The following is a 56,150-nucleotide window of genomic DNA, read 5'->3' on the forward strand; positions in this document are numbered from 1 at the left end:
CAAAAATACACTTTTGAAGAATACCAAAGTGTAAGGAATCAGAGTCGGCTTACAGATTTCAACTAAACGCTGTGGGCTTCAGCCCACGGTAGTTTACAAGCAAAACAATAATCAATATGGTAAGGTTTATTCTTTCGATGGTACATATAAAGGGTTGACTTAGTTTCTTTACCAAATTCATCTTTAGTATGTTGATGATATGTACTAAAAACATGTTTATTTTTGAGAATTGAGATTGTATCTCCAAGAGTTCCACACAAAGGGTAATCTGGTTTTTTATCCCAAATAACATTCCAGTTAAAATCTCCAACTATAATAATCGGTTTCTCCAACAGATTCTTATAATAATTAATCGCAGAATAAACTTGCCCGATGTATCTTTGCTTCACATTTGTTGTATCATTCATTGCCCAAATTGCCAGCAAATTGAATTCAATTTTACCCATAACCTTTATCAAAATTACATATCGAAAAAGAGGATTATATTGAGGGTGAATTTCGAGTTCATAATCCTTGTATGAAAAAATGCCTAACCCTTTATTTTTATTATCACCAAACCATAATTGCTTAGTTGTTTGCTCTCCAAATTTTTCGCATTCTGGAACAACGACTATATCTGGCTGATATTGTTTTATATGCTCGGCTTTATTGCGATAAGCCATTTTACAATTCCAAGTTATAATCCTCATTGTGGTTCTCTGGTTTAACAAAGCATATTCATATTCTTGAAGAATGTCTTTGCATGTTCTATGCTTTCTTTTGCAGGCTCTTTGTTTGCTTGTGGCATTGTTCTATAAGTAAATTCTCCTCGTTTCTTTTTCTCCTCTTTGAAGAGCCCAAGTAGATATTCTGCTCGAACCAAAGCTTCTTGGTATATCTTCAGAAGTTCAACATCAAGTTCTCCGCTTTCAACAAATTTTTTGAATTCTGCGAATGATTTTTTGTGTTCTTCTGGCGCAGAAACTTCAACTCCTTTCTTGGCAAGATATGCTTTCGCACCATAGAATATACTATAATAGCTATGTGCGATGACTGCACTGTAATATGTTTCTGGATCATTGACTTTGAAAGTTTCTTTCTGAATGTTTGGTTCTTCGCTTATCACAAATATTATTTCTGCAAGTTTTATTTCATTTTCAGCCCTATGAATATACAATTTTAAATCCATTGTTTATTCCCTCCTGAATTATTGAATAAAATATCACTGGATTATATATTGCAAGATGTTTGTATGCTATCTGTTTTCCCAAATTTTCATGTTTGTCTTTTAACATCTGGAGCATCTCATCTTTTGTAATAATATGGGCATCTATCTTTAAAATAGATTTGAGCTCAGCAGATTTCATAGATAATTCACAATTCTTTTTGTCTTCCACTGAATTTACGAAGAGTGCAATATCTAAATCGGATTTTTCTTTTTGTTTCCCTTCCGCATATGATCCGAAAATTACAATAGATACAAATTCTATATTTGATAGTTCTTCTCTAATTATTTTTAAACTGCTTTTAACCAGGTTAGAGCGTTTCTCTTTCATAATTATATCAAAATATGAAAAAACCGTGCTATTATCTAAATTTATAGCATATAAAATTATATTTCCAACTTCTCTTTTTCTCACAAGGTCTTCAGTGAGAAATTTTATTATTGCTTTTTGAATTATGGAGTTTGAGTTTTCTTTCGAATAGTCCTTTATTTCTTTATAAGTCAGCTCTTTATACGGTCTTCTCAAGAATGCTTCAAATATTTTTATCTGCTTTGGAGTTAACATTCAAATACCTTTTTTCTAGTATGAACATACCTAAATAGAGGTATTATATAAAGGTTCCGATTGAAAAAAGAAAAAATGCAGGCTAGTTATCCTGCTTTTTGAGTGCAACGCCCTAAGTTTTCTCCTTAGGAAGGGCAGTTTTTACTAGCCGCAACAACGCTTTCTCTACCGTCGCAATTCAGTCACTTTACTGCCTCGGGGCATAATAACGAATTTTAGAAAAAGCGTTTATGCTACTGCTTAGTAGCGAAACATTTATAATGGCGGAAATGTTATTCTATCGTTGTGAAGACAGAAAAATCCGGAACTCCCTGTGATGAATAGTCTCATTTTAATCCTCTTTTTCTAATCTCTTTTCAATCTCTTTTTTTAGTGCATTTATGTGCAGTTCAAACTTTAATTTCAGCATTTTCCAATCTTCATACTTTAATAATTGTCCTCTGTAGTTGATTGCGTTTCTTTTTAGCCTAATGGTTTCAAGGAATTCCCAGCCGAGTTCTAGGTCTGGATGTTTGAAACAGATGTATGCGTTTTTACATTGATGGTTGTCTGCTTCAATTCCTTCAAACAAGAGATATGTTTCAATTAATCCCCTGAGTGATTCATAATGGTCTCGAAAGACAAATGTCCAATCTGTGCTGTCTTTTGGAATATCTTTTGATTTGCTGTTTATGAATTCAAGTCCTTTTTCCGCGACAATTTTTAATGATTTTATAAGTTCAATATCTACATATTTTTCTTTTATGCTTCCAGTGCTCATGCAAAATTTGTAAGTTTTGTCAAGATTGTCAATTGTAAGCTTCATTTATGCAACCTCTGCAAAATCTTGTATCTGTCCCTTTAAGATATATCCATTAACGATGTTCTTTATGAGCCCTGTTTTGACTTCTTTTATCTCTTCTTTATTCTCAAAGATATGCAGCTCAATATTCTTGTGGAGTTTTAGTTCATAAAATTTTTTATCAAAATCCGAAATATCTCCGAAAACAAAAATATCAATATCTGAGTCTTTGTACCAATCACCTTTTATTATGCTGCCAAAAATAATTATTGTTCTGGCTTTTGAAAGGGATAAAAGTTTTGGAATGAGTCCACTTTTGTGAAGTTGCTCCAAGGCATAGATTCTTTTTATTGAATAGTAATTTGAGTTATTACTTCCAACAGTATAATATGGAAATCTATTTTTTTCTTTCACATATTCTAGCAATCCTTCAGAAACATATTTCTTCAGCCATTTGTTTGCTACTAATCTTGCAACTTTTGCAGATTTGACTATCTCTTCAAAGTGCCATTCTTTTAAAGGGCTGTTTTCCAATATTAGTTTCAATATATTTTCTTCTTTGCTCGGGCTTGCCATAAATTAGTATAACTGAGATATACTATTTAAATGTTTCGGTTAAGGTGCCGTCTAATCTGCGGGACTTTTCCCCATTTTTTGCATCTCCATCGCTAACCAGCTCTTTCACCACTTAGTGACCTTGTAGCGCTTTTTTGAAAATCAGTCACAACTACTGCTTAGTAGCGAAACATTTATAACAGCGGGATTAATCCAACCCGTAATGCCATATGAAACTACTATCGGCACTGCCAGTCCGGGCAAGGCCGAAACACTGTCGCAAAAAATCTATCTTTTTACAGACAAGGCTCTTCGTTTTCTTGCGCCTGGCATTGACAGGTACAGGAAATTTGGAAAAGAAGCTGAATTGCAAAGGCTGGAAATGCTGGGCAATCCTGAAATATTTCCTGAACCGGCACGGCCTTTTCTCGCGAAAAATCTTGGCAATGAGTCTTTAAGGGATTACTGGCACGTCATGGCGCAGCAGTCGCTCATAGTCTTGGATTATTTCAATTATGACCATTCAACCAGGAAAATCCAGGAGGCAGCAGGAGAAGTCGGGAGGGCTTTCCATCTTCTAAAGGCAGCTGACATGCGCATTGAAACTTCAGGCGCGGGAAGGATGTCAACGCTCCAGGATATTGTGCAGACGGCCAGTACCCATCCAAGGCACCTGGCCATGCCTATTGACAAATTCATAGCATCAGAATACCAAAGATATGAGCAGGAAATGCCGGAAGTTTCTGTGGCAATCGACGAATTGCACTTAATCCACCTTAAATACATGCTTGCAACATTCAGCAAATCCTCAAGCCTGCCCGAAGACCTGGAAAAAATGGCCTGGCGCGCAAGGTTTGGCAGGAAAGCCGGTGAAATCCAATATCAAATCCTGAAGCATTACGTCCCTTCACTGCCCGAAGCCTCGCGGGAAGTATTTGAAAGCCTCGGCGAAGCAGGCGCAATCAGGGATGACTGGGCAGATTTCCGTGAAGACAGAAAAGAGGGGCATGGCTATAACCATGCAATATCCAAATATATTCTCGGAGCAGATAAGGATGCCAAGGCATTTCAGACCTTTGGCTCACTGGAAAACCTGTCCCAATGGAGAAAGCACGCTGCATTCCTGGCCCTTGCGTGGCTGTACAACAGAAGAAGGAAAATTGGCTTGACAGATGATATTGCTGCTGGAAATTCAGATTCTCAATGGGCAAAATAAGCTTCCTTGAAAGCACCTATGAAGCTTGCGGCAGATGACTCAGAAATTCTCCCTTCCATTGCAGCAGTCCCGAGGCTGGATTTGGCCAGCCTTAAGTCAAGATTTAGCAAGTCCTGTTTCAATTTACGGGCATCTTCCCTTGCGAATTCCTCCTGCTGTGCCATCAGGCCTTTGACTTGTATGTCTTGCCGGGCCAAGTCATATGATAATTTTGTAATTGGATCCATGCTCAATATTGCCCTGACTTCCTGGAGGCTGAATTCCGGCGCCTTGGAAATGTCAACAGCCACTCCAAAATCAATAAGCCTGGCGTCATCCCCTGTTGATGTAATGACGTGGGACTTTGTTGGCAAAACTTGTATAAGCGCATCCGCATAAATCACATCTGCCTTGTGCAAGTCCGCATATTTTTTGCCAATCGCATGGCCTGCTTTCCCTGCCATGCCAGGCTTGGCCCTAAGCACTTCATGCAGTTCAAATCCAGGGACGTAATCCTCAACAAGATAGCCGTCAATGCTTGGATGCTGCGCCGGGCCTGCGCCCAGTATGCTCGCCACTGTTGCGATTTTTGCCTCGTCACTTGACTGGACAGGCTTGATTACTCTTGGCCCATGCCACCCTTTCATGTCATATAACGTGATAAGCCCCCTATTAACGCCTGCCATGATTGGCTCGCTTCCATTCATCTGGCCAGCATCAATCTTTTCCATGATTTCAGGAAAGAAATAGTAAGGCCCAAACTTTTTTACCCTGTCATCATTTAAAATTTTTTGATAAAGCTCGGGATCTGACGTTGCCAATGGTGCCAGCGGAAACCGCAAGTCAAATGGCTTGCCAAATGTTCCCTGTGGCTCGTGCGGGGCTAGGGCAGAATCATCGCCATATTCCTGCTGGCCTTTCCATATCTCCAATGCCTTCACATAAGAACTGTCCATAGTCAAATCTGCAGGGCTGCCTACTTTTATGTTGCCTGACAAGGTCTGCCTGATTCTGCTGATTTCCGCGCCTGAATATTTTATCATATCAATATGCAATGTCGCATCCTTTTTAAAGATTTGTAGTGTAACTACTTTGTGAAAGTGAAAATAGAAGATGAAATAAACAAACCTTTTTTGATAAAAAAGGTTTGACCAAAAAATATGCCCAAAATAAGGACGAAAGCTTACCTTTTTTTGTAAAAAAGGTAAGGCCAAAAAACTACTCTACTCATTCGGCCCCAATCCCTTCCTTTCCCTGATGCGCCTGATAACATCCGGCTGTTTTTCGCCCGGCAGCCTCTCGAATGCCTGGTCTGCAAGCGAGGAAACTCCCTTGCCTTCAGTCGTGCTTCTTAGGTCAGAAGCCCAGCCTATCATTTCCATGACTGGAATCTTGGCCTTGACTGTTACGCCAAAATCATCCATCACAACATCCAAAAGCTGGCCCCTTTTTGAGCTGACAAGCTTTGACACGCTGCCCATGTGCTCCTGCGGCGCCTCAATCAGATGGGTCTGGATTGGCTCGTAGATCACAGGCCCGGCTGTCATCATTGCCGCCCTTATGCCTTCCCTTACTGCAGGATAGACCTGTGCCGGCCCCCTGTGGATGGCGTCTTCGTGCAATGACATATCAGTCAGGATAACCTTGACATTGATGCACGGCTCCCTTGCCTGGGGCCCCCTTTCCATTACATCCTCAAACATGTCCAGGATCATTTCTATGACTTCAATCATGTGGATTTGGCCTTTTGTAGCGTCCATGAACACGCAGCCCCTGAAAATGTCCTTGACCTGGTCTGCCTCTTTTGTGTCCATGCCGGTCTGCATTAATTTTTCCCTGAGGTCAAGGTTTCTCTTCTTGATCCTGCCTTCAGGAACAATATCGTCCCTGATCGCATTGGCCAATGCCTCGTTTATAGGCTCTACCTTGAAGTAGAATTTGTTGTGCTTGTTCGGGGATTTGCCCTCTGCTTCCTGGGACAGCCTGGTTATGGATTCCCTGAACACCACAATGGGCGAAGATGTCTTTATGTCAACGCCTTTTTCAGTCTTAATCCTGTTTTCAATGATTTCAAGATGAAGCTCGCCCATTCCCGACATGAGGTTTTCGCCGGTTTCTTCATTAATCTCAATCTTGATTGACGGGTCTTCCTTGGAAACTTTCCTAAGCACTTCAACTACCTTTGGCAGGTCCTGTGGCTTTGCAGGCTCAACAGCCTTTGTAATGACTGGCTCGAAAATGTGCTTCAGTTCCTGGAATGGCTCTTCAACATCAGATGTTATTGTTTCGCCCGCGCTCCCGACAAGGCCTCCAATAGCAAGGACATTTCCTGCCGGAACTTCCTCTATAAGCTCTGGCTTGATGCCATTGTAGACATAGACAGTCTGGATTCTCTGCCTGCTTTTTGCAAGGTTCAGGTAGACTTCCTGGCCCTGCTTGACCGTGCCGCTGAAAAGCCTGCCTGCGGCGAGCTCCTTCCCGCTCCTCGGGTCGATGACAATCCTTGTGATGACAAATGCGAGCCTGCCTTCCTTGTTGCATGTAATAAGGTCCTTCCCGAATTCAGTTTCAGCATCGCCGTGCCATATCTTGGGAATCCTGTAGACCTGCGCCTGGACCGGGTCAGGATGGTGCTTGATAACCATGTCAAGGATGACTTCGAACAATGGGGCATTTTCCCAAACCCATTTTTTCTGGTCTTCATCATTCATCTGGTAGATTTTCTCAATATCTGCAAATTTCACATTTTTTTTCTGCATGTAAGCAAATGAAAGCGCCCAGTTGTCCCTTGCGCTCCCGAATGCCACGCTTCCCTTGACAATGTCAACTTTCCACGACTGCTTGAACTGCGGCTCTGCCAGTTGCTCGATGAGGTTATTGAATCTCTTAATCAAATCCAGAAACCTTTCCTGGATTTTGTCAGGGGTCAATTTCAGCTCCTTGATAAGCCTGTCAACCTTGTTGATGAAAAGCACTGGCTTGACCCTTTCCCTGATTGCCTGCTTCAGCACTGTTTCTGTCTGCGGCATGATGCCTTCGACTGCGCAGACAAGCACTATAGTCCCGTCAATTGCCCTCATTGCCCTGGTAACGTTTCCGCCAAAGTCAATGTGGCCTGGCGTGTCAATGAGATTGATAAGGTATTCATGGCCGCCGAATTCGTGCACCATGGAAACATTTGCGGCATCAACTGTAAGAAGCCTTTCCTGCTCGTCCTTGTGCTGCCATGTTGCCATGCCTTCTTCAAGGTCGCCCGCATTCTTGGATGCCATGTGGCCTGATGCTGCCAGGAGGTTGTCAGTAAATGCTGTTTTTCCGTGATGAATGTGCGCACTTGTGCAAATGTTCCTGATATTTTTCGGAGCTCCTGCGAGCCTCCTTACCTTGTCAACCATCTTTTCGCCGATTTTTATCACCTTTGCAATTATTCCGTGCCAACGCCCATATTCTCATTCAATGCCAATATTATTATTGCCAATATTATTATTGATTGGTTACCGCTAATGCTCCTGCTGTTTCGTTTCTTTAATGCAAATTAATGCAAATCAGAAACTCACAGGACATGGTCCTCATGCGAAGACCTGTAGCTGTGCAATTCATCATCCTTGAACCACAGGCTGATTTCCTGTGCCGCAGTTTCCGGCTTGTCAGAAGCATGGATCAGGTTTCTGCCGCCCTTTTTATTCGCATCAGCATATGCAAGGCTGAGGTGCGCAAAGTCTCCCCTGATTGTGCCCGGCAAGGCATCATGGGGTGAGGTGGAGCCAACCATTTTCCTGACATTCTGGATCGCATGGACTCCTTCTATTGCCATTGCAACAATGGGGCCCTGGGTCACATAGTCAACTGTGACATCGAAAAATTTCTTGCCCCTATGCGCTTTGTAATGCTCTTCTGCGAACTTCTTGTCTGCCCAGACCATCTTCAAGCCCACTATCTTTAGCCCTGTTTTTTCAAACCTGGCCAAAATTTCTCCGATCAGGCCCCTAAAGACTCCATCTGGCTTGATTAACACCAATGTTCTTTCAATCATGCTTCCACCTTCTTTTGGGTTTATTGGTCCTGCGCTTCTGCTGCTGCGCCGGCCTGCTTGACTTTTGCGTATTCAGCAGTCCATCTTGTGGTTCTTGGATTCCGGCCAAGCTTTATCATATTCTTTTCGCACTTGTTGCTGCAAAAATAAAGCACCTTGGTGTCCTTCTTGACATACATTTTGCCGGTTCCCGGACTGATGTTGTTGTGGCAAAAACTGCATTTTGTCATATTAATCACTTCCCTGATTAGCCATTGCCCCTGCCGCCCTTGGCGAGCTGCCTGGCTTCGAATTCTGTTTCTCTCAGCATCAGAATGTCGCCTATCTGCACAGGCCCCTTGACATTCCTTCTTATGATTTTGTTGGCATCCCTTCCTTCCAGGACTTTGCACCTGACCTGGATAACTTCTCCCCTCATGCCTGTCCTGCCAATGAGCTCTTCAACCCTAGCCGGGAATCCGGGAGTGAACTGGGTTTCGCCCTTCCCGCCTGTTGCGGCTGTTTCTGTGCCTGCTTCGCGGGCTGCTTTTTTCCTTCTTTGGTCCTTGTTGATTTGTCCCATGTGTCACACCATTACTTCTTGAGCTTATTAGCCAATTCTTCTATAAGTCCCTTGGCATCGCCTTCAACTACAATCGCAACGCTGGATGTGGGCAAGTCAAGGCCCGCGGCTGCGCCGAGCTCCTCTCTGCTGCCGACTATTGCACAGACAACTCCCTTTTCCTCTGCGATCAGGGGGATGTGCATAATAATCTCTGGAGGAGAAACATCCTTGGCAATTGCAACCAATTTTGCCTGGCCTTTTTCCAAGGCCTTTGTAACTTCATTTGTACCCTTCCTGAGCTTGCCTGTTGCTTTTGCTGTCTCTATTGCTTCAAAAACCTTTTCCTGCATTTCCTTTGGTAATTCTTCTACCATGTTATTCCACCCCGAGTTAAGACTTTAGGACAAGATAATTAAGAATCTGTCCCTCGTTCAGGCCATTTGGCCGTCATCAGTCACTGGTATCTAAAATGGAAAAATACAGGGTTTATAAATGTTGCGGGAGTGGCAGGCTTTGCCCGAAAACTCGCCTTTCGGCCCGGTTTGGGCATCCGCTCAGCATTGCAGCTTCCCATGCATTGCATTTTTCTCCTCTACAACCCCGAAAAATGCATAATCCCTCCGGGAATGGGCTTCGCAAAATTGATGCCCAAACTCACTTTTCAGACAAAGCCGAAGTGGAATGCCAATTTGGCAAATATTTATTAATTGCCAGCCAGAGCTTGGTGGCACATGCCAGAACCTATAACACACCAAGAAGTTTTGCAGGGCCTTACAATAGACGGCTTTGTCAGCTACCTGAATGACATGCTGCATACAAACGAGGGAACAGTTTTCCTTGGCGAAGCAATGATAGACCCTATGCTGATGCGCAATCTGATTAGGCATGCAACCAGGCATTTACTGGGTGAGCCGATTGTGGTTGCAAAGAGCAAGGGCTTCTACGATATCCGGCAGGAAACCCCTGATTCCGTCAACATGCTTGGCCGCGGCATGCAGGATTCAAGAAGCATAGGGCATATAATTGTGACTCATCATACAGATGAAGTCCTGGGCAGGGGCATTCCTGTTTATGAAAACATTGACATAAGCATCCGTGATTCCCTGCAGCTTAAAGATGGCTCAACACTGTCACCGTCGACAATCAGGGTGTCCGGGATTTATGACTATGGCTGGCATCTTCACAGGGACGATAAAGGCAAGGCAGGGCTGGTCAATCTTCGCATCATGGACACACTAAAGCTTTTTCCAAATGAGATATTCTACAGGGGAGGCTATCCTCTCACTGCAAATTACTGGGAACCCGGCCAGAATGAATAATTTTTTTGCCTTCAGGATGCGCAACATCAGAAAGTGTCCCAGTATTCCTGGAGATGGTCAACCTGTTCCTTTGGCCCCAGCCAGGTAAGCAGTTTTGACCTTTTTTTATGGTCATCTTCCGCACCCCACTCATAAAGCACCTCAATCATGCCCACATCAGGCATGCCAGTCAGCTCAGCTATCTGGCGTATATCTGGCTCGGCCCAGACAACACCGCCTGAATCAAATGCATATGCCGGAAAAATGCCCTCTTTTTCGAGATAGGAAAGTATATTCTGAATGTAGGGGAGATGGTGCTCTATGAGAGAATGGACTGTAGCAGCCCTGGCTTCGCGGATTTGGGAATGGGAATATGACTCATCCATCACTGACAGCTGTTCCAGCCTATCCTGGAGCGATGAATTTTCAGGGACAACTATCTTTACAGGTATTTTTCCATCACCCCTGCCATTGCCCGGCATCTCTATTTTTTCCCTTAGGCCCGGACCCAGCTTTAGCAGGCTTGACGCGCCAAATACCGGTTTCTCTATGGTGTTTGCCATCAATGCCATATAAAATTCCAAGGGCGTTGGCTTTAAAACTTTTGGCGTTAATCATTAGGCTAATAAACCAGGCTGAATATCCAGCGAATATGTCATTTGTCAGAAAATATTATGAGTATTCAACACAGCCAACATTGCCTGTCCAGTCAGCCTACAAGCTGCTTTGGAAACTCTCGACGGAGAATGGCTCAAAGAGGGCAACAGCCTATGCTTATGTCGGCGAAACCAACTACCAGTCACACGCCATCCAGTATGCTTTGCTTACAAGGCAGTGCAACCAGGACGATATTCTGTTAGGCGATATAAATCCGCATACAAGGCAATTTGAGGAATATGACAGGAGAATGCCTGCAAGGGTAAAGCATGATGGCAATGGAAATATAATCGCAATGGATGTTCCAGAGGGCCAGATCCAAAGGCTGAAGACACTGGATCAATTATTGGGCATTGGAAATATTGAAATTGTGCAGCAAATATCTGCAGCATAGCAGAAACAATTTTTCTTGAGACTGGATAATTCGGGCAGAGAAAAAATAAAACAAAATATCTTCCCAAGGAAAATCTGCCTTAAGATATACATTCATGGCCAGGCAGTAATTATTATCCCCATCACGAGCATCACAATCAGGTAATGGAAAGCATTTATCATGAACAGCCTAAGCGGCTTTCCTTCCCACAGCACCATTCCCATCAGGACTGTTGCTATAAACCCAAGCCAGGCCCAGAAAGCGATTTGCATGCCAAGCAAGACTGTGGATGCCCTGGTGTAATAAATGAACAGGGAAAGCATGTATGCCATTACCAATGCGCCGATAAACGCCATGATATAAGACTTGGCCATGCCTTTTTGCTTGTTCTTCTTCAGCTGCTTCGGCGTCAATCCGGCATCCTTTGTCCAGGCACTGCCAAACAAAGGCCCGTACCATATCGATCCTATCACAATATTAGCAATTGCGCAAACCAACACTGCATAGATATTTACAGATCCGCCCATGTTATCCCCCCGCTGCATTGCAATATGCAGCCATTTGACATTCCTTTGCTTTAAGTTTTATATACTTTGTTGTTTTCAACACGCCAGTTTCCAGGGCAAGACTTTTAAATTGAACATTTTTCCATAGCGTCAAGGGGTGTATAATGATGAAAAAAGAAATGATGTTTTTTTGGACAGCCTTTATCGCATTGCTTGTGCTGTTTTTTTCAGGATGCACGGCATCGATTGCGCCAAATCCAGATGACAGCGCACTTGGAGGGGGCACACCTGTTAATCAGGGCCAGGCAGATGCAGCGTCTCCAGATGACGGGACAGCAGATTCTGCAGCACCGGATGCCACTACGCCAGTCAAGCAATTTTCAGTTGAAGCCAAGCAGTTTGAGTTCGTGCCTGGAACACTTATCGTCAATAAAGGCGACTTTGTCAAACTGACAGTCACAAGCACAGATGTTGAGCATGGATTTGCAATCCCCGAGTTCGGCGTGAATGTCAAGCTGCCTCCGAATGAGCCACAGCAGGTTGAATTTATTGCTGACAAGTCCGGCGAGTTCACGATAATGTGCAGCGTCTACTGCGGGTCAGGCCACAGGGAGATGAAGGGACTGCTGATTGTGAATGAATAAAATTTCTTGGAATTTATTTTTTTATTTTAAATTTCTGCCGAATTTTAAGATGCTTTTGCAGTTATTGCTGAAGATATGGGCTTGTAAAAATTGCCGTCAGGCCCTTTTGTGAACCCAAGGCGCCCTGCAGTTCTGTCATACCTTCTTATGGCGAATTCCTTTTCAATCTTATGGCCGCCTGAGGCATGAACCCACATATTGTTTTCTGCTGATTGTATCCCCAAAGTTTCAATGCCTTGCTTAACGGCCCATGCAGTTGTGTAATCGACAAGGAAAGCTTCCCAATCAAGAGGGGCCAGGGCCCAGGAATCTCCAAAAACTTGCCTCCGGGGCGTTCGCATTTCTGCGTACTCAGGCCTTATCCCCTGAATCTGCTTAATAAGCAGGGTTTTGGAATCCGTGAAGTCAAACCCTGCAAGGCCCTGCAATATCTGATCAAAATGCAAGCCAAAGCCAAATTTTCCGTCCAGATACACTTCAAAAATCAAGCCATCCTGATAGCGAGCTCCCCATTCTTTTTCAGGGCCATCGGTTTCTGCATATTCGGGGTTAATGCTACTCAGTTTTCCTATTTGATATCTTGCTTTTGTGGCATTGCGCATTTTATTTTCCGGCTTAACATACTTGGCGAACAAATTGTCATTTTCCAATCCTGCTAGTTCATGGCCAGCAAATTCAAGCATTTTATCGTGGAGAAGCAGCATATATTCCGTATCTGGGCCCGCATTGTAATTTGCTGCTTTTCGTTGCGCCAAAGCAACTGCCCTGACCAGTTCATGCATTTCCAGCCCACCTGAGTCCCTTATGTCTTTTGGAGGTATTCTCAAAACCTCACTGAAAGGCAGATTGTTCACATGCCATGCAACAAAATTGCGACCAAAGGCGCGATAAATTTCCGGCAAGGGCACTGCCCGCAGCATTCCAACAAGCTGATCCTTTCTTTGATATTGGTCCAATCCACTTAGTGAATTGTCCACTGGGGGATTCTTGTGCAAGAAATCCACAATTGCATCTATCGTAATTTCTGGCTTGTGTACTGTTTCTGCAATAACTTCAGGTGCTGCCATGTTGTCGTGCTGTGAATAAATCTTGGCCGCTTTTAAATCTTTGTTTTTTTTGTCACTATTAAGATACGACAAAAATATGAAAATGCAAAGATTTAAATATTCCCGATGCTTGGTAAATTTTCTGATAAAAATGGCACGAGATGGTTTCCTTCATCGAATGGAGAACTGATTCTGTTTCATTTAGTCTTACTGCCAAAAAAATTCTTCCAGAATTCCATTGGTAGCTTGCCTGCTGCCAAAAAACCAAAACAACAATTCTATGTTCCCTGAAAGGGAAAGCAAGCATTATTCGGGCCCGGAAATTCTTTGTTTTTCCGACGGCAAAAATGGCAAAATGAAATAGCGAGAGCTGTGAGTAGAAATCAATCGATAAACCTATAATAAATATGGAGGAATAAAAATGAGAGATGACAAACCTGAAGTTTTTGATAAGGCAGAAGTTCAGTACAATCTGATGATGGGGGTATTGGGCCAAATAAATAGGGAGAACCCCCACTCGTTAATTCCGCTTAGGCTACTTGTCTACGTAAAGGACTATGAAGAACGGCTGAGTTACTGCACCAGCATGGATTTGAGCGATGCGCTGAAGAGGTATTGGAAGGACTTCGATGTGCCAAAAGAGTATAGGTCGCGGCTGGAGGATATCGCTACGATTACCCCGGCTAAGGCAGATCGACTGATGACAAAAATCGAAAAGAACCGGAGAAAATCTGGTTTAGTTTAGGAGGGATGTAAAATGACAAAAGACAAAAGAATAACATACGAAGACTACCAGAAGGGAAGGTTTGTTGGAGAAGGAGTAGGAGCGCCTGAATTTAAGCTGAACATTGCCAAACCAGACCCAATTCAAAATAATTTTCTTCATTGAAGGCAAACTTAAGGCAGCCAAGCTTTTGCTCCAAAAAGAAGGGGTAAAATCGCAGTTTGATATCCCTATTGCCCCAAACAGAATCTCAACCTGCAATGGGATATTCCTAAGGCTAAATGAGGGTGACAAATACGAATGGCTAAAAGTAAACCTGCGGGATAATTCGCCATATTACCTTGTAAAAAGCAAAGAAGGCTTTGCGGTTACAAATGAAGCAGGCGATAAGCTCACGGATTCAGTTGGGCTTTTTAATCCCTACGGGGGCAGCAGGATTTTTACACCGCAGCTTTCAGGGGTTTATGCCGTCTCACTTTTTGGCTGCGAGCTGATTAACCTTGGCACGGATTGCAAGTTCTGCGCATCTCCTGCGTACCAGGGAATGAAGTATTCGCGAACGGAATTTGGTGATGAACTGCGGAGAATCAATGCTGTAAGGCAAATAGATTCTGTTACTGTAAATGCAGGTAGCATTGTAACAAAAAAGGACAGGGGCTATGCCATGATGGCGCCTTATATCCAAATTTTAAAGCAGGAAAGAGTCAAGTCTGTTAATTTGGAACTTATGCCGCCGACATTTCAGGGAAGGGATCTTGATTCTTTTCTGGAAAATGCAAGGGAAGATGGCGTAACCTCCCTTCAATTCAATATTGAGGTATGGGACAAGGATAAGAGATTGCAGATAATGCCATACAAGGGCAAAATCCCAACAGAAGATTATTTAGCCACCATAAACCGAACGGCAGTAATTTTTGGACCAGGAAAAGCGTCTTCTGGGCTAATAGCGTGCCTAAATGATATAGATGAGCTTAGGATTGGGGCCAATGCTATTATTGACGCAGATGGCATACCTACAATTGACATGTTCAGATCGCTATCCGGGACCAAGCTTGCAAACCTAAACCCGACTGTGAACTATAAACCATTATTGGTGCTGGAAAAGGAAATAAATCAGCGCCTGATAGACAGATATGGCACTAATTTTTCCAAGACATTGGAAGGCTGCCTAAAATGCGGAGGATGCAATACATATGGGGAAAACCTTCCAACAGGATTTTAGGAACAATACTTTGCCAGATCTTGATTTTATTTTTTTCTTTTTTCCACAAATTATATAAATTCGCTTAGGGTCGTGATACACAATGAAACTCGAGAATGCGCGCGGGACAAGGGATTACCTCCCGGAGGAGAAGATTGCAAGGGACAGGATAGTTGACACGCTGAGGAATGTTTTTGAGACATTTGGCTATTCCCCTCTGGAAACGCCGGCGCTGGAAAGGTTTGATGTGCTGTCATCAAAATACGCAGGCGGCTCAGAAATCCTGAAGGAGACTTTCAAGCTCATAGACCAGGGAAAAAGGGAACTGGGCATGAGGTATGACCTTACCGTGCCTCTATCGAGAGTGGTTGGCCAGAATCCAAACCTGAAATTCCCGTTTAAACGGTACCAAATTGAAAAAGTGTGGAGGGACGGCCCTGTCGGGCCGGGAAGATACCGTGAATTCCTCCAGGCGGATGTCGATATCATCGGCGTCAAAAATGTCGCAGCAGAGGCAGAGCTGATAGAAATTGCCCTGGTGGCATTTGAAAGGCTCGGGCTGGACATTGTTGTCAAATTCAACAACAGGAAAATACTCAATGCAATACTGGATTTTGCAGGCGTGCCTCAGGAAAAGCATGATGCAACCATCCTGACAATAGACAAGCTTGACAAAATCGGCAAGGATGAGCTGAAAAAGGAGCTCGAACAGGCTGTAAGGCTTGACGAGGGGCAAGTAAAGAAATTGCTGGAGCTCATAATCCAGCCAGGCAAGAATGAGCAGAAGGTTGTTGCGCTTAGGCTGAAGCTAAAGGGGGCCGAGGCTGAAGAGGCAATAAAGGAAATCGAGGATTTGCTTGCAATTGCGGACTTTGAGAATGTGATTTTTGATGTCTCTCTGGCGAGGGGCCTTTCATATTACACCGGGACTGTCTTTGAGGCTGTGCTGAATGACAATAAAATAAAAAGCTCAGTTGCAGGCGGAGGAAGGTATGACAGGATGATAGGGGCCCTGCTCGGCCAGGCCAGGGAATATCCTGCAGTTGGAATCAGTTTCGGCGTTGACAGGATTTTTGCCGCGCTTGACAAAGGAGAAAAGGACAAGACTGTCACAAAAATATTTGTCATTCCAATCAAGACTTACAAGGAATCACTTGAGATAACGAGAAAGCTGAGGGAAGCCGGAATCAAGGCAGACATGGACATGCAGGGCAAAGGGCCTTCGCGGAATCTAGACTATGCAAACTCCCTTGGCATCCCTTATGCCCTGTTTGTCGGCGGGCAGGAAATACAAGAGAAAAAATTCAAGCTAAAGGACATGAAGTCAGGAAAGGAGGAGCTTCTCGGAATAAATGAAGTTATCGATAGGCTAAAATCCTGAAGCAATCATCCTGCTTCGCAGTTTAGAGGAATAACATGGAACTCGCGGTTCTTTATGCCATCCTATTTTTCACTGGAGTTATTTCCAGTTTTGTGGGCACGATTGTTGGCGGTGGTGGGTTGATAAGCCTCCCTATTCTTATCCTGCTCGGCTTGCCGCCGAAGACTGCAGTTGCGACAAATTCATTTGGCTCTCTGGGATTGTCAGCGGGCGCTCTTACAAAATTCTGGTCTTCCGGCAAAATAAACTGGAAATATACCCTGCCTTTTTCAATTATCAGCATCATTGGCGCTTTTTTCGGCGTAAAGCTATTAATATCAGTGAATGAGGAATTATTGCCAAAAATAATCGGAATAATCATCTTGGCTGTAATCCCATTTCTCTACATGAAACCAGACCTGGGAATAAAAAAAAGGCAAACTGGCAAATTCATGAAAATTTTGGGTTATGCAACATACTTTATAATTGCAGTTTACGGCGCCTTTATCAGCGCCGGCGGGGCAATATTCCTTTTTTTCATTCTAATGTATTTTTTTGGCTTCTCATTTATCGAGGGGAATGCAACGGCGAGGATTCCAGCTTTGTTTTCAAAGTCACTGGCAATAATACTTTTTTTCATTGCAGGCTTGATTGATTTCAAGTTCGGGCCTGTTCTTTTTGCAGGCATGCTGGTTGGCGGGTACCTGGGTGCACACACAACACTCAGGCTGGGAGAATCCATTGCCAAGAAAATTTATATGCTGGCGGCACTTGCCCTGGGAATAAAGCTTCTGTTTTTCTGAAGACAGTCCATTCACCGATATATTTATATATATAATTTCTACAGTAACCCTAAATAAAAAGTTTGGTGGGTTATTTGGGAACAAAAAGAGGAAATTCCAAAGTTAATTACATTTTCTTATACACAATATTATTTGCAGGACTACTTTTTTTCCTGAATTCCTCTGAAAGGGCCAATGCCCAATGCACTGCCTGCAACGGTGTAGAAGTATGCGGTGGGTTTAACAGGTGTTGCACGGATATTTTCTCTGACAGCATCTGCCCTGAGGATTTTGGCGATTGGGCCGCAGCCAACTGCGCTTTTGGATGCCAGACTGAAGACATGGACTGCTGCACCGGGCTTGGAATGCAGTGGACAGCTGCAACGGGCTGGCCGGGCAAGAAACTAAGACAGCCATACACCATAGCACCGGTCTTGCCGGTAACAATCAACTATTGCTGTGGAAATGATGCCGGGGAAACTGTAATCTCCTGCCGAAATAATTCAGCATCTTTTCCAATTTGCGCAGATGCGCCATGCATGGATGCGGCTTGCAACTATCTTGCGACAAAGGGATGCTGCGGGGCCACTAATTGCTTTGATTCCAGGCCAGCACCACTGGGTGGAGAGACGTGTGTAGCTGATGGGGGAACCCGCAGTATCGATGGGATACTGGTCATATGCAATGCGGGCGTATGGGAAAAATCTATTGTTTCCTGTGCATCTGGCTCTGATTGCACAAGCGGCCAGGTTTGCATTGATACTGATAATAACGGGATAATCAACGCGGCCAATCAGGGAGAATGCGGCACCTGCGACGGCACGCATGGGGAAATCTGCGGGACAATTGCGCACGGCGACCCGACTTTATCCGGAACAAATTCATGGCATGTATGCAATGGGGCTTCGCCGTACAAATGCTATGACCAAACTGTTAATTTTGCAGCGGTGCCAGCTGATTTGCCATGCTATTCATTTCCAAGCCCATCCGACATGAGCGAGACTTCTTCATCAGCAGGAGGCAGGATGCCTGTAAGTGCAGACCAAACCAGAAATTATGTGCGGTGTGCAGGCGGAAGCGTTTGCAGGGGAACAACTGCTTTGCCGTGGATTGGCGCGGGAAATGCAATTGGCGGAGGCGCATGCGCGAGCATTGACGCTTCAGGCTCATCTGTCGCATTAACTGACCTTAGCGACGCTTCCCCGAATACACTCGCAATTACACATATCCTCCGCATAAGCACAACAGCGTCCCACCTGAATACCCCTAACACTCCCAACTGGAAATTCCTTTTTAGCTGCCTAATAAATCCAGGAATTCCTTATGGCGCCATAACAAGAAGGGCATGCGACCAGGCTGGCAACAACCCACTTGACAATTCGCAATACATGTGGGGCATAGAAGGCTTGGTCGGGCCAGGCATCAGCACACATGCTGATTACTTATTTGAGCCAAGGTGCAATCAAAGCTATATCGGCGCCAGGGCAGTTAGCGGAATTAACACTTATACTACCTGGGGCACTTCAGGAGGCTGGATTACATCAGTAACAGGCAATCCTCCGGGAGGAAATTTCAATGTTGTCTCCTGTGAAACAGACCAGGATGCAAGGGCGGTAGCGAATTTCAACACAAGCAACAACTGCAATGGCGCGCTTGGCCAGGCATGCGACAACTCATATTGCTCAGCCACGCAACACAGCATAGCCTGCCCGACAGACCTTGACAACACCAACCAATGCAGGGCATCTGACAACATTGGATGCTGCGCCAAGGCTGGCAGCTTCTGGCTTAAGGAAGGCGAAGACGGGGCAGTTGGATTTGGCAGCTATGGCGATGGCGCTGGAAACATCATGTATTATCCAAACCCAGACACCGGCACCATAAATGGTGTTGAAGTGGCTGAATGCTGCGGCGATGATGCAAATGAAAATTCCGGGCACACAGAAGCTTATGATAATCCCATGGCATTTGCAGGGGACCTTTGCTGCTCAAGCCCCAACCAATGCCTTGCGCTGGGCAAATGCAATGACAGGTCATCCAATAATGGGCATGAAGCATGCAATTACCTGGGAGATTGCACAGGCGTGAATACCGCAGGAGGGTCATCATGCTTTGACAGCGTTGACAATGACTGCGATGACACCACAGATTTCTGCGATGGGACAAAGATTGTCTGCACAATTAATGGCGGCTTCCCTGGTGACAGGAGGGATGATGACTGCGTGGCCACAATCACCGGGGCAGTCACAGACAGCACATCGGGCCTTCCAATCAATGGGGCAAATGTCAAGGCCATCCAAAGGGGCTCACTCATCTACAGCGGAAATACCTATTCATCACTGGAATGGACTGCGCAGACCAATGCAGCAGGGCAATACACCCTGCGCGTCAATGCAGGGCTGAGCTATGACATAATTGCCAGCGCTGTTGATTATGATTTCATGCAGACATTAAATGTGCCGGCAGGCTTCAGGGAGCCAATAACGCGAAACTTTGTGCTTGATCCGGCAATGACGAGCGAATGCAAGGATGACTGCACGACAATCGGCAGCCCGCTGTGCAATCCAGCGTGCGACAACAGGAATGGGTGCCTGTTCCATGACGCGATTACCAGAAACCTTTGCGACGGCAAGCAGCCAGGGTTTAGGGCTTCCTATTCCCTATCAGAGGATGTCATTTGCTGCGAAGGCGCACCATTTGAAAAGGAATCCATAAGAAAAGTGGAAAACAAGCTGAGCACGAACAAAAAGAATCTTGTAAGGATAACCAAGCCGCTGGTGCTGGACGGCCAGCAGGTCAACATGGTAATTGACATCTTCTCCTGATGACAAGGGGATTGCGAGCTGATTTTGAATTTCCTGCCCGGAGGGCAAGAGCAACCATGGCATTAAAGCACAAGGGATATTTCTACAGCATGGACGCATTCATTGCAATGATAATTGTCGCAGTGGGCGTATTTGTTGTGATGCAGGCGCAGTCAAAGGAGCTTCCGAGGACCAGCGTTTTCCTTCTTGCAGATGACTTGAGCAATTACCTGACTCATACCAAGATTTACGACCTGAATGAGGATTATTACCCAGACAGCATCAAGGCATGGAAGCAAAACCAGACAATAGCCCACATAGACAACACCCTTTTGGAACAGGCAGGGGAGTTTTATGCAAAAGGCAAGCCTGAGCTGGCAAATACATTCCTCAGCAATGTCACAATTGCAACAGCGCAGAGCCAATACAATTTTGAGATTCGGATCGACGATGTTGTAATGTTCAGCTCTTACACCTCAACGCAGGACAATGCAAAAAGCCTGATATCGAGCAAGTCAATCATTTCCGGGGTTATAGACAACAGCAATTTTTGGGGGCCGTACAAGGCTGAAATAAGGGTGTGGCAATGAGCAGCAAAAAGGCCAATAAAGCATTTATCGGGAACAAAGGCATAGGGGGAAAAAGCATCGGGAAAAAAGGGGTTTTTTTCACCTTGACCGCCATACTTATTGTGGGAATAATATTTGCATGGTACTCGAAGACAGAAATTGTGACAGGCGCTGACAAGATAAGCCTGACCCGGCTAAGGGTTGAAAAAACTGATGACATTGTGAGGGACATAAACACAAACTACATGCAAAGAATTAGCAGGGTGGCAAGCTATAATGCACTGAGCGCCATTGCGAATTATGAAATCCAGCAGGAAAAATTCATGACACAGGGCGAGTTTGAATGCGCGCTTAAAACTGTGCCGCTTTATGGAGCCCTGCTGAACGGCACATGGCTTGAACCGTTTGGCGCTGGAAAAGACCTTTATTTTGAAACCAGCCCTGATTTGGCCAGCAACTCCAATACAGGCGGCAATTTCAGGGAGTATTTTGGGGCAGGGGCAGGAGTTGTTTCGACTCTTGCACAGGGATTCCAGCCAACCAGTACCGATTCCCTGCACAATGCAACATTTCGATTTTGCACAGTCTTGCCAGGAAATAAAAAAGTGGTTATCCAAATCAGGGACCAGGAATGCGGAAGGCCTGGCCCGCGCATCCTTGCGGAAGACAGCGTGAATTTTACCACCGTCTGCACACCTGGAAACAGCTTCGATACAAGGACAGTAAAATTTTCAAATAAGCCCGGGCTCATAGCCGGCAGGCAATATTACTTTGTCATGAACTCGTCCAATGGCGTTGTCGGCATCAAGAAAAGCCCAAACCCTTATTTTGAAGGCGACCTTAATGTAACCTACAATACGCCAATCTCATATCCGATTGACGACAAGCTTTCATCGCCTGTCATGAAAAAATCCGGCATTGTTGGCAAAATGGATGAGCTTGTTGGCCTGCTTGATGAGGTTTACCATGTTAACATGTCCTATGATGTCCTGAAGTTTAACCTGTCGCAGAACAATGAGTCCGGCCCCTGGTTTGCAATCCTGGAATTCCACATCAACTACACGATAAATTCATCAACTGCCTATTGGCAGGCAAACAGGTCAGCGTCAACAAAAGTCAGCCTGCTTGGGCTGCCTGACCCATACATCACCATCATGACAAGGCTGGATGGCCTGGATTACCAAAACACCATAACCTATGAGTTTGCCAATGGCAGTGCAGTTGACACCACTTACGCCAATGTCTGGCAATTTTTCAATGTGACAGAATTCCTGAAATACCACCCTTACAACCACGAAACAAGGGCCCCGAGCTATTTCATGAGGTTTTTCAATGACATGACAAGCTCCCTATGCTGCGGAATTGAGTCGCCAATCTGGTTCCAGAACTACATAACCAACATAACTTTTTTTGACTACTGCTTCTGGTCAGGCATTTGCCCGTCAAGCATACCCTTTGGCGAGGTCAGCCTTTATACAGTCAATGGCATAACGAACTCATCTTACATTTTCCTCATTGAGCCATACCATGCTGTAAAGTATAATCTGACCGGATATCTCAGTTTCTATACAGATGAGTCAACAGGGGACCGCATAATCACCTGAGGAGGCTAAACATGGATTTGCTCCAATCCTCCACAGGCTCTGCCCAGAATCTCGCCTTCGGCTCGAGTTTTGGCATCTGTTCGTCTTCAACTCCAGGAAAAATTGCATTTTTCTCTCTGGAACCGCGAAAAATGCTTTATGTAAAGATTGACAAGCCTCACAAAATTGATGCCAAAACCAAGTCTCTGGGCAGAGCCTCCTCCGCAGTAACTTTTATATATGACTGCAGCATATGGAAGGCCAGGAACAGGTTGAATCATATTCAGTGGAGACATATACTGTCAGGGAAAGTTTAGAGCGAAACTATTGTCCGAAACTGAACAAAAAAGAGGTAACCACAGTAACATGGCTGTTCAGCCCGAAACGGTTAAGACAGATGTAGATGCATTGCTTGAGCTTATCCGCCGCAGGAAAGAGATTAGCTTTGAGGAAGCATCCAAGACCTTAGTCCTTCCGCCGCCAACCATAGAGGCATGGGCGACTTTTCTTGAGGAGGAAGGGCTGGTCACAATCAAGTACAAGTTTACCACTCCATTCTTCGTTTACAAGGCTGTGACTGACAAGGACCTTGCAACAGTCACCCCTTATGCAATTGTGGATGATGCCATGAATGTGCACCGCGAATTGTCATTGTACATCAAGGGCAAGGATTTTGCCAGGGCAAGGCAGAAGGCAGGGGAAGTCAGGGACAAGCTCGGATCGCTTCCAGCTTCATTTATGTCAGAGCACAATGACCTGATTAATGGCATTGGCGACACTGAAAAGAAAATGAACGATCTTTTGTTCGAATTCTTCATGAATAAAAATACCAGCGTGGAAAAGGGCAGTGAAATGGAGTACCTGCTTTCAGAGTTCAGCAGGAAGCTCGATGTCCTGAAAAAGCTCGCTGGCCTCGCAACAGAGAGCATGGACCGCAAAAAGGGGACAGAATATGATGAAATGGGGATTGAGCGGCTCAGCGAAAAAAAGGACACCAAGAGGATGATTCTGGGGCTGACTGGCCTGATGTCGAAATATGACGCTGCATGGAAAAATAATGACGTGGGCGCGGCACAGCAGCTTTACATGGACATAAACAGGCATCTGCGTGAGCTGAGGGATGAGGTACAAAAAGAGGCCGGGATTGAGCCTGCTGTGCAGAAGAAATTTGACAGGGGAATCTCATCGGCCGACCAGCTTATTGAAGCCGCGGCAGCTGCCCTGAAGGCAGGGGACACCAAAAAAGTCACTGACAGCCTCATGCGGACTGGCCATGTCCTGCACGAAATCCTTTTTGTCATGCGCACCATCTATGATGAGAAGCAGCTGATTGAGAAAAAGGAGATTTTGCGCAGCGAGGTCGAAAACATTGAGCCGCTGCTGGCCCGCGTTTACTCATACATCAAGGAAGGGAAGCTTGACAGCGCAAAGGACCTGTACAGGGACCTTGAGGAAAAATATGTCATGCTGCCAACTGAGTTCATTGAGAAGAAAAATACCCTGAAAAAAGACCTGATCAAGCTGAACCGGGACCTTGCACTGAGCATAGCTGAAAAATCCAGGATTGAGATGGATGCCAAATCCAGGGTGATAAAAAAGCTGATGAACCAGGCATTGTCGGCATTAACGAGGAATGACATAACGCCAGCAGGCGAAGCATATGACAAGATTGAGCAGGTCTTCAGGGACCTGCCTGACGGGTTTGTGGATGAGCGGACAACGCTCCAGCACACTATCCTTGAACTGCAGAGAAAGCTCATAAACAGGAAGATGGCATTGTACAGCGGCGACCTCAGGCTCAAGACTGAAAGGATAAATGCCTACCTTTCCCATATCTCAAAGCTGATTGAGCAGAAAAAGCCTGATGAGGCCATAGAGGCGTATGAAAAGGTGAGGGAGCTTTTCGGCATGCTTCCCGACGGCTATCTCGAGGAAAAAACAGCGCTGCAAAACAGGATTCTTGCCCTGCACAAGGAAGTCCTTGTCCTGAAAATGACCCTGCAGGTTGATGCGATGAGGGAAAAAAGCGGCCAGATAAACGAGCTGCTGAAAAAGGCCAACCAGCTGGTAAGGCAGAATGACATCAAGGGCGCTAACCAGCTTTTTGACCAGATTGAGGACATCTACATCACATTGCCGGACGGATTCCTTGTAATGAAAACCCAGCTCCAGAACAAGATACTTGCGATTTCAGATGAAATATCGCGCAGGCTGGACAGGATTGCAGCAGCGGAATTCCAGACAAAGCAGGAGCAGCTCAAGGAAAAAGTGAAAAAAGTCAATGCGTATGTGAAGTCCAAGAACCATGACCTTGCCTTTGCGGAATACGAGGAGATTATCAACCTGTACAACCAGTTCCCAACAGGATTTATTGAGCAGCGCACCAAAGTCAGGGCCGAGCTGCTGAACCTTTACAGGATAATAATAGGGAGCACGGACGCGTTCCTGATCAATACACTTGATGACCCGACAAAGAAAAAATACGAGGAAATCCTGAAGCTCCTTGTAAGGATGCACGAGCACATCGACCACAGGGAGTTTGACATGCTTCAAACGCTCTATGACAGGATTGCCGTGCTGTACCAGGACCTTCCTGTTGGCTTTGTGCAGAAAAAAAGCAAGATAGTCTCTGACATAAACATCATGTTCACAAAAATCAGGATGTTCCAGCTTTGCCAGGGCATGCAGGACATGGTCCGTGACAGGGATTTTGCCGGGCTCAGGGACAGGCTCAATGAGATTTACAGCTTATATAACCAGTCGGTAGACCAGAGCTATGAGGATATCGAGCTTTTCAATTTTATCTACAACAAGTATTTCACATACCACAAGATTTTGCTGGAGGAGCAGAGGATTAGGGGCGGCATACTCATGCCCAGGATTCCCGATGAGCTGTTAAGAAGAATGCCGACAGGGGAAGGGGGGCAGATCAGCCAGCTGAGGCAACGGCTCGACAAGGCAGAAGCACATGTTTCAGACCTGAATTTTGATTTTGTCAAGCCATTGAAGGATATTTCACGCATACAATTCAAATGATTTGCGCGTTTTGCGCAAGCACTTTGATTAACTCGGGACCAGGGCGGACGACTCGCCGCAAGATGGGCATAGAGCCGGATTAAAATGGAAAAGGATGAAAGCCTAACAACACTCGATTCATACAAGCTGAATGTCTTTGATACTATTGTGGACATCACAGTATCCCGCAGTTTTTCCGGGTTTTCCTTCTACAACATCACAATCCAAAACATCACGCCGACGACAAATGTGATACTGCAGAAAATCAGGGATGAATTCGTCACAAAGGTAAACCTGGCGGATGTCCAAATCACGGATGAGTCGGGATTTGACGCAATGCGCGGCCAGTTCAAGAAGGAGATCCTGGTCCTGATCAGGAAATACTTTCCAAATGCCAACAGGAAAACAATGGACCTCCTGATGAACCAGATAATCAGGCAGAACATCGGGCTCGGGGACATTGAGATCCTGCTCAAGGATGCCAACCTTGAGGAGATTGCAATCAACACAAGCAAAGAGCCGCTATGGGTTTACCACAAAAAATACGGGTGGCTGAAGACCAACATCCTCATCCCGGAGGAAAACCGAATCAGGCACTATGCAACAATGATTGGAAGGGATGTCGGCAAGGAAATTACCCTGCTTAAGCCCCTCCTGGACGCCCATCTCCTGACTGGCGACAGGGTCAATGCAACACTATACCCTATTTCCACAAAAGGCAACACAATCACCATCAGGAAATTCGCGGAAAAGCCCTGGACAATCACTGACTTCATCAAGTCAAAAACAATTGACTATGAGACCTCTGCGATGATATGGCTGGCTGTGCAGAATGAGCTGTCGCTTTTGATATCCGGGGGCACAGGCTCAGGAAAAACAAGCATGCTGAATGTCTGCAGCGCATTCATCCCCATAAACCAGAGAATCATCTCAATAGAGGACACCCGCGAAATAACCCTGCCAAGCGACCTGCACTGGGTGCCACTGGAAACAAGGCTTCCGAATCCTGAAGGCAAGGGGGAAATCACAATGCTCGACCTTGTTGTCAACAGCCTCAGGATGAGGCCAGACAGGATAATCATGGGCGAAATCAGGAGAAAAAGGGAAGCTGAAGTTCTTTTCGAGGCCATGCACACGGGCCATTCAGTATATGGCACGCTCCACGCAAACAATGTCGAGGAAACTATCCAGAGGCTGACGAACCCGCCGATTGACGTGCCTAAGATGGTCCTGCCTGCCTTGCACATGATTGTCGTGCAGAACAGGAACAGGCGGACCGGGTTCAGGAGGACGCTGCAGCTTGCTGAAATCACAAAAAATGGAGATGCCAGCATCATCAAGCAGCTGGACATGGCAAAGGACCAGCTTGTGGACGTGAACGAGCCGCAGGCAATCATGGACACCATCAAGCTTTACACAGGCATGACAAAGGAGCAGATTGTCGAGGACCTCAGGGAAAAGATGAGCATTCTTAAGTGGATTGTTGAGAAGAATATCAACAATGTGGACAGGGTTGGTGACATTTTCAGGAAGTATTACGCGCGCAGGTCTGTCCAGGGTGATTCTAAATGATCCAGTATTTTGCCGCGCAAATGTTTCCCCATCTTAAAAAAGATTTAAGGGTTGCGCACATAAAGGAAGACCCGAGGGCGTTCATAAAAAAAATGGCCTTGGGATCAACCTACCTCTCCCTGGCACTCTTTGCCATAGTTTTTTTTGCGTTCGGCCGGACAACCCTCCCAAAATACCTGCTGATTGCAATTTTTCCATTCCTGTATTTTGTCTCTTTTTTTTTCATGATGCAGTACCCTCAGGTCGTGAAGAGGAGGAGGCAGAAGGAAATTGACAGGGAAGTGCTTTTTGCAGGTCGCTACCTTCTTGTCAAGATTGAAAGCGGCGTGCCGCTCTTCAATGCCCTGATTGACGGCTCAAAAAGCTACGGGGTCATGGCAAAATACTTCAGGGAAATTGTTGAGGATATCAGGACAGGCGTCCCCATAGAGATAGCCCTGGAAAACAGCAGGGAGTTCAGCTCTTCCAGGCAGTTCAGGAAGATTTTGTCAGAGCTTGTGACCTCGCTCAAGACAGGTGTGGATGTCGGGCAGAGCCTGAAAAGCATCCTGAAGAGCATTTCCAATGAACAGATGATTGAAATCAAGGATTATTCAAAAAAGCTCAACGGCTACATAATGATTTACATGATACTTGCTGTTGTGCTTCCCTCTCTCGGGATGACAATGCTGGTTGTGGTCGCGTCGTTCCTCGCTCTGGAACTTTCCCTGACATTTATTCTGATTGCGGCCGGCATTCTCATCTTTGTACAATTTATTTTCCTGACTTTGTTCAGGTCAATCAGGCCAAATGTGAACATTTAGGCGGATATCAAATCCACTGCAATGGGCAGAAGCATGGTTAGCCATGAAACAAAAAAATGAAAGTGATTAAGAGATGAAAGTGATAAAGAAAATGACAATGATTGAGAAGCGCGTAACTGACGGGCAAGGGATTGCATATGAAATTTGTGCTGCTTGAGGAATTCGGAAAGGCATTTGTGCCGAGGAAGGTGAGGCCCAAGCTAAGGTCTTACCTTCTCAAGGCAGGCGTGGAGGAAACGCCATACAAGCTTTTTGGCGGATTGTTTTACCTTAGCCTTGCAATCACTGCCATAATCTACATTGTCTATGTCCTGCCTTACCTTAACAAGACATTCGGCTCAACCGCAGTCCTAATCTGGACCTTTATTGCCTGGATAACAATACAATTGGCCATTATCGGCGTGATTATGCTTGGCATTTACTCATACCTTGACATGGTCATATTCAACCGCACCAAGAAAATCGAGGAAATCCTGCCCGAGTTCCTGAAATACATAAGCGAAAACCTGAGAGGCGGAATGTCATTCGACCGCGCCCTGTTTTCATCAATAAGGCCCGAGTACGGCATTCTCAGCAATGAAGTCAGCCTAGTTGCCAAGAGGGTAATGTCCGGCGAGGATGTTGAAGACGCGCTTGAGGATTTCATGGACAAGTATGACTCCCCGATGCTGAAAAGGAGCTTCGGCCTTGTGATTGAAGGCATGAAAGGCGGGGCGCCGCTGGCCGATCTCATGGACAGGATACAGGCAGACCTTGTTGAGACCATGGAATTGAAAAGCGAGATGGCCGCAACCAACTCAACTTATGTGATCTTCCTTACATCAATCGTGCTTTTCATTGCGCCCGGCCTCTTCGGGCTGTCATTCAACCTTCTTCTCGTATTCCAGAAAATAGCAGGCACATTGAGCGCTTCAACCGCAGGGTCGCAGTCCAGCCTGCCAATTCGAATCAGCAGCATCCAGGTTGACCCTGAAGGGTTCAAGACATTTTCAATGATAGCGCTGGGGATAATCGCTGTTTTCACGTCAATGATTATCTCAATAATCAGGAAAGGGAATGTGAAGCAGGGAATCAAGTACATCCCTGTATTCGCGGTTGTCAGCATCTCCATGTACATAATCTTCAGACTTATTTTCTTGGCTGTCTTTGGCGGCCTTGTCGGGGTGACTTAAAATAAATCCATCATGGATTGGATGGGCATTGGAGTTGCCTTCACAAAATTCCCCACTCTTTCTTCAGCCTCTGGAACCTTTTTTCCTGGATGGACTGCCTGATATCCCTCATCAAAGCCATGAAAAAATGCACATTGTGGTAGCTCGCAAGGCTGTATGCCAAAAGCTCGTCTGAATTGAACAGGTGGCAGACATAAGCCCTTGAATGATTCATGCAAACCCTGCACTGGCAATTTGGGTCAAGGGGCCCGGGATCAGCTGCAAATTTTCCAGCAGTAATCTTGAACTTGAACTTGTTTTGAACATTGCCTAGAGGGGGGCGTGCATAAATATAGCCTGCCCGTGCCTGCCGTGTTGGGCCGACACAGTCAAAAAGGTCAATGCCCCTTTCAACTGCCTCAAAAATATCCTCGACAACACCTATGCCAAGAAGATGCCTGGGCTTGCTTTCAGGAAGCAATGGGACAGTCCATTCAAGGATTTTGTGCATGTCATTCTTTGACTTTCCAAGCGAGCCTCCTATTGCAAGGCTGTCAAAGCCAAGGGATGCAATGTATTTTGCGCTTTTTTTCCTAAGGTCTTTCCAGTGGCCGCCCTGCACAATCCCTGCGATTGCCTGGCCTGTCACATGGGCATCCAGCGACTCTTTTGCCCATCTGTGGGTCCTGGCAAGGCTTTTTGCCGTGTATTCCCTGCCCGACATGGGGGAGGTGCATTCATCCAATGCCAAAATCATGTCAGCCCCAAGCTGCTCCTGGATTCTAATCGATGATGCCGGAGTCAAAAAATGCCTTGAGTTGTCATAAACAGACCTGAAGCTGATTCCCTTGTCAGAAATATAGGTTGTTGACTTGCCCGGCTTTCTTGAGCCTTTATTGTCCTCAGGAAAATACAGGGACATCTTGCCAGTTGCATGCTCGATCCCCAGGCCAAGGGAGAATGCCTGGAAGCCGCCGCTGTCGGTGAGCAGGGGCCTGCCCCAGTTCATAAACTTATGAAGCCCTCCCATTTTTTCAACTATTGCCGGGCCGGGCTTGAGCATCAGGTGGTAGGTATTGCAGATGAGAGCCTGCGCTCCCAATCCCTTCAGGTCATCGGAAGAAAGCGCCTTCACAGTCGCCTTGGTTGCCACAGGAATCAGCTCCGGCGTCCTGATTGTCCCGTGCTTAAGCTTCAACAGCCCTGTACGGGCAGAGGATTTCGCATCCCCTGATTTTAGGCTAAACTTTAAATACCCCATGGCCCGGAATAAAAGCAGGATAAATAAAAAGGTTGGGGATTAAATTAAAATTGTGCTTTTGAGGGTGTGCTTTTGAGGGGACTGGATATGCAGAATGAACTCTTATTCGCAGCTGAAATCATTGCCAGCTTCCTGCTTATAATACTTGCCTACAAGCTCTTTGGCAAGATTGGGCTTTATGTCTGGACCGCAATGGCAGTGCTGCTCGCAAACCTGCAGGTCTACAAGACAATAGAGATTTTCGGAATGGTGACCGCTTTAGGCAATGTCATCTATTCTTCCACATTCCTGGTCACTGATATCCTTGAGGAGAAGCATAAGGTTAGGGATGCCCAAAAAGCTGTTTGGATTGGCTTTTTTGTGCTAATAACAACCACCCTTCTCATGCAGCTTGCACTGATGTTCATTGCCCATGAGTCCGACCAGACGGGCAGCCACCTTCAGGCGCTTTTCCAGCTGTTCCCCAGGATTGCATTTGCCAGCCTGACCGCATACTTCATTTCGCAGTTCCATGATGTCTGGGTTTTCAATACCATGCGAAACTTGACCAACGGCAAGTATCTCTGGCTGCGAAACAATGTCTCAACTATCCTGAGCCAGCTGATAGACAATACCACATTCACATTAATCGCATTCTGGGGCGTGCTCGAATGGCAGATTATTTGGGAAATTTGGCTGACATCAATAATACTAAAAATAATTATTTCTATATCAGACACCCCCTTCCTGTACTGGGCGAAAAGAATGAAGAAAGTGGGAATCCTGTCGTAGGCAATAATAAATGATTAAAAATCAAACAGCCACTCTTTAACTGATTTGTGAAGGTTTATAAACCTCAAGCCCTGTCTCCAAATTACACCATCAGTTTATGATATATACATGTCACTGAACAAATTAGGGGGGTCTTAGCATGAAAATGATAAGAGAATTCATGGAATTTCTGAATGAGTATAAGGTGATTGGCGTTGCCGTAGCCTTCATAATGGCAGCAGCCGTGACAACACTGGTCCAGAGCCTGGTGAACAGCATCATCATGCCAATTGTGACGCCTTTCATACCTGGCGGGGCATGGCAGACTGCAACTTTTGCCATGGGCCCGGTAATCCTGAGCTGGGGCGCATTCCTGGCCGCACTGCTCAACTTTGTGATAATCGCATTGGTTGTGTTTATCATAGCAAAAAAAGTCCTTAAAGAGGAGAAAGTCACAAAGAAGTGATTTTCCTTTGGTTTTGTTTTTTATTTTTTTAATTCAATCCTTTTCAAATAAACTTTATATATATGCAAAATTTCCCAGGTGCATGGTGGAGAGGGCTTATTTTCTATGTGTGGCAATGGCGCTGATATTGATTGCAGCAGGCTGCACGCAGGAAGGGCAGAACAACGGGGCCGCGGGCCCCGGGACCTTTACAATAACGCAACAACCTGATGATTCAAAAACTGATGTTGGCGCAAAGAGCACAACGGATGAAAATGGGAGTGTGAAACCAATGGAAAGAGTCTCATTCTTGACTTCAGACAATGTAAAAATAATCGGAAATTACTGGCCAGGCCGTGAAGGCGCTGTCCTGCTTCTTCACATGATGCCTTCGACCAAGGAATCCTGGAATGGATTTGCAGCGTTATTGCAGAAACAGGGCTATTCTGTCCTGGCAATTGACTTAAGGGGGCACGGCGAAAGCACAAAGCAGAATGGCCAGGCAATTGACTATAAGAGATTCAATGATTACGACCACCAGCAGTCTATCCATGATGTTGAGGCAGCTGCTGAATTCCTGGTTGAAAAGAGTGGCGATGAAATCAGCATTGTCGGCGCATCAATAGGCGCCAATCTTGCCCTGCGGTACCAGTCCGTGCACCCTGAAATCAGGAAAGCGGCATTGCTTTCAGCAGGAGCCAACTACAGAGGCATAATTACGGGGGATGCTGCACGGGAGCTGGCTGATGCACAGCAGGTTTTCATGGCAGCAGGCTCAAAGGATGGCAACACGGTTGCTGATGCCAATGCCATTTCCAAGGCAATGAAAGGCCAGTCAATTGTCAAGAGCTATAACACTGAATTGCATGGGACCAGCCTGTTTGACAGGTTCCCGGAGCTCCAGCTTGAGATAATATCGTGGCTTAAGGATTAGAAAATCTTTTTATAGGGATTGGGGTTTCATCTTATCATGGAATATGACCTTGAAATGGGGAAAGCACTTGCTGAAATCAGGAAAGCAAAGCCTAAGATCCTCCTAATCCAGCTGCCTGACGGATTAAAGCCGGAGGCCAAGGCAATACAGGATGAAATTGAAAGGGAAACTGATTCAAAAGTCCTGATCTGGGGCGGTTCCTGCTTTGGGGCATGCGATGTGCCGGTGGAAGTTGAAAGGGTCGGCGTTGACATGATAATACAATGGGGGCATGCAGAATGGCGATGGTAATTTACCTTGGTGCGGACCATGGCGGATTTGAATTGAAAGAAAAAATCAAGAGGCTGCTGGCATCAATGAACCTGCATTTTGAGGATTTGGGCACGCATACGCCAGACAGTGTTGATTACCCGGAATATGGGGCCAAGGTTGCAAAGGCTGTTGCGAAAAAGAAGGATGCATGCGGAATAGCAGTCTGCGGAACAGGGATTGGGATCTGCATGGCCGCGAACAAGGTGCCTGGCGCAAGGGCTACTTTGGCTTATAACAATGAATCTGCAAAAATGTCAAAAGAGCACAATAATTCCAACATACTCTGCCTGGGCGGAAGGACCATGGAGCACGATGCAGCACTTGAGATGGTCAAAATCTGGCTAACAACGCCTTACAGCAACGAGGACAGGCATAACCGAAGGCTCAGGGAGATAGCTGAGCTGGAAAAATAAGATGGATTTTACAATTGTTTTCATTCTTGCCTTATTATTTTCTGTAGGTGTTGGTGTGCCCTCAGGCTGGATAATAGCCAGGTACACGCTCAAGGAAATTCAGGACGGGAAAAAATACCTGCGCGCACTAAAATTGGTTTTGGAGCTTTCATGCCTGGGATTTTTTGTTTATTATTATTTTAACAGGGATAATGAAGTACTGACAGTTGCCTTTTCGCTGCTTTTTGTGTTTTCTATTTCTGCAGGAAGCCTGGAGTATGAAAGAAGGCATGGCACGAAGGGGAAACCCTAAAGAGAAATTTTTTATACCCTTATTGCTTGACAATGACATGCTTGAACTGCTTCCCTATCTCGGCCTTGCGCTGCTGCTTGGATTTAAGCATAGCTATGACGCTGACCATTTGATTGCAGTCTCAACATTTTTGCGAAGGTCAAAATCATTTGCCACTTCGTCGAGGATTAGCCTGTTTTGGGCGATTGGCCACATGGTTACGGCAACAATAATCACTGCAGTGCTGTATTATTTCAGGGAATCTTATTTGGCATCATGGCTGGGTTATTTTGAAATGATGGTTGGTGTAATGCTGGTTGCATTAGGCTTGTGGAGCCTTAGGGATTTTTTTATGTTTCACAGGCATGAGCACGAGCATGGCAGCGGGAAGCATGTGCACTATCACCTGCACTTCAGGAAATCAGGACACAGGCACGACCACAGGCACATGCTTGGCATAGGTATTGTGCACGGCCTGGCAAGCAATGACGAGCTGCTCATTTTGCTGACTGCTGCGCTCGGAGTTTCAACATTTGGCATGATATTGCTGGGTATTGGGATTTTCAGCATTGGCGTTGTGCTCGGGATGCTTGTTTTTTCAGCTGTATTTTCGTATCCGCTTATTAAGGCGAAGAGCGACAGGATATTTAGATATTTTTCATTGGGAACAGGGGTGGTAAGCGTTATTTATGGATTTACAATGCTCCTGCAATTTCTTTGAGAGTAACCAAGATATCCGCAAATAGCCCCTTCAAACTCGGGCATTTTTCGGCATTTACGTGAGATTTCCTGGAATGCATCGGTAATGCACATTAATAAAAACTATTTTTTGCATGGCATGGCAGCTGATTCAGTTTTGTGGGAAGTCACAATCATGGAGTTGAAGAATGGCACTGGCAAAAAATACAAAGTCACACGGCGCCTGCCAGAAATGAGCGTAGCTGAAACTGGATTTTTTGCATCAAAGGAAAGTGCATTAAAACAGTTCAAGGAATGGCTAAACTAAGGATTCGACCTTGTTGTTTAGAAGCCCTATAAGTTCTGGGTCATTATAGCGGAAAATGTCTGGTATATCCCAGGAAATAATCCTTTTCTTAAGGTACTCCTTGGGGAATCTCCTGGCAATTTCACTTCTCTGCCTTTCTTCCATAACCACAATTGAGTCAGCCCAGAGAATTTGGCTTTTTGTGAGCAGGTTTCCACTGTAAAGGCCTGCAGATTTTGTGGCAAATCTATCTTTGAACAGCATCTCAGCTGTTTTGCTTCTGTTCTGATTCAGGTTGCAAACAAAAAGGACCTTCATGTAAAATTGTGAGCATTTGTGGAATATATATTTTACGAAAAAAGAAGGATATGGCCCCGCCGTGATTTGAAGAGATTTTTAAGAAAAATCTCGTAAAAACAAAGGGAACATAAAGTTCCCCGACGCGATTTTTCTCAAAACATAATAATCGCTATAATTGATATATATGTTAAAGAAGTATGATGGCCCCGCCGTGATTTGAACACGGGACCTCACGATTTCTTCGCCTTTTGCAGGGCGTATCAGTCGTGCGCTCCACCAGACTAAGCTACGGGGCCAATGTATATCATGTTCTGGTTTACAGTCCTTCGCTTTCCGCAGGAAAGCTGTCCTTTCGGAGAAAGGACGTTTTTGGGCTCAATCCTTTTTTTAAGGGATTGCTACGGTTAAGCTATGGTGCCAATGAATGCAACGCCCCGGGCCAGGATCGAACTGGCGACCTCACGGTTAACAGCCGTGCGCTCTAACCGCTGAGCTACCGGGGCAATTTTTTAACAAAAAATTGCATAAAAAATTGAGGAACACAAGGTTCCTCGACGCGTTTTACATGCAATTCTGATAAACGCTATCGGACCTGTATACGACGCTTACTATCAAATCACCGAGCGAATAGGGCTTTATGCCCTATCTGTTTCTATGCAATCTTTGTTAAAGATTGCCTGTCTGAGCTACCGGGGCAGATTTTTTAGCAAAAAATCTGGTAAAAAACAAGGGAGACATAAAGTCTCCCGACGCGATTAAATGCCAATCATCAAATCTCTGCCGTGAATGTTTGCGACAATCATGTTCGAATCACCGAGCGAATAGGGCTTTATGCCCTCACTGTGCCCACTTTTCTTTTTTAAACACTACCTGTCTGACCGAGGCAGAGGTGACACAGAGGGATTATAAACCGTTTATAAAACTTTTGACATTCTGCCTGGCCAGGAATTAGACAAGGCTGGCAATAATGCCTGAAATGCCCTTGGCCATCATCTCAATGGCAACAGCTGTCAGGAACAATCCAAGTATCCTGGAGCTAATGTCAATCAAAGTCGTGTTAATCTTGCTGATTGCAAAGCCAAACAGGATGAACAACAGCCCAACTATTATGAAAGCATAAGTTATGTTGAAAAAAAGGTGGGAAAACCCAAGCTCATAAGTCTTTATCGTGATGAAAGATATGGTTGCCGGGCCGGTCAGCATCGGGGTGGCAATGATAGAAATGGTGCTTTCGACACCAGTCACTTCCCTGTCCCCATTTTTCTGGGGCCTGATGGTGCTAAGGCCAAGCAGGAGCAGGACAATGCCGCCGGCAATACGGAATGCATCGAGGGATACGCCAAATACCTTGAAAAGCACAGGCCCGAACATCGCGATTATCAGCGCAACAACATATGCCGTGATGACTGCGCCAACAGCTATCTTGCGGACGTGCATTTTTCTCTTGAATGCAGACATCAAAATCGGAAAGGAGGACAACGGATTCAACAATACAAAAATCTGAAGCACGAGCGCAGGATTGAGGAAAATGCTATCCATAAGATAACATCCCTCCCCTGTCCAATATTTAAACTTATCCAACTGCAATACCAAACTAATTTATTTCATATAGAAAATCTTTATAAATTGCGCAGGCATCTTATCACTATTGTCATGCAGGACGGTGGATTTTATGGACCAGGCAACTTGGATGAGGCTTTTCATTTATTTTTGCGTATTTTCAATAGGAATCATAGTTGGCAGGATTAGCATGGCCATGCAATATGCAGCCATGGGGCCGGACAAAAACAAGGATAAGCAAGGCAATAGGCCAGCCAAGAAATCATAAGCACTTCTTCATTCGGTTTCATTAAAATGCAAAAGACAAAGAAAATCGATATCATAAGCCAGGATGGCTCAATCAACCTTGCGCTTGACACGATAAAAATCGGAAAGCAGGCTTTTGTCTTTGTAAATACAAAAAGGTCAGCTGAAAAATCTGCCGAGGACATCTCCAAGAAAATCAAGGCGCAATCGCCACAGCTTGACCAAATTGCTGAAAAGGCGTTAAAAGCCCTCTCCAGGCCAACACATCAATGCGAACGCCTGGCGTTCTGCCTGAAAAAAGGCATTGCATTCCACCATGCGGGCCTTGCCGCGGCGCAGCGTGAACTGATAGAGGACGAATTCAGGAAAGGAACGGTTAAAATCATCTGCTGCACCCCCACTTTGGCCGCTGGAGTTGACCTGCCTGCATTCAGGGCCATAATCCGCGACCTGAAAAGGTACGGGCACATGGGGCTGAATTATATCCCAGTCCTTGAATACCTTCAGCAGTCAGGACGGGCAGGAAGGCCGAAGTTTGACAGCTATGGCGAATCCGTGGTTGTCACATCCTCCCAGGCAGAAAAGGAAAGGATTATTGAAAAGTATGTGAAAGGGGAGCCGGAGGAAATTTACTCCAAGCTTGCTGTTGAGCCTGTTCTAAGGACATACCTCCTCAGCCTAATCTCTGCAAATTTCATGAGCAACAAGTCGCGGATCTATGAATTTTTCTCAAAGACATTTTGGGCAATGCAGTATTCTGACATTGAAAAGCTGAACGCAATAATTGACCGAATGCTTGACCAGCTGGAGGAGTGGGATTTTATCCTCGCCAGCACAAGCAAAAAGGATGATTTTATTTCAGCATCCGACCTGGGCGCCAATGACGGGAGAATCACAGCAACACCCATTGGAAAAAGGGTAGCAGAGCTTTACATTGACCCGTACACTGCAAATTACATCATTACGAACCTCAAGAAAAGCAATTCCATTAAGCCCAATGATTTTTCACTCCTGCACCTGGTGTGCAATACCCTGGAAATGCGGCCGCTATTGAGGGCCAGGAACAAGGATATTGAGATAATCAATGAAACCCTGGTCAAGTTCCAGAACAGCCTGCTGGAAAAAGAGCCGAGCCTTTTCGAGCCGGAATACGAGGATTACCTTTCGTCAATTAAGACAGCCATGTTCATGAATGACTGGATTGATGAAAAGGATGAAGAGCATCTGCTGGAATCCTATGACATCAGGCCGGGGGAAATAAAGGCAAAGCTGGACACGGGCGATTGGCTGTTGTACGCAACAGAGGAGCTTTCGAGGATGCTGCAATTCAACGAAGCCCTGCGCCAGGTCAGGAAAACAAGATACAGGCTAAGATATGGGATAAAGGAGGAATTATTCTCCCTTGTCAGGCTGCAGGGAATTGGCAGGGCAAGGGCGCGGCTGCTTTTCAACAACAAGATAAAGGACCTTCTGGATGTCCGGAATGCCGACCTTTCCACCATGAAATACCTGCTAGGCGAGAAAATCGCACTGAGCGTCAAAAAGCAGGTTGGCCAGGACTTTGAAAAATTGCCTGTAAAAGGGGGGAAGCGAAAAGGGCAGATAGCGCTTCAGGATTATAACGAGAAATAAGCCACAAAACAAAAGATAAAAGAAAAAATGAAAAGTCCCTCAATCAGAAACTTCTTTCCGGCCTGTGCTTGGGAAAGCACTCCTTGCAATAAACTGGCCTGCCTTCTGTTGGCTTGAATGGCACTTCTGCTTCATTGCCGCAATCAGAGCAAGTGACTTTATGCATTTCCCTTGGGCCTCTGTTGAATCCGCCGCCCCGGCCTCCGCCGCCAAATCCGCCTGGTCCTCTTGAACCGCCTCTGAATCCTCCACCACCATGGCTTCGGCCTCCGCCAAATCCACCGCCTCTGGAGCCTCCGCCCCTATGTCCTTCGCTATTTCCAAATCCCATCTTATATCACTTGTTCCTCCTAGCAATGGGCATACTGTGCCCTGCTGTGCAGAATTTGCATTATTCAATTGCATTATTCCGCTATATTCGGCTAGTTGTGCTTCGGATATTTAAAGGATATCTTTTTATACCAGTTATCGAGAATAATCTTATGGAAAAAAGGCCAACTGCTATAAAAGGGATTATCTTTGACTGGGGAGGGGTGCTTTACAAATCCCCTGCATATACCAGGGACATGTATATTGCAAGGAAACTGAAATTGGATTTTCGCTCTGTGCAATCGGCCGTGGCTGCAAATTATCCTGGCCTCGGCACCGGCAGGCTGACAATTAAGGAGTTTTGGAAACGCGTTGCAAGAGAAATCCCAAATGCGCCCTCTCTGAATTTTTCATGGGCGAAGGCAACCAGATATAATTTTCCCACTATTCCTGCGATGCATAGACTTGTGGCAAGCCTAAGGAAAAAAGGATACACCGTGGCATTGCTCTCAAATACGGAAAGGGCCTTAGTTCGCATTTATGCAAAAAAACTCAGAAAAATGTTTGACCAGGTTTTCTTTTCATGCAATCTCGGCCTGATAAAGCCTGATCCGCGGATATATCAGCTGGCATTGAAAAAGCTGAACATAAGTCCATCAGAGGCTGTTTTTATCGATGACAAAAAGGAGTGCACTGATGGCGCAGCGAGAATTGGCATCAAAACCATTCTCTACAAGAGTCCGAGGCAGGTCAAAAGGCTGCTTAAGGCTTGTGGAGTAAAATTCTGAAAATACAAGAAATTATTTTTTCCATATTATCTCATGTGCATACACTATCAATTTTTCCCTGCTTTATCGCTTCCTTGATTTCCATTGCTATCCTGTCGCCGAAGCTGATTTCCCTTCGATGCAGGTATTCCCCATAGGGCGTGAATTTTGTCCCCGGGCTTCCAGGCATTCGCATGGAAACGTCAAAAATAACGAAATCCTCTTTGCCTTCCTCGGCAATGACCGCGCCCTGCAGGGCGAATGGCCCGATTATGCCAGGCGGGCTGGCCTTCTTGGTCGCTGCCACAAACCTTTCCCCCAATCCAAATGCCTTTTCGAGAAGGGATTCCTTCATTGTGACTGCTATGTGGCCAGTCTCAATGTATTTGGGCCTCATGTACTTGAGCACTTCAAGCTGCTCTTCCGCAGGCAGCCTTAAAATGCCATCGAGATTTGTCTGCCTTCTCGTGTCTGTGCCCAGCAATTCAAGCTCATCTGAAAGCGGCGAATAGAAGAAATTCAGGTTTATATGCGCGCCGACAATGTATTCCTCAATGACCGCAAGGTCAAGAGCTTTCTTGGTTATCACCCTGTTCCTGATAAGGTCTTCTGACTTTTTCCTGAAGTCCTGCGCATCCTTCACAAAAAAGAATGCCCTTTCATAGCCTCTCGCCGCTTCTGCGACCTTCACGATTGCAAGCCTGTCAATCTGTTCCGGGCTGTCAAATATTTTTGGAATCCTGATATTGGCCTGCCTCAGAATCTCATACTGGTTATTGGGCACATGGCGCTCCTCGAGCCTTACCATTGGCCTTGTGCCGAAAATCGGTACCTTGAAGTCATTCATAATATCCTCAAATTTGCAGTACACCCAAAAATACCTGTTGTGGATGAAAATTGTGTTGAGCTTCCGGAGCTTTTCCTGGACTTCAGGCATTGTTATGTCGGAAAACTTGTCAACAAGAATTATTTCGTCGATGATTCCCCTGCTGTCCCGCGCCCTGAAATACTTTGAATAAGTCTTTTCCCTTCCTCTCTGGCAAACAGCCACTGTCCTGAAGCCGAGCTTTTTTGCCCCTGAGGAAATGTCAAGGGCTGAGTGCCCGCCAAGAACGCCAATGCTGATGTTATTTTTATCGTACTTTGCAAGAACCTGCTTAATGTCTTCATGCCTTATCATCCCAGCACCTCTTTTAGCCTGCCCTGCTGGATGGCTGTCTTGATTTCCCTGGCAATCCTCCTTCCTGTGCTCATTGGCTCCTTATACCTAAGCTGAGTGTATGGGGAGCCCATGATATAGGGGTTTGTGCCAGCCACAATCCTGGCCGAAATCTCAAATATGACAAAATGCATTTCAGGGGTGATGACGCCTTCGAGCGCAAATGGCCCGAACAGGCCGGGCGCGGCTATTTTCTTGGAACGGGCAACGACTTTCTCCCCCATCTCGAAAATCTCGGGCAAAAGGCTTTCCCGGACAACAACCGGCGTGTTCCCAACAACAACATAGCTTGGGTCGACTTTGGGCAAGGCAATCTGGTCTCTCGCCGAGATGCGGCCTATTGAATCCACATTGCTTTCATACCTTACATCAAACCCCATGACTTCCAATTCATTGGTCAGCTGCGAATGAAAATAATGGGTGTACATTGGAACGCCGATAATGTATTCCTGGATAACATATTTCCTTGTTTCCGGGTGCTGCGCTATTTTTGCCCTGAAATCCTTTTCATCCTTGGCCAGGAAATATCCCTTGCCTCCGGCCGCGCCGTGGAACTTGACTATTACCGCCCTGTCAATGTCCCTGGGGTCGCGAAAAATCTTGGGTATTTTGATTCCAGCGTCCTTGAGCCATTTTCTCTGCATATCCCTGTCAGCTTCCCAGTCCAACACATGCTTGTTCCCATAATATGGCAGCTTGAGCTTTTTCACATTGTCCATGCCGACATATTCTATAAATGACGCATGCGGGACTAAGATTGCATTTTTTTTCTCAAGCTGCGGGACTATTTTCAGGAAATCCTTGTAAGAATCAAGCATGATGTATTCATCAGCCACATTGAATGACTTGTACGGCCTTTCCTTGCCCTTGACACAGATGCAGATATTTTTGAAGCCTTCGTCCCTGGCACCTTTCAGGATCTGCAGGGCGGAATGAGAACCAAGCGTTGCTATCCTATAATCCTTAAAACTCTTTTTCTGCACCATATCGGAAAGAAGGGCGCTTTATTTATAAAGATTGCTCTGGCTTGAACCACACCCTGGGGCCCATAATCAATCAAATCATGTTTGTCTCATACAATGGGGGGCATGGCTTGGTTGAGTTGGAAACTTTTATATACAAACCCGAAAAACAATTGTTATCATGGTGGACACATTTGCGCACGGGCTTTGGAGCTTCATAATCTTCAGGAAACTTCCCAATCCACAGATGTGGCTGGCCATATTCTTTGGTGTCATGCCTGACCTGTTGTCCTGGACTATTTACCTGTTCCATAACCTGTTTACAAAAGGGTTCAGGTTCGGCCCGCCGAATCTCGCGCAAATCCCGCATTGGGTTTTTGTGCTCTATGGCATCACACACAGCTTGTTCGTGTTCGGCGCAACAATCGGTATTGTTTACTTGGTATTGGGGAGCATTCCAGCATTTCTCTGGGCCTGGCTGATCCATATACTTATTGACATACCGACGCACAGCAGGGAATTCCTGCCAACACCTTTCCTATGGCCTGTTTCTGACTGGTATTTCCCGGGCATAAGCTGGGGCACTCCGTGGATAATGGCGCTGAACTGGGGAGGCATTATTGTTGCATTAATCTATATTTATTTTTTCCAGAAATTGGCGTAACAAAAAGAAATTGGTGTAACAAAATTTCGAGCTCTGGATCATTTCCTTGTCTTTCTTCTCGCCTTCCGCTCTTTCACGTAGGGAAACCGCATGATGTTCTTGCATTTCATGCAGAAATAGACAACCTTGCCTTCATGGGTCCGTATTCTGCAGTTCTTGCCTGGCATGAAAAAGCTGTGGCATCTTCTGCAGAACTTTCGCTTGAGCTCGTTGGGCAGCCTGACCTTGTATTTCATGGCGATTTTCCTGGCAAGGAAAACATAGCGGTCTGATAGTTTTGGGTCATAACTGAATATATTTTTAGCCTCGCCAAATAGGATGATAATCCTTTCCAATGCGATTTTCCTGAATTTTGCGGCCTTGTCTTTGTATGCTCGTTTCATATTGTCCTATATGCCTAATTCTCCCCTCCTCCAAACCAAGAGGGGGGAAAAATTTAGTCGTTCAAGGAACGACCACTAATTTATAGATAGCACCTTGATTCCGCGATGCTCGCAGATTGGCGGCGCAACTTTATTTTTGCACAAGGCTCAAATAACTGCTAAACTATTTAAATTATTGTCTTATCTATTCTCTCATGGGGTGGATGGACAAATTTAAGGGGATCTTCCAGGCCAAAAAAGAGGTCCAGGAGAAGCGCGCAGGGATTGATGAAATAGAGATGTGGATTTCTGACTTAAGGAATATCAAGCTTGGCGCTGTAAACAGGGAGCTTAAGAATTACAGGGCGAGGATTCTTACAAAACAGCAGGAGATCCATGATGCCATTGAGAGGCTCGAAAAGGCAGAGCTGCCCAACCCAAATATACCCTCAAGGGCAAAGAACCTGCTGGATGGCAACAAGAACTCATATGTGCGCATTACGCGAAAGCTGGCGGAAGGAATAAAGCCACCTGAAAAATACGAGGATTTGGAATATTTCATAGCAAAATTTGACAATGACCTTAGCGAGCTGACAAAGTCAACGCAAAGGGCCTATTTTATCCTGCAGGAATTTCTGGCCATAGAATCCAGGGAAATAGCGCTCGCCATTAAGGGAATGGAAACCATAGTCAATGACTTAAGGGAGTTCATACGCAGGGAAGGCTTTGAGACTATTGGCCACATTGAGGATAACATCAAGGCATTGCGAAAATCCCTTACGCTTAGGAAGGAGTCGGAATCAAAACTGGCAGAGCTTGAAAGCCTGCTTTATGAGCAAAAGCAATTGCGTGACAAGGAAGCTGCTGAAATACAGGCCATCAAGAACAGCAGGGATTTCAAGAAGTACTTTGACCTTGAAAACAGGAAAGCTGACATAGAAGCACAGATTAAGGCCCTGGATGCGGAGATGCACCATAATTTCTCGTCAATTGACGCGGCTATGCGAAAATTCGAGCGCATAACAACCAATGAGGCAAAAGTCGCAGTAATAAACCAGGATGCAGTAAGCGCAGTGATAAATGATGCTGATGGGCAGGTCCCGATTGTGCTGGACCAGCTCAGGCAATCTGTTGAAACAAATGCTATTGAGCTCAAGCCGGACAAAAAGCTGCGCACACTGGAGGCGCTTGGCAAATTTTCCCCTGAAATGCTGAAAGAATTCAGGCGGTCAAGAAAATCATTGCTGGAAGAGGAGGCAAAAATCGAGCAGGAGAAAGACAGGCACGACCAGACTGAAAAAATTGCCCGGCATTTGGAGGAGCAAAAGAAGGCAGAGCACAAGATTGCCAGCCTTCAGGCAAGAATTGCCGAAGTAGTTGCTGAAAGGGACAAGATAGACACGGCCAGCCAAAGAAAGAAAATTGAGGACATGATAAACCAGCTGGATGATTCAAATGTTGTAATTTTACTGCCATAATCTGTTGTAAGTCTGGCCACAACCTAAGACATTTCTTTAGCTCTTGGGCTTTTCACATAGGATTCCAAAGAAGTTGCCTAATACAATAGCAAAGCCCTTGCATGCCTGAATTAGTCCGGCAGCAAAACAAAAACAAACTAGTACTCGCCGTACAGGGAGTCTTTCTTGACTTTCTTATATTTTTCAACCCTGCTCCATGGAGCCGGCATCATTACCTCCCTTCTGGTAACTGGCCTTGCATAAACCCTTACCCTGGCAACAACTGTTGGCCTTGGGTTTCGGATTCGCCTCCTTCTCGGCGCCATTCTCAATGGCTTTGCCTGTTTCCTATGCTTTATTGCGTATTTCTTACTCATTTTTGGAGCGGAATCACTTGATATAAAGGTGCGGGATGGCTCATTTTCATGCACATCGCCAAAAACACCTACAAGAAAACTGCCAATCTTCTTCAAAAAACGTGTTTTGCCCATCTTGAACCACTGTAATACTATTAGTCCCTCAAAATCCCCACTGGTTTCTAGAATCAGCCTACTATATAAACTTTTCTAGAATTTTAATTAATTTCCATAATGCAAATAAATAAGCCTTTAGACGATAAAAGCAACTTAAGAGTGGTGAAAAATTCCCAGAATTTACAGATGAAAATATTTTGGAACCATAATGCTGGTAAGAATTTTTGCCAAACCCATTAATAGGCTTCATAACTACCTATTAATCAACCAATTTCAAAATTTTCAGAATTTTCTTCAAGAGCTTTTATGCCCGGGAGGTCCTTTCCTTCAAGAAACTCAAGCGATGCGCCGCCTCCAGTTGAAATATGCGTGAATTTGTCCTGCAATCCGGTTTTCTCAATGGCTGATGCGCTGTCTCCGCCGCCAACAATGACTGCTGCGCCGTGAAGCCCTGCCAGGTATTTTGCAAGGCCAACTGTGCCGTGGGAAAACTTTTCGAATTCGAATACTCCCATTGGCCCGTTCCATACAACTGTTTTTGCATTTGCCAGGATTTTTTGGTAATTTTCAACAGTCTTTGGGCCAATGTCCATCCCAATCCAATCGCCGATTCCCCTGACATCAACAACCTTGGCTTCCGCGCTTTCCTCAAATTTGTCTCCAACAACAATATCATCGGGAAGCACTATTTTTTTGTTGCCAAGCAGCTCCATGACCTGGGTAACCATATTGTCCTCAACCAGGCTTTTGCCAACTTCAATGCCCAATGACTTGTAGAAAGTGAATATCATGGCACCGCCAAGCAGGAGCCTGTCAACGCGCGGCAAAAGGTTTTGGATCAATTCCAGCTTGTCTGAAATTTTTGCCCCGCCAAGGATGACAATGAACGGCCTTGCCGGGTTGTCCAATGCACTGCCCATCACTGTGATCTCTCTCTCCAACAGCAATCCGGCGCATGATGGGATGAATTTTGTGATGCCAACCACGCTTGCCTGGGCCCTGTGCGAAACAGAAAAGGCGTCATTCACAAATATATCGCCATAGCTTGCAAGCTTTTCTGCGAACTCCTCATCATTGCCAGCCTCTTCCTTGTGAAACCTGAGGTTTTCCAGCAGAACAACCCTGTCTTCAGGAAGGTCAATGTCAATGCAGTCATCCAGCTTCTTCACTTCAATATTAAGGTGCTCGGAGATGCTCTTAGCCAGGGCATCATGGTTAAGGTGCACATCATCCCTGCCTTTGGGCCTTCCCATGTGGTTGATTATGACTATTTGCTTTGCCTCATGGTCCAAAAGATATTGCAGGGTTGGCAGAGCCTCCTTTATTCTCTTGGCATTGGTAATATTGCCTTCCTTGTCAACCGGCACATCCATTCCAACCCTTACAAGGACCCGTTTGCCAGAAAAATCAAAATCCTCCAAAGTGCGAAAAGCCATGAATGGCGAGAATAATAATTATTATAAAAAGGTTGTCATGGTGAAGGCATGCGCAGGCTCGTTGCAATTCAATTAAGCATAATCAGGATGCCATAAACTAGCATACATTTCTCGCCACAAAATATATATACTGCATGCCTAAACAAATTACCGTTACTCGGCCTGAGCGGACAGGATTCAATAGGAATTCAGCGTTGCATCGTTGGATTAGTGTATTGGATAGTTGAATTAGTGTATCAGACTGTGGTGGAAATGAAATGGCAGATGTGAGCGCAATAACCAGCTTTTTTGCAGGGCTGCACCTGGAGAAATATTTTCTTAACCCCTCAGGGCTTTATGCCGTGCTGGCTGTGCTTCCGCTCATAGTATTCTACCTTATCAGGCCAAAGCCAAAAGACAAGGTCATTCCCTCTTTAATGTTTATCCTCACAAAGGATGAGGCATTCCTTGACAATACCTTTTTCCGCAAGTTGCTGAATGAACTGCTCTTCTTTTTGCAGCTTTTCACTTTACTCATCCTCGCTTCTGCCGCGGGCATGCCATATATGTATGCGCAGAAGGATGTAACTGCAGAGGACACTGTGCTTGTCATGGACATCTCCGGCAGCATGAAGACACTTTCAGGCGCACGAATGCGCATTGATGTTGCCAAGGAAAAAATCTCAGGCTATTTGACAGACAGGAACACCATTGTATTCGCATCTGACATCCCTGAGCTTGTGCTGAAAGGAGGGTCGCGAGGGGATGCGAGCAAGCTGCTCGGCCAGGCAACAGCAAAAGACACAGCAACCAACCTTGGCGATGCCATATTCTTTGCAGCAGACCAGCTGGAGAATAAAAAAGGCAGGATAATAGTGATGAGCGATTTCATAAACAGCGAAACTGACCCATTGTCTGCCAAAAAGGTCCTGGAATCCAAGGAAATCAAGGTTGATTTTGTGGACGTCGGGGGAGCGGCAAGCAATGTGGGCATAATCGACCTGACGCTCGATGAAAAAAATTCTGTGGTCTTTATCAAGAACTACAAGGATTCAGATGAGCACATGACCGTAAGCCTTAGCGGCGTAGAACAGCCCTTGACCGTCAAGGGAAAATCAGTTGGCAGCCTTTCCTTTCCGCTTCCGTCAGGCGACAGCACTCTCAAAATATCCACCAAGGATGACTTTGAAACAGACAACACCGCATATATAAGCGCGCCTGATGCGCAGAAAACAAAAGTCCTGTTCATCTCAAACCTGAACCAGAAGACGAACCTGTATTACGCATTTGCCGCCAATCCCAACAACGAAATTGACACTGCAGTCCCGCCAATTGTCCCAAATGTCAATCATGATATCTACATATTGCAGGGTGTCAGCAAGGAGCTTCTGCTACCGGAAACCATGAGGAAAATCTCAGAAGGGCTGCAAACTGGCGCAGTCTTGATCATAGTGGGCCAGCAGGATATCTCTGACTTTGATTTGCAGGGTTTCATGCCAGTTGACCTTTCCCCGCAGAACGGGGAGGGATATGTCAAGGTTGAGCAGTTCAACAGCTTTACAAAGGATGTGGATTTTGGCCATGTGGTGTACAATCATCGCGCCGTCCCCAAGCAGGGCGCAGTTGCCATTGCAACATCAGACACCGACAATTCAACATTGATTGCATATTCAACCCAGAAGGACGGAAAAGTCATATTTTACAACGTTGATGATGACAAGTCCGAGTTCAAGTCCTCGCTGACTTACCCCCTGTTCTGGAACAATATGATTTCCTCATTAATCAACATGGACACTTTGCAAACCCTGAATTATCGCACAGGGCAGACGCTTGCAGGCAAGCGGCTGGAAACAGCAGGGTTTGTGCAGGTTGGTGGAAGAAACATAGCGGTCAATCTGCTCAATGACAAGGAGTCAGATGTTGGCAAGGCCATAGATGAAACTGAGCTTGGCGGCGCAACAGATGAGCTGACTTTCAGGGCATTGTCCCAAATACCTCTTGATGCCTACTTTGTGGTTGCGGCCATTATCTTCCTTTTCCTTGAATTCCTTTACATAAAAATCAGGGGTGACCTGTAATGCCTTTTGATGAAATGTTCGGGCTGTTTACAGGCTACTGGAACAGCATACTGCTTTATGGCGTGGAATTCGAGCACCCGGAAAGGCTGTGGTACCTTGTCCCGATAATGCTGATCTTCGTGTTTTTCCTTAGGAAGTCTTTTGTGCTCCTCCAGGAAAAAAACAAGGTAAAGGATGTAAAGGTCCAGCGCAGGATGTGGATTTACAGGATTCTGATATTCATCAGCAGGACAATAATCTTCCTCCTGCTTGTAATTGCCCTTGCCGGCCCAATACTCAATGTAAAGGAGAAAATCTTTGGCGAAAGGAGCATCACAATAATTGTGGACAAGTCAGATTCAATGCAGCTGTATGACACTTCATTCGTGCCAGGCCTGCAAGCTGAGCTGGAACAGCAGATTCCGGTTAAGGTGGCCACAGTAGGCTCGGGCTCGAGGTCAAACATAGGGGATGGCATACTGACCAATCTCGGCAAGAACAGGAACATCCTGCTGGTAACAGATGGAAATGCCAATGCCGGCTCGGACATTGGCGATGCAGCTCTCCTGGCCTCTGACTTAAATGCAAGCATAAGCAGCATACAAATACTTCCTGCAGAAAATGATTATTCAATTACAATTGACGGGCCAAGCAAGGTTCTATCGCATTCAGAAGCTGAATACCTGATTACTGTCAAATCTTCAAAGGGATTTGCTGAGAATTTTGAGCCAAAGGTCACAATAGACGGCCAGCCCTATCCAGGCAAAATTACAACTGAGGACGAAACCAAAATCATGGCAATCAGGCCAAAACTGGATGATGGCCAGCACAGGATTGAAGCATCCATAGCAGTGGATGATTATTTCCCAATCAACAACAAGTACTACAAAACAGTCAAATCCGTCCCCAAGCCAAAGGTCCTGCTTTTGTCCAAAAAGACATCGCCTCTTGAGCAAATATTCACGAAGCTGTACGATGTTGAAAAGATGGACAGGCTGCCTGCAAAGCTGGATGAATTCTATACTGTGGTTATCAATGACATGCCGGCCACATCATTTACCTCATCAGAAATACAAAGGCTCGGTGATTTTGTCAATGATGGCAACGGGCTTGTCGTGTTCGGAGGCGACAACAGCTTTGAATATGGCAAGTACAAGGGAAGCGACCTGCTGTCCCTGCTTCCGGTTAACATAGGAGCTGGCGAAAAGCAGCCTCGCCCAGACCTCAATGCAGTTGTCATCATTGATGTTTCAGAAGGCCAGGAAGGCTTTGATTCGCTTGGCCTGTCCAAGGCGCATTCTCTCAATGTCATGGACCAGTTCAGGCTCAATGACAATGTCGGCGTTGTTGCCTTTGCTGAGCAGTATTACACAGTGTCAGGCATGAACAAGATGACACCTGACCACATAGCTGATATCCAGGACAAGATACAGAGGCTCAAGTTTTACCCTGCATCAAGCTGCTCAAATGTCAGGACGTGCAGCAATATTGTGGCAGGCATAACCGGCGCAACAAAGCTTCTGGAGGGCGTAAGCGGCAAGAAATGGATTTTCCTGTACAGCGATGGCCAATACTTTGACTATCTCACTGGCTCATACCTGGATTATGCTGTCGAACTGCTGGAAAAGCAGAACATTGTGCTTTATTCCACAATGACAACCAAGACAAAACTGGGCGATATAACCTACACATTTGAAGGTGCTGAAAGGGCGCTTCGGGTTTTGGCAGAAAGGACAGGCGGAATCTATTTCCCTCCGTCAGATTCTGACAGGATGAGGCTTTTGTTTGGAAAGCAGGAGCAAAAAGAAACAAGCGAGGAAGGCGACACAAGAAGCATTATGGTCCTCAACAGGTATCATTTCATCACAGAAGCCATTGACCCAACTGCAAAAATCACCGGCTATAACCAAATAATCCCGAAAGCCAATGCAAGGCTTCTTATGACAACAAGCCTGGGCGAGCCGCTGCTTGCGGTATGGAGATATGGACTTGGGAGGGTTGCCGTGCTGGGGACAGATGACGGCACTGCCTGGGCTGGCCAAATCCTCAACCAGGACAATTCAATGCTCATATCAAGAATCATGAACTGGGGCATCGGGGACCCAGAAAGAAAGCTGGATTATTACACGCAGATAGCAGATGGCATTGAAGGCGAGCAGAATGAAATCCTGGTCAAGTCATCCAAATACCCTGTTGCAGAAGGCCTTGATTTCTACAAGATTGAGGAGAATGTCTATTCTGCAACCTTTAAGCCAGAGCAGCTTGGCTTTGGGACCCTGGCGAACAATATATATGCAACAAATTACAGGCCGGAGTATACTGAGCTCAGGCTCAACCCCCAGCTTGAGGACGTGGCGCTGGCCAGCGAAGGAAAATTATTTAAACCCGGCGACGCACAGGGAATCATAGATTTCGTCAGCAAACGGAGCGAAAGGGTTGACATACAGAAGAAGAAAGTATCCTGGCCATTTATTGTGGCCGCAATGATCTTATTTTTGATTGAAGTCCTAGCGAGAAGAGTGGAGGAGCAGACAAGAAAGGACTGAACAGGTGATGAATTTGGGCGACACTTTCATGAACAAAAATGTGAACATTATGCTGTTATTCCTGATAATACTTGTGGTTGGCATAATTGCCGCAGGCACTGTCTATTTCCAGGACATATTTTCAGGTCTTACAGGAAAATACAGCAGCACAACGGATGAATTAAAGCAGACAAGCGAAGAGCTGGCAAAATACAAGCAATTGTACACTGATGCAATGGCCCAGCTGAACAGGACAAATGCAATCACAGAGCAGGAAAAGGCAGACCTGCGCAAGGTTTACACAGTCAAGAAAGACCTTGCTGACCAGCTCAATGACACACTTGTGGAAACCGAGCAGCAGCTGTCTGCGACCAAAACAATGCTGTTCGACACATCCCAGATGCTGACTGAAACAACAAGCCAGTACAATGCTGCCAAGATAGATATCCAGAACAAGCAGGAAACAATTGACTCATTGAATACACAGGTAAAATCATTGAAGAACCAGCGGGACAGCCTCCAGGCACAGCTGGACGCATGCCAGGGACCATGAACCCAATAGTCAAGATAATAAAGGAATTGCGCGGTGAAGTCTTTAAGGTAGTGATACTTGAAAGTTTCCTGGATGCAACCCTTGTCTTTCTTGGCGTTTTCATGGTGCTGAGCCTGCTCAACCTAAGGAATTTTTATGCGCTTGCGCCTGCTATCCTTGCCCTGTTTGTGCTCATGTGGTACAGGATTCGCCAGTTCAGGCTGAAGACAGTCGAGGAAAGGAATCCTGTGGTGAGGGAAATGCTGAGGACAGCGGCAGACAATGCAAGCAGGGATAATTTTGTCGTCAGGGCGCTTAACATGGAACTGGTTGACAAAATGAGAAAGGTCAGCAGCAGCTCATTGATGAACACAGGCAACGTGGTCGGCAAGCTTATTGGCATAGTGGTCCTTGCTATCCTGACAGTCTATGTTTCAGCTACACAATTCCATTTATTTGACCTGAACAAGCTTCTTTACGGGAATCTCAATCCAATAGCCACAGAAGGCAGCCTTTCTGACATTTACGGAGACAAAACTCCTGTGCCAAAAATCGGCAGCAACCCTGTGGACATCAAGCTGAATCCCCTGAGCTATGAGATTAACATCAACAAGATAGACGAGGCCAAGAAAAAGGAGTTCAGGAGCGATTTCCCCGTGGAGGTCTTTGCCGCGCAGGAAAAAAGCTACGAGGAGAATATCCCAAGGGAACAGCAAATCATTGTCAGGAATTACTTTGCGAGCATCAAGAAATGATTTTCAGGGCAAATCATCAAAAAATTTATATTATAACATAAATAAGGGACATAGTTAATGAAAAACTGACTTGGAGGAAGGAAATATGACAGACAAGGATCTGGAAAGGGTAAAGAACATAGACAAGCTCAAGGATACATTCAAAAGTGTCCATGGCGAGATTTCGAAAATCATTGTCGGGCAGACTGAAGTGGTGGACCAGGTACTGATAGCCATCCTGTGCGACGCCAATGCGCTGCTGGAGAGCTACCCTGGCCTGGGGAAAACCCTGACAATCAGCACAATTTCAAAGGTGCTGGACCTCAAGTTCAAGAGAATCCAATCCACGCCTGACCTGATGCCATCGGATATCACAGGAACCTATGTTATCGAGGACAACAATGGCAAAAAAGTCTTCAAGTTCCAGCCGGGCCCGATTTTTGCGAACATAGTGCTGGCAGACGAGCTGAACAGGGCAACGCCAAAAACACAGTCAGCCCTGCTTGAAGCAATGCAGGAAAAGCAGGTGACAGTCGGCAACCAGACTTTCCCCCTGGAAAGGCCGTTCTTTGTGCTTGCAACGCAAAACCCGATTGAGCAGGAAGGCACGTATCCCCTGCCCGAAGCGCAGACAGACAGGTTCTTGCTCAAGATTAAAGTCGATTATCCCTCATATGACGAGGAAATTGAGATTGTTGAAAGGTACACAAAAGACATTGAAATGCCAAGTGTCAAGCCATTGCTGAGCAAGAATTCCCTTTTGCTTCTTCAGAACCTGACAAGGCAGGTGCCGATTGCCAATGACATCAAGAAAAGGGCAGTTGACATTGTGACAAACACAAGAAAGTGGAAGGAAGCAATTGAGTACGGCGCGTCGCCAAGGGCATCCATTGGGCTGATACTCGCGGCAAAGGCAAGGGCATTGCTGGACGGCAGGAAATTCGTCAGCCAGAATGACATTGAGGCAATGGCCTATCCGGTGCTGAGGCACAGGTTAATCCTGAACTTTGAAACCGAAAGGCAAGGCAAGACAACAGATGACATTATCAAGGACCTGATTGAGAAAAAAAGGTAAATAATGGCCATCAAAACAGATTTTCTGAGGCAGCTGGACAAATTCCAGCTGATTATCAAGAAAAAGGTCACATCAAGCTATTCAGGCCCGCGCGAATCCAGGGAGTATGGCAGGGGATTGGTGTTCAAGGACCACAAGGAATATGTGGCAGGCGATGACTTCAGGACCCTGGACTGGAATGTCTATGCAAGGACTGAGAATTTCTACATAAAAAGGTATGAGGAAGAGCGGAACCTGACCGTGCATATCATCATTGACGGCTCTGCCAGCATGAATTATGGCAAGGACATAAAAAAATTCGAGTATGCCGCGATGATTGGCCTGGGATTTGCCTACATGGCGCTGAAAAACAATGAGAAATTCGTCTTTTCCCTTTTTTCGGACAAGCTGGAGCCGCTCAGGCCGCGCAAGGGCACCCAGCAGATGATGGAATTGCTGCAATACCTGAACAACCACAAGATAACGGGAAAGACAAAAATCGGCGATGCAATGCAGGCGTACAAGAAATTCATCAGCAGCAGGAGCCTCGTGGTGATAATATCAGATTTGCTGATAGATTCTGCCGAGCTGAAAGAGATATTGCCGCAGTTCAAGAAGCATGAACTAAAGGTCATCCAGGTACTGGACCCAATGGAAAAGGAACTGGACCTGACGGGCGATTTGGTGCTGCATGATGCAGAGACGAACCTGCTGCTTCGGACATTTGTTTCCAGGAGATTGAGGGAGAAATACAAGGGAAGACTGATGGAGCACAGCCAGGAAGTGGAGAATGTGTGCGCGAAATTGAACGCAAAATTCATTTCTGTGACAACAGACACTCCTGTTTTCGACGTGTTTGCGAAGATATTGAGATAAAAAACATTAATCCATTCAAGAAAAGCCAATATTCCCAACGCCGCCACCCTTGGCATCTTCCATAGACAGCAGGGCCAATACTATTCCTCACCTAAATCTTCTAACGGCATCATCTATTGTCTGGCTCGAGTGCTGTAGCCACAATCCATTTATTCCAGCATCATAAGCTTCTATCTCTTTTGCAGCAATTCCGGAATACCCGACATTCAGACTCAACATGCCTGCCATACAATAGATTACAGGCAAGGCTGGCCTTTTTTTGTCCGATGAAAATTTGGAAAGATCAACAACAACGTTCTGAATGCCTGCGCGCATCAGGTCCTGCAGGACCGGCGGCAATGCATTCAAGTCATAGCTTTCATCCATCCCTTCAATCACTGCAGTGGCTTTCTGCCTTAACGGCCTGAAAACTACCAGGTCATGCAAAGGCACATCCATTTGCATAATATTATAGAGCATAGCAGGAATTATTTGGCGGTTCTTTATAAAATCTTGCCCAGCTAGTCTGACCTGAGCTCAATCCTTCTCACGGCGTGGTCAATGGTTGGCTCAATTTTGCCATTGAAAACCTGGTCCAAATTGCCGAATCCAGTTGCGGCCTCCCGTTCAGAAACGCCGGTATACATTGCATTGAATCCGGGAGTCACTACCAATCCTTCAAGATAAGCCATTGTAATCCTTTTTGTTTCAGGGGGGCAATGGGAAAGGTCAATAATCACATTATGCTTGCCCATGTGCATTAAGTCCGTTAGAATTTCCCTCATTTCCCCAAAGCCGTGGGAGGCATCGAATCCCTGTATGATAGCAGTGCTGTCCTGGCCAGGCGGCGCTGACACAGGCAGGTTGTATTGTTTGCTGAGGTTAATTGGCACGTATTGCATTTTATCCTTTGGGCGATGGCGATTTATAACTCTTTGGCAGAGACTTTCGGCGGCCAAAGCAAGCTCGGGGAAATTCCTAAATAATTATTGTGTTAACTTTTTCACAGCATCTTCGATTGTTGGCTCTATCCTGCCTTGAAACACAACCTCATGGCTGTTAAAGCCTGCTGCGGCATCTACATCAGAGATTCCTGTGTACCTGACATTAAATCCTGCCCGCTTGGCCACTTCGTCGAGATAAGCAAGCCTGATCTTTTTGTCCCCGCCATAAAAAATAGAAAGGTCAATCACAGCATTGCGCTTTCCTAACTGCGCCAGTTCGGCAAGAAATTCTCTCATGTCCTCAATCTTATGCCAATGGCCTGATTTAAGCCCGTGCACTATAACTGTGTTGGCATTGCCTTCCGGTGCTGTAACTGTCAAATTGTAATCTTTCCTTAGTTGAACTGGTTCGTATGCCATTGTGATTTTCCTCATCAAAACATTTTATAGCTGAATTTAATTCCCTCTTTTTTGGCCCAATGCCCTTTTCAAGGGAATCGTTAATCTATCCTGTTCTTTCTTTATAAGTCCAGCCTTTCCGGCGGCCTTATTTTCAAGGGCTCTTTTGATAGCTCCCTTAATCTTGTTGTTTTCACTGCTTGCAGCTGCTGCTGCGTCGTCAAGACTCTCTGAATAGACGCGCTTCAACTCATCATTTTCCCATTGCAAAGGCTTGTGCAATAGATCATAAACTAGAGAGGAATCTCCAAGATAAACCCTGTCTCCTTCTATTTTCATGTTGCTTCTGTTGCCTTCAAAATCAAGGCCTCGCGGTGCATAATCCCAAATTGAAAGAAGCAAGTTTTTATCAGATGAGCCCGTGAGCTCTCTATAAAGGCCTGTTTCATTTGCTTCTGGCTCAACATTTCCCTTGAAAACCCTTGTATAAAGATAAGGGGAATCTCCAAACCTAAATCCTATGGCAACAGTACGGTCACTTTTCTTGTCATAATAATGCATTTGCCATGGCGAATCTTTCCCTTGCCCCCATTCTTCCCTCACATTTGCATTTGCCAAAATGGAGTCATAAAACGGCCTTAGCGCCTCATTATTTTCGACTGCATTCTCCAAGTCAACCTTTAATGTAAAATCCAAGTCCCTCATGGCCCAGGCGAGATTGTTTAATTTATGTTCAACTGTTGTGGTGTCTTCTTTTGGCACCGTGCTGGCCAAGCCGGGTGATTTTCCATCACTGCAATGCAGCGCAACAAGAGCTGCTGCGCCAGCCAGAATTATTGCTGCCTTGTCTGCAGCTGCGTGATACAAAGATTGTGTTTCATTTTTTTGAACTGGGCCCGGATTGTACATGGGATTGAAGTCCACCTCATACTATTTAAATTTATGTTTTTTTATTACTGTGGAATGGGTAAAAAGAAATCCAGTTATAAACAATTCCTCCCCTCTCTACCACTATGAATCAGGTCTTAGCGTTGAAAGTAAAATCCCACAAATGTTTGCACCATTGCGGATCGACCTCCAACTGCAATGCTGCGATAAAAGAAAGTATAAATCTTCTTAATATACTAACTTTCAAGTAGTAACTATTGGAAAGGCTTTTAAATTATGTGAAATAACATCGAATATATGGAAGGCGTTGCCAAAGTCGAAAAACTGGATAAGGATTTTTTAAGAGACATTAAAGCCCGTACTGTCAAAGTGACTTCTTCAGGCAGAGATGGTTCCCCCTCAGTTCATGTGGGCCACGGAATCCTGCTGAATAGGGAAGGCCACGTGCTAACCGCTGGCC

63 protein-coding genes and 2 tRNA genes (1 of these 65 running past the window's edge) are annotated in these 56,150 nt (G+C 45.6%); 36 read left to right on the plus strand and 29 right to left on the minus strand.

All coding sequences use genetic code 11. The features are described from left to right. Window positions 1–62 precede the first annotated feature (62 nt). The 5 genes from J4227_05955 to J4227_05975 all read right to left on the minus strand — a co-directional run bounded on the left by J4227_05955 (window position 63) and on the right by J4227_05975 (window position 3,126). Complete coding sequence (locus J4227_05955; protein ID MBS3110044.1) at window positions 63–662, minus strand: endonuclease/exonuclease/phosphatase family protein; 600 nt, start codon at window positions 660–662, stop codon at window positions 63–65. A 41-nt stretch (window positions 663–703) separates the two neighbouring features. Further along, window positions 704–1,168 carry a HEPN domain-containing protein gene (locus J4227_05960; protein MBS3110045.1) on the minus strand — a complete coding sequence of 155 codons (465 nt, stop codon included), beginning with the start codon at window positions 1,166–1,168 and terminating at the stop codon, window positions 704–706. Further along, window positions 1,143–1,769 (minus strand): nucleotidyltransferase domain-containing protein, encoded by a 627-nt coding sequence (locus J4227_05965; protein ID MBS3110046.1) that lies wholly within the window; start codon window positions 1,767–1,769, stop codon window positions 1,143–1,145. Before J4227_05965 ends, J4227_05960 begins: the two co-directional genes overlap by 26 nt. A 331-nt stretch (window positions 1,770–2,100) precedes the next feature. Then, window positions 2,101–2,574, minus strand: coding sequence for a hypothetical protein (locus J4227_05970; GenBank protein MBS3110047.1), 474 nt, complete (start codon window positions 2,572–2,574; stop codon window positions 2,101–2,103). Continuing rightward, the gene (locus J4227_05975; protein ID MBS3110048.1) at window positions 2,575–3,126 is read right to left on the minus strand and encodes a nucleotidyltransferase domain-containing protein; all 552 of its coding nucleotides are present in this window, start codon (window positions 3,124–3,126) and stop codon (window positions 2,575–2,577) included. Window positions 3,127–3,328: 202 nt separating this feature from the next. Here J4227_05975 and J4227_05980 point away from each other — a divergent pair, with 202 nt between their 5' ends. Then, the gene (locus J4227_05980) at window positions 3,329–4,321 is read left to right on the plus strand and encodes a hypothetical protein (protein ID MBS3110049.1); all 993 of its coding nucleotides are present in this window, start codon (window positions 3,329–3,331) and stop codon (window positions 4,319–4,321) included. On the opposite strand, the gene J4227_05985 is transcribed toward J4227_05980, so the two are convergent. From J4227_05985 to rpl7ae, 6 genes are all read right to left on the minus strand, one after another. Continuing rightward, complete coding sequence (locus J4227_05985; GenBank protein MBS3110050.1) at window positions 4,306–5,343, minus strand: hypothetical protein; 1,038 nt, start codon at window positions 5,341–5,343, stop codon at window positions 4,306–4,308. The genes J4227_05980 and J4227_05985 overlap by 16 nt on opposite strands. A gap of 180 nt (window positions 5,344–5,523) precedes the next feature. Next, complete coding sequence (locus tag J4227_05990) at window positions 5,524–7,707, minus strand: elongation factor EF-2 (GenBank protein ID MBS3110051.1); 2,184 nt, start codon at window positions 7,705–7,707, stop codon at window positions 5,524–5,526. 146 nt (window positions 7,708–7,853) lie between these two features. Then, on the minus strand, window positions 7,854–8,333 hold the full coding sequence (gene ndk / locus J4227_05995; GenBank protein MBS3110052.1) for a nucleoside-diphosphate kinase: 480 nt from the start codon (window positions 8,331–8,333) through the stop codon (window positions 7,854–7,856). Between the two features lie 20 nt (window positions 8,334–8,353). Continuing rightward, window positions 8,354–8,563, minus strand: coding sequence for a 50S ribosomal protein L24e (locus J4227_06000; GenBank protein ID MBS3110053.1), 210 nt, complete (start codon window positions 8,561–8,563; stop codon window positions 8,354–8,356). A 17-nt stretch (window positions 8,564–8,580) separates the two neighbouring features. Beyond that, window positions 8,581–8,895, minus strand: a complete 315-nt coding sequence (locus tag J4227_06005; GenBank protein ID MBS3110054.1) for a 30S ribosomal protein S28e — start codon at window positions 8,893–8,895, stop codon at window positions 8,581–8,583. Between the two features lie 11 nt (window positions 8,896–8,906). Continuing rightward, the gene (gene rpl7ae / locus J4227_06010) at window positions 8,907–9,251 is read right to left on the minus strand and encodes a 50S ribosomal protein L7Ae (protein MBS3110055.1); all 345 of its coding nucleotides are present in this window, start codon (window positions 9,249–9,251) and stop codon (window positions 8,907–8,909) included. Window positions 9,252–9,608: 357 nt separating this feature from the next. Between rpl7ae and J4227_06015 the strand changes: the two genes are divergently transcribed. Next, window positions 9,609–10,196: a hypothetical protein gene (locus J4227_06015; protein MBS3110056.1), complete on the plus strand. Its 588-nt coding sequence runs from the start codon at window positions 9,609–9,611 to the stop codon at window positions 10,194–10,196. Between the two features lie 26 nt (window positions 10,197–10,222). Here the strand turns inward: J4227_06015 and J4227_06020 are convergent, their stop codons facing one another. After that, complete coding sequence (locus J4227_06020; GenBank protein MBS3110057.1) at window positions 10,223–10,747, minus strand: hypothetical protein; 525 nt, start codon at window positions 10,745–10,747, stop codon at window positions 10,223–10,225. 80 nt (window positions 10,748–10,827) lie between these two features. On the opposite strand from J4227_06020, the gene J4227_06025 reads away from it, so the two are divergent. Further along, the gene (locus J4227_06025) at window positions 10,828–11,226 is read left to right on the plus strand and encodes a hypothetical protein (GenBank protein MBS3110058.1); all 399 of its coding nucleotides are present in this window, start codon (window positions 10,828–10,830) and stop codon (window positions 11,224–11,226) included. Window positions 11,227–11,318: 92 nt separating this feature from the next. Here J4227_06025 and J4227_06030 read toward each other — a convergent pair whose 3' ends face one another. Next, on the minus strand, window positions 11,319–11,732 hold the full coding sequence (locus tag J4227_06030; protein ID MBS3110059.1) for a DUF1761 domain-containing protein: 414 nt from the start codon (window positions 11,730–11,732) through the stop codon (window positions 11,319–11,321). 143 nt (window positions 11,733–11,875) lie between these two features. On the opposite strand from J4227_06030, the gene J4227_06035 reads away from it, so the two are divergent. Continuing rightward, the gene (locus tag J4227_06035) at window positions 11,876–12,355 is read left to right on the plus strand and encodes a cupredoxin domain-containing protein (GenBank protein MBS3110060.1); all 480 of its coding nucleotides are present in this window, start codon (window positions 11,876–11,878) and stop codon (window positions 12,353–12,355) included. Window positions 12,356–12,399: 44 nt separating this feature from the next. On the opposite strand, the gene J4227_06040 is transcribed toward J4227_06035, so the two are convergent. Next, window positions 12,400–13,422 (minus strand): hypothetical protein, encoded by a 1,023-nt coding sequence (locus J4227_06040; GenBank protein MBS3110061.1) that lies wholly within the window; start codon window positions 13,420–13,422, stop codon window positions 12,400–12,402. A gap of 400 nt (window positions 13,423–13,822) precedes the next feature. Between J4227_06040 and J4227_06045 the strand changes: the two genes are divergently transcribed. The 12 genes from J4227_06045 (at window position 13,823) to J4227_06100 (ending at window position 28,986) form a co-directional block, all read left to right on the plus strand. Continuing rightward, a complete protein-coding gene (locus J4227_06045; GenBank protein MBS3110062.1) occupies window positions 13,823–14,146 on the plus strand; it encodes a hypothetical protein in 324 nt (107 codons plus the stop codon). 103 nt (window positions 14,147–14,249) lie between these two features. Then, a complete protein-coding gene (locus J4227_06050) occupies window positions 14,250–15,347 on the plus strand; it encodes a hypothetical protein (protein ID MBS3110063.1) in 1,098 nt (365 codons plus the stop codon). A gap of 82 nt (window positions 15,348–15,429) precedes the next feature. Then, window positions 15,430–16,707, plus strand: coding sequence for a histidine--tRNA ligase (gene hisS, locus J4227_06055; protein MBS3110064.1), 1,278 nt, complete (start codon window positions 15,430–15,432; stop codon window positions 16,705–16,707). Window positions 16,708–16,742: 35 nt separating this feature from the next. Next, complete coding sequence (locus J4227_06060) at window positions 16,743–17,489, plus strand: sulfite exporter TauE/SafE family protein (GenBank protein ID MBS3110065.1); 747 nt, start codon at window positions 16,743–16,745, stop codon at window positions 17,487–17,489. Window positions 17,490–17,563: 74 nt separating this feature from the next. Beyond that, on the plus strand, window positions 17,564–20,293 hold the full coding sequence (locus J4227_06065; GenBank protein MBS3110066.1) for a carboxypeptidase regulatory-like domain-containing protein: 2,730 nt from the start codon (window positions 17,564–17,566) through the stop codon (window positions 20,291–20,293). A 56-nt stretch (window positions 20,294–20,349) separates the two neighbouring features. After that, window positions 20,350–20,862 carry a hypothetical protein gene (locus J4227_06070; GenBank protein ID MBS3110067.1) on the plus strand — a complete coding sequence of 171 codons (513 nt, stop codon included), beginning with the start codon at window positions 20,350–20,352 and terminating at the stop codon, window positions 20,860–20,862. Continuing rightward, complete coding sequence (locus J4227_06075) at window positions 20,859–22,445, plus strand: hypothetical protein (protein ID MBS3110068.1); 1,587 nt, start codon at window positions 20,859–20,861, stop codon at window positions 22,443–22,445. The genes J4227_06070 and J4227_06075 overlap by 4 nt, the downstream gene beginning before the upstream one ends. An 11-nt stretch (window positions 22,446–22,456) precedes the next feature. Then, on the plus strand, window positions 22,457–22,741 hold the full coding sequence (locus J4227_06080) for a hypothetical protein (GenBank protein MBS3110069.1): 285 nt from the start codon (window positions 22,457–22,459) through the stop codon (window positions 22,739–22,741). 49 nt (window positions 22,742–22,790) lie between these two features. Further along, window positions 22,791–25,460 carry a hypothetical protein gene (locus J4227_06085; GenBank protein ID MBS3110070.1) on the plus strand — a complete coding sequence of 890 codons (2,670 nt, stop codon included), beginning with the start codon at window positions 22,791–22,793 and terminating at the stop codon, window positions 25,458–25,460. Between the two features lie 84 nt (window positions 25,461–25,544). Then, entirely contained in the window at window positions 25,545–27,011 is a 1,467-nt protein-coding gene (locus J4227_06090; protein MBS3110071.1) for a CpaF family protein, read from the plus strand. Continuing rightward, window positions 27,008–27,814, plus strand: a complete 807-nt coding sequence (locus J4227_06095; GenBank protein ID MBS3110072.1) for a type II secretion system F family protein — start codon at window positions 27,008–27,010, stop codon at window positions 27,812–27,814. Before J4227_06090 ends, J4227_06095 begins: the two co-directional genes overlap by 4 nt. 137 nt (window positions 27,815–27,951) lie before the next feature. Further along, on the plus strand, window positions 27,952–28,986 hold the full coding sequence (locus J4227_06100) for a type II secretion system F family protein (GenBank protein MBS3110073.1): 1,035 nt from the start codon (window positions 27,952–27,954) through the stop codon (window positions 28,984–28,986). A gap of 40 nt (window positions 28,987–29,026) precedes the next feature. Here the strand turns inward: J4227_06100 and tgt are convergent, their stop codons facing one another. Further along, on the minus strand, window positions 29,027–30,226 hold the full coding sequence (gene tgt, locus J4227_06105) for a tRNA guanosine(34) transglycosylase Tgt (GenBank protein ID MBS3110074.1): 1,200 nt from the start codon (window positions 30,224–30,226) through the stop codon (window positions 29,027–29,029). An 87-nt stretch (window positions 30,227–30,313) separates the two neighbouring features. Between tgt and J4227_06110 the strand changes: the two genes are divergently transcribed. From J4227_06110 to J4227_06145, 8 genes are all read left to right on the plus strand, one after another. Next, window positions 30,314–30,997, plus strand: a complete 684-nt coding sequence (locus J4227_06110; GenBank protein MBS3110075.1) for a queuosine precursor transporter — start codon at window positions 30,314–30,316, stop codon at window positions 30,995–30,997. A 139-nt stretch (window positions 30,998–31,136) separates the two neighbouring features. Then, window positions 31,137–31,442 (plus strand): MscL family protein, encoded by a 306-nt coding sequence (locus J4227_06115; GenBank protein ID MBS3110076.1) that lies wholly within the window; start codon window positions 31,137–31,139, stop codon window positions 31,440–31,442. An 82-nt stretch (window positions 31,443–31,524) separates the two neighbouring features. Further along, window positions 31,525–32,355 (plus strand): alpha/beta fold hydrolase, encoded by an 831-nt coding sequence (locus J4227_06120; protein MBS3110077.1) that lies wholly within the window; start codon window positions 31,525–31,527, stop codon window positions 32,353–32,355. 36 nt (window positions 32,356–32,391) lie between these two features. Then, entirely contained in the window at window positions 32,392–32,646 is a 255-nt protein-coding gene (locus J4227_06125) for a diphthamide synthesis protein (GenBank protein MBS3110078.1), read from the plus strand. After that, complete coding sequence (gene rpiB, locus J4227_06130; protein ID MBS3110079.1) at window positions 32,640–33,080, plus strand: ribose 5-phosphate isomerase B; 441 nt, start codon at window positions 32,640–32,642, stop codon at window positions 33,078–33,080. The genes J4227_06125 and rpiB overlap by 7 nt, the downstream gene beginning before the upstream one ends. A 1-nt stretch (window position 33,081) precedes the next feature. Next, window positions 33,082–33,372 (plus strand): hypothetical protein, encoded by a 291-nt coding sequence (locus J4227_06135; protein MBS3110080.1) that lies wholly within the window; start codon window positions 33,082–33,084, stop codon window positions 33,370–33,372. Further along, window positions 33,338–34,072, plus strand: coding sequence for a hypothetical protein (locus J4227_06140; GenBank protein ID MBS3110081.1), 735 nt, complete (start codon window positions 33,338–33,340; stop codon window positions 34,070–34,072). Before J4227_06135 ends, J4227_06140 begins: the two co-directional genes overlap by 35 nt. Before the next feature lie 117 nt (window positions 34,073–34,189). Beyond that, a complete protein-coding gene (locus tag J4227_06145; GenBank protein MBS3110082.1) occupies window positions 34,190–34,357 on the plus strand; it encodes a hypothetical protein in 168 nt (55 codons plus the stop codon). Here the strand turns inward: J4227_06145 and J4227_06150 are convergent. The 4 genes from J4227_06150 to J4227_06165 form a co-directional block, all read right to left on the minus strand. Beyond that, entirely contained in the window at window positions 34,349–34,654 is a 306-nt protein-coding gene (locus J4227_06150; protein ID MBS3110083.1) for a phosphotyrosine protein phosphatase, read from the minus strand. The genes J4227_06145 and J4227_06150 overlap by 9 nt on opposite strands. Before the next feature lie 183 nt (window positions 34,655–34,837). Beyond that, window positions 34,838–34,932, minus strand: a tRNA-Ile gene (locus J4227_06155). 134 nt (window positions 34,933–35,066) lie between these two features. Continuing rightward, a tRNA-Asn gene (locus tag J4227_06160) sits at window positions 35,067–35,139 on the minus strand. A gap of 445 nt (window positions 35,140–35,584) precedes the next feature. Then, entirely contained in the window at window positions 35,585–36,175 is a 591-nt protein-coding gene (locus J4227_06165; protein MBS3110084.1) for a MarC family protein, read from the minus strand. Between the two features lie 133 nt (window positions 36,176–36,308). On the opposite strand from J4227_06165, the gene J4227_06170 reads away from it, so the two are divergent. Together J4227_06170 and J4227_06175 are read left to right on the plus strand one after the other, a co-directional pair. After that, entirely contained in the window at window positions 36,309–36,464 is a 156-nt protein-coding gene (locus tag J4227_06170; protein MBS3110085.1) for a hypothetical protein, read from the plus strand. Between the two features lie 26 nt (window positions 36,465–36,490). Beyond that, window positions 36,491–38,074 (plus strand): hypothetical protein, encoded by a 1,584-nt coding sequence (locus J4227_06175; GenBank protein MBS3110086.1) that lies wholly within the window; start codon window positions 36,491–36,493, stop codon window positions 38,072–38,074. A 43-nt stretch (window positions 38,075–38,117) separates the two neighbouring features. Here J4227_06175 and J4227_06180 read toward each other — a convergent pair whose 3' ends face one another. Further along, window positions 38,118–38,405, minus strand: coding sequence for a hypothetical protein (locus J4227_06180; GenBank protein MBS3110087.1), 288 nt, complete (start codon window positions 38,403–38,405; stop codon window positions 38,118–38,120). Window positions 38,406–38,556: 151 nt separating this feature from the next. On the opposite strand from J4227_06180, the gene J4227_06185 reads away from it, so the two are divergent. Further along, the gene (locus J4227_06185; GenBank protein MBS3110088.1) at window positions 38,557–39,171 is read left to right on the plus strand and encodes an HAD family phosphatase; all 615 of its coding nucleotides are present in this window, start codon (window positions 38,557–38,559) and stop codon (window positions 39,169–39,171) included. Between the two features lie 31 nt (window positions 39,172–39,202). On the opposite strand, the gene J4227_06190 is transcribed toward J4227_06185, so the two are convergent. Further along, window positions 39,203–40,330 carry a DUF1297 domain-containing protein gene (locus tag J4227_06190; GenBank protein MBS3110089.1) on the minus strand — a complete coding sequence of 376 codons (1,128 nt, stop codon included), beginning with the start codon at window positions 40,328–40,330 and terminating at the stop codon, window positions 39,203–39,205. Beyond that, on the minus strand, window positions 40,327–41,355 hold the full coding sequence (locus J4227_06195; GenBank protein ID MBS3110090.1) for a formate--phosphoribosylaminoimidazolecarboxamide ligase: 1,029 nt from the start codon (window positions 41,353–41,355) through the stop codon (window positions 40,327–40,329). Before J4227_06195 ends, J4227_06190 begins: the two co-directional genes overlap by 4 nt. 157 nt (window positions 41,356–41,512) lie before the next feature. On the opposite strand from J4227_06195, the gene J4227_06200 reads away from it, so the two are divergent. Further along, window positions 41,513–41,995, plus strand: coding sequence for a hypothetical protein (locus tag J4227_06200; GenBank protein ID MBS3110091.1), 483 nt, complete (start codon window positions 41,513–41,515; stop codon window positions 41,993–41,995). A gap of 38 nt (window positions 41,996–42,033) precedes the next feature. Here the strand turns inward: J4227_06200 and J4227_06205 are convergent, their stop codons facing one another. Further along, complete coding sequence (locus J4227_06205) at window positions 42,034–42,378, minus strand: ribonuclease P (protein ID MBS3110092.1); 345 nt, start codon at window positions 42,376–42,378, stop codon at window positions 42,034–42,036. A 194-nt stretch (window positions 42,379–42,572) separates the two neighbouring features. Between J4227_06205 and J4227_06210 the strand changes: the two genes are divergently transcribed. Next, entirely contained in the window at window positions 42,573–43,835 is a 1,263-nt protein-coding gene (locus tag J4227_06210) for a hypothetical protein (protein MBS3110093.1), read from the plus strand. Window positions 43,836–43,972: 137 nt separating this feature from the next. On the opposite strand, the gene J4227_06215 is transcribed toward J4227_06210, so the two are convergent. Both J4227_06215 and J4227_06220 read right to left on the minus strand, forming a co-directional pair. Continuing rightward, window positions 43,973–44,305 (minus strand): hypothetical protein, encoded by a 333-nt coding sequence (locus tag J4227_06215; protein ID MBS3110094.1) that lies wholly within the window; start codon window positions 44,303–44,305, stop codon window positions 43,973–43,975. A gap of 245 nt (window positions 44,306–44,550) precedes the next feature. Beyond that, window positions 44,551–45,723 (minus strand): phosphoglycerate kinase, encoded by a 1,173-nt coding sequence (locus J4227_06220; protein ID MBS3110095.1) that lies wholly within the window; start codon window positions 45,721–45,723, stop codon window positions 44,551–44,553. A gap of 257 nt (window positions 45,724–45,980) precedes the next feature. Between J4227_06220 and J4227_06225 the strand changes: the two genes are divergently transcribed. The 6 genes from J4227_06225 (at window position 45,981) to J4227_06250 (ending at window position 53,480) form a co-directional block, all read left to right on the plus strand. Beyond that, window positions 45,981–47,780: a BatA and WFA domain-containing protein gene (locus J4227_06225; protein ID MBS3110096.1), complete on the plus strand. Its 1,800-nt coding sequence runs from the start codon at window positions 45,981–45,983 to the stop codon at window positions 47,778–47,780. Beyond that, window positions 47,780–50,305 carry a VWA domain-containing protein gene (locus J4227_06230; protein ID MBS3110097.1) on the plus strand — a complete coding sequence of 842 codons (2,526 nt, stop codon included), beginning with the start codon at window positions 47,780–47,782 and terminating at the stop codon, window positions 50,303–50,305. The genes J4227_06225 and J4227_06230 overlap by 1 nt, the downstream gene beginning before the upstream one ends. 28 nt (window positions 50,306–50,333) lie before the next feature. After that, complete coding sequence (locus J4227_06235; GenBank protein ID MBS3110098.1) at window positions 50,334–50,837, plus strand: hypothetical protein; 504 nt, start codon at window positions 50,334–50,336, stop codon at window positions 50,835–50,837. Continuing rightward, window positions 50,822–51,571 carry a hypothetical protein gene (locus J4227_06240; protein ID MBS3110099.1) on the plus strand — a complete coding sequence of 250 codons (750 nt, stop codon included), beginning with the start codon at window positions 50,822–50,824 and terminating at the stop codon, window positions 51,569–51,571. The genes J4227_06235 and J4227_06240 overlap by 16 nt, the downstream gene beginning before the upstream one ends. A gap of 85 nt (window positions 51,572–51,656) precedes the next feature. Further along, window positions 51,657–52,625, plus strand: coding sequence for a MoxR family ATPase (locus J4227_06245; protein MBS3110100.1), 969 nt, complete (start codon window positions 51,657–51,659; stop codon window positions 52,623–52,625). A gap of 3 nt (window positions 52,626–52,628) precedes the next feature. After that, entirely contained in the window at window positions 52,629–53,480 is an 852-nt protein-coding gene (locus tag J4227_06250) for a DUF58 domain-containing protein (GenBank protein ID MBS3110101.1), read from the plus strand. 87 nt (window positions 53,481–53,567) lie between these two features. On the opposite strand, the gene J4227_06255 is transcribed toward J4227_06250, so the two are convergent. From J4227_06255 to J4227_06270, 4 genes are all read right to left on the minus strand, one after another. Continuing rightward, window positions 53,568–53,939 carry a hypothetical protein gene (locus J4227_06255; GenBank protein MBS3110102.1) on the minus strand — a complete coding sequence of 124 codons (372 nt, stop codon included), beginning with the start codon at window positions 53,937–53,939 and terminating at the stop codon, window positions 53,568–53,570. Window positions 53,940–53,980: 41 nt separating this feature from the next. Then, on the minus strand, window positions 53,981–54,361 hold the full coding sequence (locus J4227_06260; GenBank protein MBS3110103.1) for a hypothetical protein: 381 nt from the start codon (window positions 54,359–54,361) through the stop codon (window positions 53,981–53,983). An 84-nt stretch (window positions 54,362–54,445) separates the two neighbouring features. After that, window positions 54,446–54,823 (minus strand): hypothetical protein, encoded by a 378-nt coding sequence (locus tag J4227_06265; protein ID MBS3110104.1) that lies wholly within the window; start codon window positions 54,821–54,823, stop codon window positions 54,446–54,448. Window positions 54,824–54,859: 36 nt separating this feature from the next. Then, window positions 54,860–55,711, minus strand: a complete 852-nt coding sequence (locus J4227_06270) for a hypothetical protein (GenBank protein ID MBS3110105.1) — start codon at window positions 55,709–55,711, stop codon at window positions 54,860–54,862. A 276-nt stretch (window positions 55,712–55,987) separates the two neighbouring features. Between J4227_06270 and J4227_06275 the strand changes: the two genes are divergently transcribed. Then, window positions 55,988–56,150 carry the beginning of a trypsin-like peptidase domain-containing protein gene (locus J4227_06275; GenBank protein ID MBS3110106.1) on the plus strand. It continues 506 nt past the right edge of the window, so the window shows 163 of its 669 coding nt (coding positions 1–163); its start codon is at window positions 55,988–55,990; its stop codon lies beyond the right edge, outside the window.

It is taken from the genome of Candidatus Woesearchaeota archaeon (assembly GCA_018303405.1).
Taxonomy (GTDB): Archaea; Nanobdellota; Nanobdellia; order Woesearchaeales; family JABMPP01; genus JAGVYD01.

Coding starts and splice junctions, on each gene's coding strand:
- J4227_05955 (MBS3110044.1), bottom strand. CDS start 662: ATGGCTTATCGCAATAAAGCCGAGCATATAAAACAATATCAGCCAGAT.
- J4227_05960 (MBS3110045.1), bottom strand. CDS start 1,168: ATGGATTTAAAATTGTATATTCATAGGGCTGAAAATGAAATAAAACTT.
- J4227_05965 (MBS3110046.1), bottom strand. CDS start 1,769: ATGTTAACTCCAAAGCAGATAAAAATATTTGAAGCATTCTTGAGAAGA.
- J4227_05970 (MBS3110047.1), bottom strand. CDS start 2,574: ATGAAGCTTACAATTGACAATCTTGACAAAACTTACAAATTTTGCATG.
- J4227_05975 (MBS3110048.1), bottom strand. CDS start 3,126: ATGGCAAGCCCGAGCAAAGAAGAAAATATATTGAAACTAATATTGGAA.
- J4227_05980 (MBS3110049.1), top strand. CDS start 3,329: ATGCCATATGAAACTACTATCGGCACTGCCAGTCCGGGCAAGGCCGAA.
- J4227_05985 (MBS3110050.1), bottom strand. CDS start 5,343: ATGATAAAATATTCAGGCGCGGAAATCAGCAGAATCAGGCAGACCTTG.
- ndk (MBS3110052.1), bottom strand. CDS start 8,333: ATGATTGAAAGAACATTGGTGTTAATCAAGCCAGATGGAGTCTTTAGG.
- J4227_06000 (MBS3110053.1), bottom strand. CDS start 8,563: ATGACAAAATGCAGTTTTTGCCACAACAACATCAGTCCGGGAACCGGC.
- J4227_06005 (MBS3110054.1), bottom strand. CDS start 8,895: ATGGGACAAATCAACAAGGACCAAAGAAGGAAAAAAGCAGCCCGCGAA.
- rpl7ae (MBS3110055.1), bottom strand. CDS start 9,251: ATGGTAGAAGAATTACCAAAGGAAATGCAGGAAAAGGTTTTTGAAGCA.
- J4227_06015 (MBS3110056.1), top strand. CDS start 9,609: ATGCCAGAACCTATAACACACCAAGAAGTTTTGCAGGGCCTTACAATA.
- J4227_06020 (MBS3110057.1), bottom strand. CDS start 10,747: ATGGCATTGATGGCAAACACCATAGAGAAACCGGTATTTGGCGCGTCA.
- J4227_06025 (MBS3110058.1), top strand. CDS start 10,828: ATGTCATTTGTCAGAAAATATTATGAGTATTCAACACAGCCAACATTG.
- J4227_06030 (MBS3110059.1), bottom strand. CDS start 11,732: ATGGGCGGATCTGTAAATATCTATGCAGTGTTGGTTTGCGCAATTGCT.
- J4227_06035 (MBS3110060.1), top strand. CDS start 11,876: ATGATGAAAAAAGAAATGATGTTTTTTTGGACAGCCTTTATCGCATTG.
- J4227_06040 (MBS3110061.1), bottom strand. CDS start 13,422: ATGGCAGCACCTGAAGTTATTGCAGAAACAGTACACAAGCCAGAAATT.
- J4227_06045 (MBS3110062.1), top strand. CDS start 13,823: ATGAGAGATGACAAACCTGAAGTTTTTGATAAGGCAGAAGTTCAGTAC.
- hisS (MBS3110064.1), top strand. CDS start 15,430: ATGAAACTCGAGAATGCGCGCGGGACAAGGGATTACCTCCCGGAGGAG.
- J4227_06060 (MBS3110065.1), top strand. CDS start 16,743: ATGGAACTCGCGGTTCTTTATGCCATCCTATTTTTCACTGGAGTTATT.
- J4227_06070 (MBS3110067.1), top strand. CDS start 20,350: ATGGCATTAAAGCACAAGGGATATTTCTACAGCATGGACGCATTCATT.
- J4227_06075 (MBS3110068.1), top strand. CDS start 20,859: ATGAGCAGCAAAAAGGCCAATAAAGCATTTATCGGGAACAAAGGCATA.
- J4227_06080 (MBS3110069.1), top strand. CDS start 22,457: ATGGATTTGCTCCAATCCTCCACAGGCTCTGCCCAGAATCTCGCCTTC.
- J4227_06085 (MBS3110070.1), top strand. CDS start 22,791: ATGGCTGTTCAGCCCGAAACGGTTAAGACAGATGTAGATGCATTGCTT.
- J4227_06090 (MBS3110071.1), top strand. CDS start 25,545: ATGGAAAAGGATGAAAGCCTAACAACACTCGATTCATACAAGCTGAAT.
- J4227_06095 (MBS3110072.1), top strand. CDS start 27,008: ATGATCCAGTATTTTGCCGCGCAAATGTTTCCCCATCTTAAAAAAGAT.
- J4227_06100 (MBS3110073.1), top strand. CDS start 27,952: ATGAAATTTGTGCTGCTTGAGGAATTCGGAAAGGCATTTGTGCCGAGG.
- tgt (MBS3110074.1), bottom strand. CDS start 30,226: ATGGGGTATTTAAAGTTTAGCCTAAAATCAGGGGATGCGAAATCCTCT.
- J4227_06110 (MBS3110075.1), top strand. CDS start 30,314: ATGCAGAATGAACTCTTATTCGCAGCTGAAATCATTGCCAGCTTCCTG.
- J4227_06115 (MBS3110076.1), top strand. CDS start 31,137: ATGAAAATGATAAGAGAATTCATGGAATTTCTGAATGAGTATAAGGTG.
- J4227_06120 (MBS3110077.1), top strand. CDS start 31,525: ATGGTGGAGAGGGCTTATTTTCTATGTGTGGCAATGGCGCTGATATTG.
- J4227_06125 (MBS3110078.1), top strand. CDS start 32,392: ATGGAATATGACCTTGAAATGGGGAAAGCACTTGCTGAAATCAGGAAA.
- rpiB (MBS3110079.1), top strand. CDS start 32,640: ATGGTAATTTACCTTGGTGCGGACCATGGCGGATTTGAATTGAAAGAA.
- J4227_06135 (MBS3110080.1), top strand. CDS start 33,082: ATGGATTTTACAATTGTTTTCATTCTTGCCTTATTATTTTCTGTAGGT.
- J4227_06140 (MBS3110081.1), top strand. CDS start 33,338: ATGAAAGAAGGCATGGCACGAAGGGGAAACCCTAAAGAGAAATTTTTT.
- J4227_06145 (MBS3110082.1), top strand. CDS start 34,190: ATGGCAGCTGATTCAGTTTTGTGGGAAGTCACAATCATGGAGTTGAAG.
- J4227_06150 (MBS3110083.1), bottom strand. CDS start 34,654: ATGAAGGTCCTTTTTGTTTGCAACCTGAATCAGAACAGAAGCAAAACA.
- J4227_06165 (MBS3110084.1), bottom strand. CDS start 36,175: ATGGATAGCATTTTCCTCAATCCTGCGCTCGTGCTTCAGATTTTTGTA.
- J4227_06170 (MBS3110085.1), top strand. CDS start 36,309: ATGGACCAGGCAACTTGGATGAGGCTTTTCATTTATTTTTGCGTATTT.
- J4227_06175 (MBS3110086.1), top strand. CDS start 36,491: ATGCAAAAGACAAAGAAAATCGATATCATAAGCCAGGATGGCTCAATC.
- J4227_06180 (MBS3110087.1), bottom strand. CDS start 38,405: ATGGGATTTGGAAATAGCGAAGGACATAGGGGCGGAGGCTCCAGAGGC.
- J4227_06185 (MBS3110088.1), top strand. CDS start 38,557: ATGGAAAAAAGGCCAACTGCTATAAAAGGGATTATCTTTGACTGGGGA.
- J4227_06190 (MBS3110089.1), bottom strand. CDS start 40,330: ATGATAAGGCATGAAGACATTAAGCAGGTTCTTGCAAAGTACGATAAA.
- J4227_06195 (MBS3110090.1), bottom strand. CDS start 41,355: ATGGTGCAGAAAAAGAGTTTTAAGGATTATAGGATAGCAACGCTTGGT.
- J4227_06200 (MBS3110091.1), top strand. CDS start 41,513: ATGGTGGACACATTTGCGCACGGGCTTTGGAGCTTCATAATCTTCAGG.
- J4227_06205 (MBS3110092.1), bottom strand. CDS start 42,378: ATGAAACGAGCATACAAAGACAAGGCCGCAAAATTCAGGAAAATCGCA.
- J4227_06210 (MBS3110093.1), top strand. CDS start 42,573: ATGGGGTGGATGGACAAATTTAAGGGGATCTTCCAGGCCAAAAAAGAG.
- J4227_06215 (MBS3110094.1), bottom strand. CDS start 44,305: ATGGGCAAAACACGTTTTTTGAAGAAGATTGGCAGTTTTCTTGTAGGT.
- J4227_06220 (MBS3110095.1), bottom strand. CDS start 45,723: ATGGCTTTTCGCACTTTGGAGGATTTTGATTTTTCTGGCAAACGGGTC.
- J4227_06225 (MBS3110096.1), top strand. CDS start 45,981: ATGGCAGATGTGAGCGCAATAACCAGCTTTTTTGCAGGGCTGCACCTG.
- J4227_06230 (MBS3110097.1), top strand. CDS start 47,780: ATGCCTTTTGATGAAATGTTCGGGCTGTTTACAGGCTACTGGAACAGC.
- J4227_06235 (MBS3110098.1), top strand. CDS start 50,334: ATGAACAAAAATGTGAACATTATGCTGTTATTCCTGATAATACTTGTG.
- J4227_06240 (MBS3110099.1), top strand. CDS start 50,822: ATGCCAGGGACCATGAACCCAATAGTCAAGATAATAAAGGAATTGCGC.
- J4227_06245 (MBS3110100.1), top strand. CDS start 51,657: ATGACAGACAAGGATCTGGAAAGGGTAAAGAACATAGACAAGCTCAAG.
- J4227_06250 (MBS3110101.1), top strand. CDS start 52,629: ATGGCCATCAAAACAGATTTTCTGAGGCAGCTGGACAAATTCCAGCTG.
- J4227_06255 (MBS3110102.1), bottom strand. CDS start 53,939: ATGCTCTATAATATTATGCAAATGGATGTGCCTTTGCATGACCTGGTA.
- J4227_06260 (MBS3110103.1), bottom strand. CDS start 54,361: ATGCAATACGTGCCAATTAACCTCAGCAAACAATACAACCTGCCTGTG.
- J4227_06265 (MBS3110104.1), bottom strand. CDS start 54,823: ATGGCATACGAACCAGTTCAACTAAGGAAAGATTACAATTTGACAGTT.
- J4227_06270 (MBS3110105.1), bottom strand. CDS start 55,711: ATGTACAATCCGGGCCCAGTTCAAAAAAATGAAACACAATCTTTGTAT.